This is a genomic window from Streptomyces qinglanensis (assembly GCF_900111245.1).
In the GTDB taxonomy this organism is placed as follows: domain Bacteria; phylum Actinomycetota; class Actinomycetes; order Streptomycetales; family Streptomycetaceae; genus Streptomyces; species Streptomyces qinglanensis.
Genome location: NZ_FOGO01000010.1, coordinates 1 through 57671 on the forward strand (window position 1 = coordinate 1; position 57671 = coordinate 57671).

Sequence of the window (57671 nt, forward strand, 5' to 3'; positions counted from 1 at the left end):
GGCGACCTCCGTGAACTCCGTCTCGTACCGCCCGGAGACCTTCTGGGTCGGGGACTGCGGGGTGCGCAGCGCAGGGTGCTCCTCCTCCAGCGCCTCCAGTCGCCGCAGCAGCCGGTCGAACTCGGCATCGCTGACGACCGGTGCGTCCTTGACGTAGTACCGGAAGCGGTGCTCCTCGACCTGCTCCGCGAGGCGCTGGTGCTCCTCCCGCTGCTGCGCGGGGACCGTTCCGTCCTCTTCGCCCGCCACCGTGGGTCCTCCCGTCACTGAGGGTTGTCAGCGAGTGCTCGTGCTGCCCGGACGCAGTGGGCGAGCGCCTGCCGCGCGTACGCGGGCGAGGCCCCCGCCAGCCCGCAGGTGGGGGTGACCACGACGGACTCGGCCAGCAGCCCCGGGGACAGCCCGAGCCTGCGCCACAACGACCTGACACCCCCGACGCTACCGGCAGGGTCTGACAATGCCCCGCTGTCCGGCGCGGTGGACGGTACGACACCCGCGAAGAGCCGCAGCCCGCCCTCCACGGCCGCACCGATCATTTCGTCGTCACGCTCGGTGAGCAGAGAGAGGTCCAGGGAGACGGCGTCCGCGCCGGCCCGGTGCAGCAGACCGAGCGGCACACCCGGCGCGCACGAGTGCACGACCGTGGGACCGTCGTGCACCGCGAGCAGCTCGCGGAGCACCCCTTCGACCACCGCCCGGTCCACGGCCGGATGGGTGCGGTACCCGCTGGCGGTGCGCACGCTGCCGCGCAGCACGGCGGTGAGGGAGGGCTCGTCCAACTGCAGCACGGGCACCGCGCCCGGCACCCTGCGCCGCACGTCCGCCAGGTGCGCCGCCAGCCCCTCGGCCAGCGAGCCGGCCAGGTCCCGGACCGCTCCGCTGTCGCCCAGCATGGCTTCGCCGTTGCGCCGCTCCAGCCCGGCGGCCAGCGTCCAGGGCCCCACGGCCGACACCTTCAGCCCCCGCGGCGCTTCCCCTTCGCCGTACCCCTGGGTGAACTCCTCCAGCGCGTCGAGGTCTTCGCCCAGCCAGGCGCGGGCCCGGCGGGTGTCCCGGCCCGGCCGGTCGCTGATCCGCCAGCCGCTGGGCTCCAGGTGGACGTACATCTCGGCCAGCAGGCCCGCGGTACGGCCCAGCATGTCGGCGCCCGGCCCCCTGGCCGGCAGCTCCGGCAGGTGGGGCAGGTGCTGCGGCGCCTCGAACGCGCCGGTGACCGTCCTGGCCGCCTCACGGGCGTCCGTGCCGGGCATGGACCCGATGCCGCCGGCTGCCGCGGGACCCCACGGCAGGGCGCCGCCGGTCTGCGTGCTCTCGCTCACCGGGTCAGCCTCCGGGCCGCACGGACAGGTCTGTGATCTCCGCGCCCCTGGGCAGGTCCAGGGCCGTCAGAATGCTGGTGGCCACCGCCTCCGCGGGGATGTAGCGCGCGGGTTCGTAGTCCTTGCCCTCCTGCCGGTGCACCTTCTCCTGCATGGGAGTGGCGGTGCGCCCGGGGTAGACGGAGCTGACGCGGACCCCGTTGCCGCCCTCCTCGCCGCGCAGTGCGTCCGCCAGCGCCTTGAGGCCGTGCTTGCTCGCCGCGTAGGCGCTCCACTCCGGGTTGGCGCGCAGTCCGGCGCCGGAGTTGGCGAAGACGACGTGGCCGCGGGAGCGGCGGAGCTGCGGCAGCAGCAGCCGGGTCAGCTCGGCGGGCGCCATCAGGTTGGCGGCGAGCGTGGCCTGCCAGAGCTTGGGGGTGCTCTCGCCGACGGTCCCCAGTTCGACGACTCCGGCGATGTGCAGCAGCGAGTCGACCTCCTCGGGGAGCGCCTGGTGTTCGAACGCCCAGGAGAGGCGGCCCGGTTCGGCCAGGTCGCCGACCAGGGTGCGGGCGCCCTCGAACCGGGCGGCCAGTTCCTTGGCCCGGCCCGCGTTCCGGGCGAGCAGGTAGAGGGTGTCGCCGCGGTCCAGGAGGCGGCGGGCCACCTCGGCACCGATCCCGGAGCCCGCGCCTGTGATCACATGTGTTGCCATGCCCCCATGATCCCGCACCCCGGTGATCCGGCCGCGGGGCGGCTCACCGGAGGGGCGGGCGGCGCGCGGCCGTGACCCGGGAGCGGACCCGGGAGCGGCGCGCGCGCCGTCAGGCCGCGAAGATCGACTCCAGTTTGTCGTACTCCTCCAGGCAGCGTCCGGTGCCCAGGGCCACGCAGCCCAGCGGTTCGTCGGCAATGGTCACCGGCATCCCGGTCTCCTTGATCAGCCGCTCGTCGAGCCCGTGCAACAGGGCGCCGCCGCCGGTCAGGACGAGGCCGCGCTCCATGATGTCGCCGTACAGCTCCGGCGGGCACTCCTCGAACGCCGCCTGGACGGCGGCCACGATGGAGCGCACCGGGCGCTCGACGGCCTCCACGATCTCCCCGGGCGAGAGCTGGACCACCTTGGGCATTCCGGTGTGCTTGTCGCGCCCGCGCACCGGGACGAACTCGCCGCTGCCGAGGGACATCTTGATCTCCTCGGAGGTCCGCTCGCCGACGGCGATGGTGTACTCCCGCTCGATCCAGGAGGCGATGGCCGCGTCCAGCGCGTCGCCCGCCACCCGCGCCGACCGGGAGACGACCATCCCGCCCAGCGAGATGATGGCGATCTCCGTGCTGCCGCCGCCGATGTCCACGACCATCGAGCCGCGCGCCTCGTGCACCGGCAGCCCGGCGCCGATCGCGGCAGCTATGGGCTCCTCGATCAGCCGCACGGACCGGGCGCCCGCGCGGCTGGCGGTCTGCAGCACGGCGCGCCGCTCGACCCCGGTGACCCCGCTGGGTACGCACACCACGACCCGCGGCGACCTGCCCCGGCCCCGGCCGCCGTCGCGGGCGGCGCGGATGAAGTACCGCAGCATTCCCTCCGTCGCCTCGAAATCGGTGATCACTCCGCCCTTGAGCGGGCGGGTGGCGGTGATCGATCCGGGAGTTCGTCCCACGGCCTGGCGCGCCTGGGCGCCGACCGCCAGCACTTTTCCGGTGCGGGTGTCGATCGCGACGACGGAGGGCTCGTCGAGGACCACTCCGCGCCCGCGTTCGTACACCAGCGTGTTCGCGGTGCCGAGGTCTATACCGATGTCGCGACCACGGAACGAGGAGGAGGCGGAGGAGAGAGCGGAGGAGGTGCGTTTGGCCATGAGTGCTCACCAAGCTCGGTGCGGTGTTGTACGAGGATGCCACGAGTCGTACGGAATTGTGGTGCTGCCAGCCGCAGCATACCCAACTGTCCTGTTTGCTGCGGCAGGTGGGCCCCACCGGCCCGCCGAAAATCTGGAATCGGAAAGATGCTGGTCGGAGCGCGTTTTCCGGACAATCGCACGCATGCATCAGCCAGTTGGTGGCATAGATCTCCGGGGGTTGGATAGCTATGCACCGGAGACCACGCGCGGTTCACCGAGCCCGAAGCCTGGTGCGTCCTCGGGGACCGCGCCTTGGGCCACCGTCTCTACCACTGGAGGTTTCGTCATTTCCGCGCGACCGGCTCAGGAATTCGGAGACAACCCCGTCGAGGTCCGGGAAACCGGACACTATACAGAGGAATACGTCCCCAGCTTCGTGGAGAAGTGGGATTCTCTCATAGATTGGGAGAAGCGAGCGGAGAGCGAGGGAAACTTCTTCATCGACCTGCTGCGAAAGCGAGGAGTAAGGAGTGTCCTCGACGTCGCGACAGGGACCGGGTTTCACTCGGTACGGCTGTTGGAGGCCGGATTCGAAACCGTGAGCGCGGACGGAAGTGCCGACATGCTCGCGATGGCGTTCGAAAACGGAATGAAGCACGGCGACCACATCCTGCGGGTCGTCCAGGCCGACTGGCGCTGGCTCAACCGGGACGTTCACGGTGAGTACGACGCTATCGTGTGCCTCGGCAACTCCTTCACGCATCTCTTCTCGGAACGCGACCGGCGGAAGGCGCTGGCCGAGTTCTACGCGATGCTGAAGCACGACGGAATCCTCATCCTGGATCAGCGCAACTACGACGCGATTCTGGATCGCGGGTACTCCAGCAAGCACACGTACTACTACTGCGGCGAGGACGTCGCGGTCGAGCCGGAATATGTGGACGAGGGGCTGTGCCGCATGCGGTACCGCTTCGCCGGCAGCGCCGACTACCACCTCAACATGTTCCCGCTCCGCAAGGACTACACGCGGCGACTCATGTCGGACGTCGGCTTCCAGCGCATCGAGACGTACGGCGACTTCCAGCACACCTACCGGGACGAGCAGCCCGACTTCTTCGTGCATGTCGCGGAGAAGGAATATCACCCGGAGGATGCGGGAGAAGGCGCTTACGGCGGCGCAGTCGGGACGGCGCGGAGTTATTACAACTCCCCCGACGCGGACACCTTCTATTCCTCCGTGTGGGGCGGGGAGGATATTCATGTCGGCATCTACGCCGATGCCGAGCAGCCCATCGCGGAGGCCAGCCGGCACACCGTCGAGCGCATGGCTTCCGGGCTCGGCCTGGACCGGGATTCCCGCGTCCTCGACCTCGGGGCCGGCTTCGGGGGCTCGGCCCGCTACCTGGCCGAGACCTTCGGCTGCACGGTCCAGGCCCTCAACCTCAGCGAGGTGGAGAACCAGCGGCACAAGGAGCTGAACGCGGCGCGCGGCCTCACCGACCGGATCGAGGTCGTGGACGGCTCCTTCGAGAGCGTGCCGTTCCCCGACTCCAGCGTGGACGTGGTCTGGTCGCAGGACGCGTTCCTGCACAGCGGGGACCGGCTGCGGGTGCTGGAGGAGATCCGCCGGGTCCTGAAGCCTGGCGGCCGACTGGTCTTCACCGACCCGATGGCCGCCGACGACACCGACTTCAGCGCCATCCAGCCCATTCTGGACCGCATCCACCTCGACGACATGGGCTCCCCCGGCTTCTACAAGCGGGAGCTCACCCGGCTCGGCTTCGCCCCGACCGAGCACGCGGACTCGGACGAAGGGTTCGAGGACCTGCGGGAGCAACTCGTGCGGCACTACGGGCGGGTGCTGCAGGAGACCGAACGGCAGGAGGCCGACGGGCTCGCCTCGAAGATCAGCAGCGACTACCTGAGCCAGATGAAGAAGGGGCTCGCGCACTGGGTCGAAGGCGGTGAGAAGCGCCGTCTGACCTGGGGCATCTTCCGCTTCACCCTGACGAAGGGCTGATGGGCCGCGCCCTCTCGGCGCAGCGGTGACCCGCATCGCGCACGACCGCCCGCCCTCCCCGGTCCGCACCGGGGAGGGCGGGCGCGTCGCCGCGGATCAGTGCCCCGGTCCGGGATCGGGCGCCGGCCAGCTGCGGGGTGGGATCTCCGACCCGGGGCGGGTGCTGGGCGCCGGCTCGGGCCGGGCAGTGGTCGAGTCCCGGAACCCACCGTCCGGGGGCACAACTCGGAGGGACGGCCGGAGTTCGCCGTACCGCTCGCCCTCCTCGGGCTGCGGAGCGCCCGGCACGCTGCCGTGCATGGGGTTGCCCGGGAAGCCGTCGCCGTCCCCGCCGCCACCGGAGCCGGGGCCGGAGTCCGGGCCGTCCTCCGCGTCGTACCAACCCGGTCCGCTCCCACCGGAAGCGGGCTCCTGCTGCCAGCTCACCGTCAGCAGGCTCCCGGTCGCCACGAGCACCGCCCAGATCCCGGTCAGCCAGGCCCACCGTCGCCGCCGTGCGTCCAACTTCGCTCCCCCACCCCTGAATCACCCCTGAATCGGCCTGCCGCCCGCCGAGCGCCGCGTCGCGTGCGCCGGGAGCGTGCCACAGCGTACGCACTCCGCCACCCGGCCCGCAGCCCGCCGCCCCGCGCTCGTCCGGCGGTCGGCACCGCCTGTCTCCCGGGCCCCGGGCGGCCGGCTCTAAGCTGGGGCCCATGGCCTCTTCGACCCCCATGAACATCTGCGTCTTCTGCTCGGCCGCCGAACTCGACAGCGTCTACACCGAAGCGGCCCGCGAGTTCGCCGAACTCCTCGGCAAGCGGGGGCACAGCCTCGTGTGGGGCGGCTCGGACTCGGGGCTGATGAAGGTCGTGGCCGACGGCGTGCAAGGCGCGGGCGGACGGCTGATCGGCGTCTCGGTGGAGTTCCTGCGGGACGTGGCGCGGCCGGACACCGACGAGATGGCCGTCGCCGCCGACCTCGCCGAGCGCAAGGCGCTCCTGCTGGACCGCGCGGACGCCGTGGTGGTCCTGGTGGGCGGCACCGGCACGCTGGACGAGGCGACCGAGATCCTGGAACTGCGCAAGCACGGCATGCACAGCAAGCCGGTGGTGGTGCTCAACACCGCGGGCTTCTACAACGGCCTCCAGCAGCAGATGACGCGGATGGAGGCCGAGGGCTTCCTGCCCGTCCCGCTGGCGGACCTCGTCAGCTTCGCCGACGACGGCCCGCAGGCACTGGAGCTGCTCGGCGCCTGAGACCGCGGCGCCCGGGCTGCGCGGCCCCGGGCCCCGGGCGGGCGCCGGGCCCTCCGCGCGGGCAGGGGGCTCCGGCCCGCCCCCGGGACGGCACTGCGCGGCTCAGACCGCCGGGACGGCGCGCTCCGTCCGGTCGATCGTCGCCGAGCCGACCACCCGGGTGCCGTCGTAGAGCACGATCGCCTGCCCAGGTGCCACACCGCGCTCCGGAGCGGCGAACCGCACCCGCAGCTCACCGTCGGCCAGCTCCGCCTCCACCGGCGTCTCGGCACCGTGCGCCCGTAGCTGCGCCGTGTAGGGGCGGGGGCCGTCCGCCGGGGGCGCACCGCACCAGCGGGGGCGGACCGCGGTGAGGGCGGCGATGTCGAGGGAGGCCGCGGGGCCGACGGTGACCGTGTTGTCGACCGGGGAGATGTCCAGCACATAGCGCGGCTTGCCGTCCGGGGCCGGGTGCCCCAGCCGCAGGCCCTTGCGCTGGCCGACGGTGAATCCGTAGGCGCCGTCGTGGCTGCCCACCTTGGCGCCGGACTCGTCGACCACGTCGCCCTCGGCCCGGCCGAGCCGGGAGGCGAGGAACCCCTGGGTGTCGCCGTCGGCGATGAAGCAGATGTCGTGGCTGTCGGGCTTCTTCGCCACGGCCAGACCGCGGCGGGCGGCCTCGGCGCGGATCTCCTCCTTGGTGGTGAGGGTGTCGCCCAGCGGGAACAGCGCGTGGCTGAGCTGCCGCTCGTCCAGTACCCCCAGCACATAGCTCTGGTCCTTGGCCTGGTCACTCGCTCGGTGCAGTTCCCGGTGCCCGTCCGTACGCGTCACAACGGTGGCGTAGTGGCCGGTGCACACGGCGTCGAATCCCAGCGCCAGCGCCTTGTCCAGCAGCGCGGCGAACTTGATCTTCTCGTTGCAGCGCAGACAGGGGTTGGGCGTGCGGCCCGCCTCGTACTCGGCGACGAAGTCCTCCACCACGTCCTCGCGGAAGCGCTCGGCCAGGTCCCACACGTAGAAGGGGATGCCGATGACGTCGGCGGCGCGGCGTGCGTCGTTCGAGTCCTCGATGGTGCAGCAGCCGCGCGCACCCGTGCGGAACGACTTAGGGTTGGCGGACAGAGCCAGATGCACACCCGTCACGTCGTGTCCGGCCTCGACGGCACGGGCCGCCGCGACAGCGGAATCGACCCCGCCGGACATGGCGGCCAGCACACGGAGCGGGCGCGCGGAGGCTGTGCCCCGCGAGGATGCAGTAGTCATAGCGCCCTCCAGGGTAGACGGAACCTCCCGGCCACCCGAACGCGTTAGGGAGCGCATGGGACCAGCGGCGGATGACGGACACGAGAACGGCCCGGCGGACGGCTCCGGGTCCGGCCCCGGCGAGGGCCGGGAGGCCGGTCCCGGCGGCCCGGACGAGGGCACCGGCGCCTCCGGCGACGGCGGCCCGGGAGGCGCCCGCGGCCGCGGGGTCGCCCGGCGGCGGCTGCTGATCGGCGGCAGCACCGTCGTGGGCCTCGGCGTGCTCGGGGTGGCCACCCAGCAGGAGCTCAAGCGCTGGTGGTGGCGGATGCCGGGGAACGACAAGCCGCGGCTGGAGGGCGAGGTGGACGACACCCGCGCCCGCTGGGTGGCCGCAGCCGACGCGAACATGCGCCGCGGCGACCGGCCCGCGGACTACGGCATCGACCGGGTGATCGTGCATGTCACGCAGGGCAGCGCGGCGGCGGCCGTGAAGGTCTTCCGGGACCCGGAGCACCGGGCCGCGGCGCACTACATCGTCTGCCAGGACGGGCAGATCATCCAGATGATCCGCGAGCTGGACGTCGCCTTCCACGCGGCGAACAAGGAGTACAACGAGCGCAGCATCGGCGTGGAGCACGAGGGCTGGATAGACCGTCCGCAGGACTTCACGGACGCCATGTACCGCTCCTCCGCCAGGCTGACGGCGGGGATCTGCTCCCGCTACGGCTTCCCCGCCGACCGGCGGCACATCATCGGCCACAACGAGGTGCCGGGCGCCGACCACACCGATCCGGGGCGGCACTGGGACTGGGACAAGTACCTGCGGATGGTCCGCACCGAGATGCGGGTGGAGAGCACGCTCCGGGACAAGTGACCGCCGGGGCGAGTGGCCGGGCGGGCGGCATCGTCCGGTGCGGCTAGCTCAGCCCCGCCGTGCGGGCCCGCGCGACGACCGGGCCGATCGCCTGCGCCAGCGCGTCCACGTCCGCCTTGGTGGTGGTGTGGCCCAGCGAGAAGCGGAGGGTGCCCCGGGCCAGGTCGGGTTCGGTGCCGGTGGCCAGCAGCACGTGGCTGGGCTGGGCGACGCCCGCGGTGCAGGCCGAACCGGTCGAACACGCGATCCCCTGCGCGTCCAGGAGCAGCAGCAGCGAGTCCCCCTCACAGCCCGGGAAGGAGAAGTGCGCGTTGGCCGCGAGCCGCCCGGCCGGGTCCGGGTCGCCGTTGAGCACCGCGTCCGGTACGGCGTCGCGGACGGCCGCCACCAGCGCGTCCCGCAGTCCGCCCACCTCGCGGACGAAGTCGGCCCGCCGCTCGACGGAGACCCGTGCGGCCGTGGCGAACGCGGCGATGGCCGGGGTGTCGAGCGTGCCGGAGCGCACGTGCCGCTCCTGGCCCCCGCCGTGCAGCAGCGGTACCGGCGCGTACTCGCGCCGCAGCAGCAGCGCACCGACCCCGTAGGGGCCGCCGGTCTTGTGGCCGGTGACGGCCATCGAGGCCGGCCCCGAGCCGCTGAAGGAGAGGTCGAGCTGCCCGAACGCCTGCACCGCGTCCGAGTGCAGCGGAACATCGAACTCGGCGGCGACCTCGGCGAGTTCCGGCATCCGGGAGACCGTGCCGATCTCGTTGTTCGCCCACATGACGGTGGCCAGCGCGACATCGGAGGGATCGCGTGCGAGGGCCTCGCGCAGCGCCTCGGGGTGCACCCTGCCGTACCCGTCCACCGGCAGCCATTCCAGGCGGGCGCCCTCGTGCTCGGCCAGCCACTCGACGGCGTCCAGCACGGCGTGGTGCTCCACCGGCCCGGCCAGCACCCGGGTGCGGCGGGCGTCCTGGTCCCGGCGGGCCCAGTAGAGCCCCTTGACGGCGAGGTTGTCCGCCTCGGTCCCGCCGGCGGTGAAGACGACCTCGCTGGGGCGCGCCCCGAGCGAGGCCGCGAGCGACTCGCGGGCCTCCTCCACCGTGCGCCGGGCCCGCCGTCCCGCACCGTGCAGCGAGGAGGCGTTGCCGACGACCGCGAGCTGTTCGGTCATCGTCCGCACCGCTTCGGGCCACATGGGCGTGGTGGCGGCGTGGTCGAGATAGACGGGGTGGGCGGAGTCAGCCATGGTTCCCCAATCCTACGGTTCCCCACGGGGCGCACGACCGGCGCGTGGCAGCGTACGCGCCTCGTCGTCCGTGCCCCCGGCCGGAGCCGGCCGGGAGTCCCGGGCGCCCGCGCCGCGGCCCGCGGACAGCGGAACCCGCCCGCCGGGCGGATCCGGGGCCCGGCCGGTACCGGCCCGGAGCGGCTCAGCCGCGGTTCTCCGCCTGGAACATCCAGTGCTCCTTCTCCAAGACGCCGGTGAGCTGGATGAAGACGTCCTCGGTGACGGGGTCGACCGGGCCGACGGCCTTCATCCGCTCCCGGGCCTTGGTGATGACGGCGCCGAGGGCCTCGACCATCAGGCGGACCGCGTCGTTGTCGGGGAGCCAGCCCTCCTTGACCGTGTTGACGGCGCTGCCGCCCGCGACCGTGGTGGAGCGGCCGTCGGGGCTGACGCCGAGCGCGGAGGCCCGCTCGGCGACGGTGTCGGAGTACTGGCGGGCCGTGTCGACGACCTCGTCGAGCTGGAGGTGGATGGAGCGGAAGCGCGGCCCCACCACGTTCCAGTGGATCTGCTTGGCGGCGAGGGAGAGGTCGATGAGGTCCAGCAGCGTGCCCTGCAGGGCCTCGGCGACGGTCTTGAGGTCCGACTCCGGAAGCGTGCTCTTCACTGTGTAGGTCACGTGCGTCGCTTTCTCTCGGGCAGACAAACTTTCCCGACCTACGTAAGCACATCGGACGAAAAGCGACATCGAGGCGCCCGCACCTGTCACCCGGGCCGCCTCCGCCGCCCCGCCCGCGCTACGCGCGTGCCAGTTGCCGCGACTGCGCGACCAGGCGGTCGGCGGAGTCCCACACCTCGGCGTCCTCCTCCAGGAATCCGCCTGCCAGATTGCGGGTGGTGATGGCGATGCGGAGCGGACCGGGCGCCGGGCGGGCCCGCACATGGGCGGTGAGCTCGACGGTGGGCACCCAGCCGGTGAGGCCCAGGTCGAAGCCGGTGGGCGGCAGCGCGTCGACCGCCATCAGCAGCGAGAGCGGGTCCGGGTCGCGCCCGTCGGCGAGTCCGAGCCAGCCGCGGATCTCGCCGCGCATGCTGGGCGCACCCAGCGCCCAGCCGCAGGTCTCCGGGTCGAGGCGGAGGTCGAGCCGGCGCCCCATCTCGGGTACGGCCGCGTCGCCGCCGGGGTGGTCGGTGGCCCGGAAGCACTGCTCCTGCGGCGGGACGGCGGGCGGCTTGGCGCTGGTGCGCACCTCGCCTCGGAGCGCGTCCAGTTCGCCGTAGGTCGCCAGGACCCGGATGCGCTCCACCTCCGTACCGCTCTCGTCCCGCTGGAAGAGCCCGGCCGAGGCGGTGGAGACGGTGCGCCCGCCGCGGGCCACCGAGGTGCGGACGGTGGCGGGGCCCGCGGTGGTGGCCGTGAGGTAGTGGGCCGTGACGGTGAACGGGTCCGGGTGCGGAAGGGCCTGGCGCAGGGCGCGGCCCACCACGGCCAGCAGGTAGCCGCCGTTCAGGGCGGTGCCGATGGCCCAGCCCGGGGAGAGCTGCGCCTCGTGGACGCCGGGGCGCAGGGTGCGGACCGCGGTGTCGCGGTCGAACTCGCTGCTGCCGGCGGGAGCGGCGGATACGGCGGTGCAGGACGGTGCGTCGGACATGGGGCGACGGTACACCGAACTTGTTACTGCTCGGTAGGGGGTGGTTCCGGGGTACCCCCCGCCGCCTCCGCGTCCACCGTCGCGCTGCTGCGCTTCCACGCCCGCGGCGCCCGCCAGTTGTAGTGCAGGGCCAGCAGCCGCAGTACGAAGGCCAGCAGCGCCGCGCCCACCGCCGTGGCGGGACGTACCGCGTCCAGGTGGATCAGCAGCGCCACGGCGCTGGAACCGATGACCGCCGGGACGGCGTAGACCTCCCGGTCCCAGCGCAGCAGCGAGGGCACCTCGTTCGCCAGCACGTCGCGCAGCACGCCGCCGCCCGCCGCCGTGGCCAGCCCCATCACGACCGAGGAGGTCAGGCTGAGCCCGTACTCGTCGGCCTTGAGGGTGCCCGTCACGCAGAAGAGCCCCAGCCCCGCCGCGTCGAAGACGTTGACCGCCTTGTTGATCCGCTCCACCTCCGGATGGAGGAAGAAGACCAGCGCGGCCGAGACGAGCGGGGTGAGGAAGTAGCCGAGATCGGTGAAAGCCGCCGGGGGTACGGCACCGATGACCACGTCCCGGAAGAGGCCGCCGCCCAGGCCGGTGACCTCGGCGAGGACGGCGATGCCGAAGACGTCGAAGTTGCGGCGGACGGCCAGCAGCGCCCCGGAGACGGCGAAGACGAAGATGCCGGCGATGTCCAGCCAGTGTTGGAGCGGAGGACTGAAGAGGGATTCCACCGCTCCTTTGTATCCGGACCGCCCCCGGAGCCTCTCCCCGGCTCCCGCCTGCGCCGCCCCGAAGGCCACGGAGGCCGGCGCCGGAGGGGCTGTGGAACCAGCCCCTCCGGTGGGCTCAGCGCTTGGCGGTGGCCGCCTCGCTCAGCAGCTCGGTGTCTCCCGGCTCCTGGTCCGGCGCGTTCTCCGGGTGGTGGCAGGCCACGTTGTGGCCCGTCGCCAGCGGGATCAGCGGCGGCTCCTTGGTCTTGCAGACCTCCGTGGCCTTCCAGCAGCGGGTGTGGAAGCGGCAGCCGGACGGCGGGTTCATCGGCGAGGGCACATCGCCCTGCAGCAGGATCCGCTCCCGGCTGTCCGCCGCCTTGCGCCGCGGGTCGGGCACCGGCACCGCCGACATCAGCGCCTTGGTGTAGGGGTGCATCGGCGTGTTGTAGAGCGACTGCCGGTCGGTCAGCTCCACGATCTTGCCGAGGTACATCACCGCGATCCGGTCCGAGACGTGCCGGATGACGGACAGGTCGTGCGCGATGATCACGTAGGTGAGGCCGAGCTCCTCCTGCAGATCGTCCAGGAGGTTGACGACCTGCGCCTGGATGGAGACGTCCAGCGCCGAGACCGGCTCGTCGGCCACCACCAGCTTCGGGCTGAGCGCCAGGGCGCGGGCGATGCCGATGCGCTGCCGCTGCCCGCCGGAGAACTCGTGCGGGTAGCGGTTGTAGTGCTCGGGGCTGAGCCCGACCACCCCCAGCAGCCGCTGGACCTCCTTCTTGACGCCGCCCTCCGGCTGCACCCCCTGGAGCTTGAACGGCGCGCTGACGATGGCGCCGACGGTGTGCCGGGGGTTCAGCGAGGAGTACGGGTCCTGGAAGATCATCTGCACGTCGCGGCGCAGCGGACGCATTCCGCTGACGCCCAGATGGGTGATGTCGCGGCCCTCGAACTCGATGGAGCCGGCGGTGGGCTCCAGCAGCCGGGTGATCAGCCGGCCCATCGTCGACTTGCCGCAGCCCGACTCGCCCACGACGCCGAGGGTTTCCCCCGCGCGGACCTCGAAGTCGATGCCGTCGACCGCCTGCACCGCACCCACCTGCCGCTTGAAGAGGCCCTTGTGGATGGGGAAGTGCTTCTTGAGGCCGCTGACCTTCAGCAACGTCTCGCCCTGGCCCGGCGCTGCCGCGGAGTCGGCCGTCGGCTCGGAGCCCGGGGACTTCACGGGTTTCGTCATCGGCTCGTCGTCCTCACTCACGCCGCTCACAGCTTCGGGGCAATCTCTTCGTTCCAGATCCGCTCCCGGTCCTCCTGCGCCATGTGGCAGGCGGCCAGGTGCCCGTCCTTGACCTCGCGCAGCTCCGGCCGGACGGTACGGGTGACGTCGTCCCCGGGGACGTCCGCGTACGGGCAGCGGGGGTTGAAGGCGCAGCCGGACGGGACGTTGATGAGGCTGGGCGGCGAGCCCTTGACGGGAATGAGCCGGTCGGCACGGTCCCGGTCGATGCGCGGCATGGAGCCCAGCAGGCCCCAGGTGTAGGGGTGCTGCGGCTCGTAGAAGACCTGCTCGGCGGTGCCGTACTCGACACAGCGCCCGCCGTACATCACCAGGATGTCGTCCGAGAGCTCGGCGACGACGCCCAGGTCGTGGGTGATGATGATGACGGCCGAGCCGAACTCCTGCTGCAGGTCCCGGATCAGGTCCAGGATCTGCGCCTGGACCGTCACGTCGAGCGCCGTGGTGGGCTCGTCGGCGATCAGCAGTTCGGGGTTGTTGACCAGCGACATCGCGATCATCGCCCGCTGCCGCATCCCGCCGGAGAACTCGTGCGGGTAGCTGTCGACCCGCTTGCCGGGCTCGGGGATGCCCACCCGGTCCAGCAGCTCGATCGCGCGCCTGCGGGCCGTCTTCTTGTCGACGTCGTGGTGGACGCGGTACGCCTCCACGATCTGGTGGCCGACCGTGAAGAAGGGGTGCAGCGCCGAGAGCGGGTCCTGGAAGATCATGGAGATCTCGCGGCCGCGCAGCTTGCGCACCGTCTCCGCGTCGGCGGAGAGCAGCTCCTGGCCGTCCAGCCAGATCTCGCCCGAGAGCTGCGGGCGCTGCCTGCCGTACTGGCCGACCGTGTGCAGGCCCATGATGCCGAGCGAGGTGACGGACTTGCCGGAGCCCGACTCGCCGACGATGCCGAGGGTCTTGCCCTTCTCCAGCGAGAAGGTGAGCCCGTCGACGGACTTGACCAGGCCGTCCTGGGTGGGGAAGTGCACCCGCAGGTCGCGCACCTCCAGGAAGGAGGACGGTGGGCGCTGGTCCAGCTCGGGTTCGCCCGGCGCGGTGCCGGAACCGGTCAGGTCCGGTGCCGTGCCCTGCTCGGGGATCGCGGCCCCGGCAGCGCCGGTGGCGGCGGCCTGCGGCGCGTCCACGCGGGTGGCGTCCGTGCCGGGTTCGGTGTCCTTGTGGGACTTGTGCTCGTGGTCGGTCATCCCAGCCTCACTCGTGGGTCGATCACGCCGTACAGCAGGTCCACGATGAGATTCGCGATGACGACGGCGGTTGCGGTGATCAGGGTGACGCCCAGGATCAGCGGGAGGTCGCGATCGGTGATCGCCTTGAGCACGGCCTGACCGAGTCCGGGAATGCTGAAGGTGGTCTCGGTGAGGATCGCGCCGCCCATCAGGGCGCCGATGTCGATGCCGAGGAGCGTGAGGACCGGCGTCATGGTGGAGCGCATGGCGTGCTTGCCGATGACGACCGGCTCCTTGAGCCCCTTGGCGCGGGCGGTACGGATGTAGTCCTCGCCCATCACCTCCAGCATGGTCGCCCGGGTCAGCCGGGCGTACATGGCGCCGAAGAGGAAGGCGAGGGTGACCCAGGGCAGGATCATGCCGCTGAACCACTTGACGGGGTCGTCGCCGAACGGGGTGAAGGTGTTGCTCACCAGGTCGAGCTGGTAGGCGAAGACCGCCAGCGAGATCAGACCGGTGAAGTAGACGGGCAGCGAGACGCCGGCCAGCGCGCCGGTCATGGCGAGCCGGTCCCAGAGGCTGCCCCGCTTGAGTGCGGAGAGCACGCCGACGGCCAGGCCGATGATCAGCCAGATGACGGCCGCGCCCAGCGCCAGCGAGAGGGTGACCGGAAGCCGGTCGGTCAGCACCGGCCAGATCTCCTGCTCGGTGCGGAAGGAGTATCCGAAGCAGGGGGCGGAGCAGTGCGTCGTGTCGCCACCGGAGGTGTAGTCCCGGCCGACGAAAATGCCCTTGAAGAACTCGAAGAGCTGGACCAGGACCGGATCGTCCAACTGGAGCTTCTCGCGAACGGCTTCGACGCTCTCCTTGTCGGCCTGCTTACCGACGAACATGGTGGCCGGATCGATCCCCGACCACTTGGGGATCAGAAAGAAGATGCAGAAGACCGCCAGGATGATGACGACCAGCATCACTGCGACGGCGAACAGCCGCCTGATGAGGTATGTGAGCACTGCTCTCCGGCCGCCCGGCGGCGGCCCGGCCGCTCCCCGGTCGGGAGTCGGCGGCCGGGCCGCCCGTAGCGGCCTTCACCTGCCCTTCGTGCCAGCGGCGGGTGGCGCCGTCAGATGGTGATGTCGGTGGCGAACTTCGAGGGTCCGGGGACCCCCTGTGTCACTTGACGCCGAGGGACGCGAAGTCGTACCAGCCGCTGAAGGAGTCGGCCGCGTAGACGTTCGTGAGCCGGTCCGAGCGCCACTGGACGACCTTCAGGTAGGTCAGCGGCAGGTAGTAGCCGCCTTCCATGACCCGGTGGTTGACCTCGGCGTACTTCTCGGCGGCCTTCGCCGGGTCGAGCTCGGCGATGGCGTCCTCGAGACCCTTGTCGATCTTCGGGTCGTCGATCAGCGCGTAGTTGTTGTTGCCGTTGTCACGGATCTTGGAGCTGTGCCACAGCTCGATGCCGTAGCCCTGGCCGCTGGGGAAGTCCGGGCCCCAGCCGTAGAGCACCATGCCGTAGCCCTTGCGCTTGACCGTGGCCTGGTTGCCGACGATCGAGGAGCCCTGCGAGCCGTCGAACTCGTCCAGCTCGACCTTGATGCCGACCTTCTTCAGCGACGCCTGGATGGCCTCGGCGGACTTCACGTCGGCCTTGTCGGTGTTGCGCACGGCCAGCGTGGTCTTGAAGCCCTTCGGCTTACCGCACTTCTCGAGCTCTTCCTTGGCCTTCGCGACGTCGGCGGCTCCGCCGTTCTTGCGGATGCCGTACTGGTCGTCGTTCTGGTCGGCGCCCGGAACGGTGGGCGGCAGCATGTTGACGGCCAGCTCGCCACCGGCGGTGGGGCCACCGCGGGCGGTCTGCACCGACTTGTGGTTGGTGCCGTAGATGGCGGCCTTGCGGCAGTGGATGTTGTCGAAGGGCTTCACGCTCTGCGGGAAGGCCACGTACGAGATGAACCCGGTCTGCGGGTTGTCCACGTTGCCCTTGTGCTGCTTGAGGGCGGTCTGCCGGCCCTGGACCTCCATGCCGCGCTGGTTGAGGTCGAGGTCCGCGTCACCGTTGATCAGGCGCTTGTCGCGCTCGTCGGGGTTGGTGAGCAGCGTGACCTTGACCTTGTCCGGAAGGGCCTTGCGCAGCGTGTCGCTGTTGCGGTCCCAGTGCTTGTTGCGGACCAGGAGCAGCGACTTGTTCGGGGTGTACGACTTGAACTTGTACGGACCCGAGGAGAAGGGGCGCAGCGTGTACTTGGACTTGGTGTCCTTGTCCTTGCGCACCGGCGAGTTGGTGGGCATCGCCAGCATCTGCTCGAAGTCGCCGTTGGCCTTCGGCAGGTGGAACTCGATGGTCTTCTCGTCGGGCGTCTTGATGGCGTCGAAGCCGCCCTTGTCCTCGTAGGGACCCTTCCACTTGCCGTCCGGGTCGAGGACGTCCTTGATGTAGGTCGGGCCGCCGGAGAGGGTCTTCTGGGCCCACTGGCGCTCGATGCCGTACTTGACGTCCTGGGAGGTGATCGGCTTGCCGTCCTCCCACTTCAGGCCGTTCTTCAGGGTGTACTTGTAGACCTTGCCGTCCTCGGATATCTGCGCGTTGTCCGTGGCCAGGTCGGGCTTCAGGTCCAGGCTCTTCTTCCCCGGCTTGGGGCTGTAGCTCACGAGCTGGCGGCTGTAGAACCGCGAGAAGTCGAAGACGAAGCCGTAGTACATGCGGGTGGTGTCCCAGGAGTCGGCGTCCTGGACACCCACGAACTTCAGGGTCCCGCCCTTTTTGCTGGAGGCGTTGGCGACCTTGTTGACGCCCGCGTTGTACTCGCCGCCGCCCTCCTTGTCGCTGTCGCCCCCGCCGCAGGCCGAGGTGGCCAGCAGCGTGGCGGCGGCAACAGCCGAGAGCGCGGCCAACCGGCGCCTCGATGTGCGTAGGGGTTTCACGTCTCGCAACCTCCGTGATAGGTCACGGCCCGCACGGGCTGGGCGGGTCCGGGGTCTGGGATGGGGGATCAACGGGTGCCCTTCGGGTCCAGTGCGTCGCGTACGCCGTCGCCGAAGAGGTTGAAGGCGAGCACCGTGATGAAGATGGCGACGCCGGGAATGATCATGTACATCGGGTCGGACTCGTAGTACGTCACCGCGTCCGAGAGCATCGAGCCCCACGAGGCGGTCGGCGGCTTGACGCCAACGCCCAGGAAGCTGAGGGCCGCCTCGGTGAGGATGTTGGTCGGGATCATCAGCGTCATGTAGACGGTGATCGGCGCGACCAGGTTGGGCAGCAGTTCCTTGCCGATGATGTAGCCGCGGCCGGCGCCCAGGCTGCGGGCGGCCTCGATGTACTCGCGCTCGCGCAGCGAGAGCACCTGGCCGCGCACGATCCGGCCGATGTAGGGCCAGCCGAAGAAGCCGATCACCAGGATCATCACCAGCAGCCGCACACCCGTGCCGGTCAGGCCGAGCAGGTCGTTGGGCATGACGGAGATCAGGGAGATGATGAACAGGAGCTGCGGGAAGGCCAGCAGCATGTCCATCACCCGGCTGATCAGCGCGTCCAGCCAGCCGCCGAAGTAGCCGGCGAGGGTGCCCAGGACGGTGCCGAAGATGACGGCGACGAAGGCCGAGAGGAAGCCGACCAGGATCGAGACGCGCGCTCCGTAGACGATCCGGGTGAGGATGTCGCGGCCGCTGACCGGCTCCACTCCGAGCAGGTGGTCGGCGGACATTCCGCCCAGCGCACCCTTGGGGGTGCTGAAGAGCGGGTCGATCAGGTCTTCATGGCGCTCGTTCGGCGACTGTCCGGTCAGTGCCGCGAGCACCGGGGCGAAGATCGCGAGCAGGACCAGCAGCAGCACGATCGTGCCGCCGAGCAGCGCCACCTTGTCCCGCTTGAGCCGCTCCCAGGCGATCCGGCCGAGTGAGCGGCCCTCGATCGCCTTCTCAGGCTTGCTGGGTGCCGGCTCCACGGTCGCGGTTTTCGCGGCCGTTTCCTCGTGCAGTGGTGCCGTCATCGTGTTGGGGACCCCTTCTCGACCGGCAGTTGACCAGTCCACGCACACCGCTGTAGCGGCCAGAGTTCAGAAGACATTCGAAAGCCGTTGTGGGTGGGAGGCCGGCTGCGGCCTTCCGGTGGCTTATGGCTCGGGAGTCTTCATCGCGCTCAGGATCAGTCGCCAGACCTCCCGGGGAAAGGATGCGCAACTGTGATGTGACGCGGCATGTTCCGTTATGCGGACGGAAATTGACGTTGAGCGGTGTGGAGGCCGGGATTTTGTCCTGATCTGGACCGTCTGCGGATCCGGAAATACGTCCGGATTCCGCCCCTGCTCAGAAGGCGCGCGGGTAGCCGTAACCGGCGCCGGGAGCCGGTGGCCGAGAAGCGTCGTAACCGGCCGGAGCGTGTGCGTCCCGGTCGAAGAACGGCCGGGACTGACTGCGCATCCACATGGCCACGGGGTCGTAGTCGTCCGCCATCGCGACGCTGGAGACGGGGAGCCCGTCCGGCACCGCGAGCACCGACTGGGCCATCATCCGGCGGGCCGCCTCGATCGAGGCGGGGGCGCTGTCGTAGAGGTCGAGGCCGACGGCCAGGTACGGGACACCCAGCGCGGGCCGCACCCAGGCGCGGCGCAGCGAGCGGACCACGGGGGTCCGGTGGGCGTTCTGCGTCAGCAGCGCATAGAACTGCGGGATCTCCAGGGTCGGCTCGCTGATCCGCAGTGGCCCGGCGGGAAGCTGGTCGAGGCCGACAGCGATCCGCCGCAGGTCGAGCCAGGGGATGCCGACGCCGCCGCCGGGAGCGTGCGGATTCAGCCAGATCCCCCAGCGGTCGGCGAAGAGGGCCGCGGCGATCTCCCGTCCGGCGACGACCTCGTGGGCGCGGTTCCAGCCGGAGGCCGCCAGCTCCTGGGCCGAGGTGACACAGGGCGCGTAGCCGTACCCCGCGACGTCCATGTTGCCGTACTGCGCGTCGGGGGACCCGGCCTGCCCGTTCCACAGCAGCATCCACACCTGGCTGCCGGCGAGCGCCTGGAGCAAGGACTCGTAGTTCTCGTAGCTCTCGTAGGTGCCGTGCCCGCCGGGCGCCACCCGCCGCAGCAGCGTCTCGACGCTCTCACCCGCGCTCACCTGGGCCGCCTTTCCACCTCTGCCGCCGTTCCTGGCTCGTCGCCCCGCACCGCCATCCAACCAGCTTACGAGCGGACCGGGACATCGGTACTCGTACTCAGCTCGGGGCCGGCAACCGGCGTGCACCGCTCCGCATCCGGGCCGCCGACGGCACCTCACCGGCACCGCGGGCCCCTACCGCCCCTCGCACCGAGCTCAGCGGTGGCTCTCGCGGTCGTAGAACGGGCGTACGCACTGCCGCAGCCAGTCCACGACCGGGTCGTCGGCCGCGTCGAGCAGCACCATCTGGACCGGCCAGCGCACCGGCGCCACGTGCAGCGCCCTGCCGAGCGCGTCGTGCGCCGCCTGCCGGGCCTCCGGATCGAGGAGGTCGAGCTCTATCCCGACGAACAGGCCGGGGGGATCGCCCTCGGTGCTGGCGAGACCCCGGCGCGCGGTGCGTACGGCCGGGAGCGCGGCGAACTCCGCCGAGACCGCGGCGAGGAAGGCGAGCGGATCGTCCTGCCAGTCCGGCTCGAACAGCCGCACCCGGGCGCCCCGCACAGCCCCGGTGGCGGCCTGCTCGGCGGGAGTGTTCGCGCACAGTTCGGCGACGGCCTCGGCGGACAGCGGAACCCCCACCGTCCCCTCCGGGTTCACGGCGATGCCCACCCCCGCGGGGAGGCCGCGCGCGAATTCCCTGACCGGCGCGACGGTGAAGGACACATGCGTGCCGACGACGCTCAGGAACTGCTGCTCGGAGCTGAAGACCGGCACATGGACCGCGCCGTCCAACTCGATGGTCGGCAGATCCAGTTCCCGGCTCTCCCGGTCGCCGCCCTCCGGCAGCGGGACCCAGACGCTGCTGCGGCCCAGCACCTCCAGCAGCCGGGCACCCGCGTGCGGCACCTGGAGCGAGGCGGCCAGGGCTTCCTCCAGCTCGTTGCCGGGCCAGCCGCCCCCGTGCCCGGGCCCGAAGTGCTGCGGCTGCTGGGGCTGCGAGGGCTGCGAGGGACCTGTCATACGGCAAAGCCTATCCATGATCCCCGCCCGCCCGGAGGGGCCCCGGGGCACCGCTGCCGAGCCCTGGAAGAACCGGGATGAACCGGGATGAACCGGGATGAACACGAACAGCGACACCCCGGTTGCGTTCCGCACCGAATGCCCGAAAGGTGGACTGCGTCCCCATACGTGCCAACCGGCACGCCCATCGGAGGAGAGCACATGCGTGTGAACAGGATCGCCGTCACCGTCACCCTGGCCGGCTCGCTCGCCCTCGGCGCGGCGGGCGCGGCCGCCGCCGCGCCGGTGGCCGGCCACGCCCCGGGGCAGCGGCCCGGCGTCCAGCAGCCCGCCGGACCGGCATCCGGGACGGAGCAGGCCAAGCCGAAGCCGTCGGACGACCAGGGCATGGGGCAGGCGGCGCCGCAGCAGAAGCCCGCCGCACCCCAGCAGGACCCGATGGCGCAGCACAAGCTCCCGAAGCCGCCCGCGCCCGGCGGGAAGCCGTCCGACCAGCAGCAGCCGGCGAAGCCGCCCAAGCCCACGAAGCCGCCGAAGCCGTCGAAGCCGTCGGATGCGGCCCAGGAGCAGCAGTCCGCGAAGCCGTCCGGGCCCGCCAAGCCCGGGAAGCCCGGGAAGCCCGGGAAGCCCGGAAAGCCGGCCGGGCCCGCCGGACCGGCGAAGCCCGCCGCTCAGCAGCCCCCGCAGGAGCAGGCGCCCGGCAAGCCGGCACTGGGCCAGGCCGGGCAGCCGCAGTCCCCCGCGCAGCAGCTCGGCAAGCCGGTCACCCCGGCAGCGGGCCGCTGATCCCGGTCACTCCCTGAGCCCGGTCACCGATGTCCCCGTCCGCGGCCCCGGCGCCCCTCGCGGGTGCCGGGGCCGCGGGCCTCCGCTCGGCTCCGGGCGGCGGCAGGGACGGCGGCCCGGTCGGGTCCGGCGGCCCCGCCCACCGGGAGAGCACCATCGGCACCGCGGCGGGCAGCGGCTCGAAGAGCACGGACCGCACCCCGTGGGCCGCCTCCCGGTCCAGCAGCACCGAGGAGACACAGCCGCGCGGCAGCCGTCCGGCCTCGGCGGCGGCCCGCAGCCCGCCGACCGCGCGCAGATGCCGCCGGAAGGCGTACCCGGTCACTCGCCTGCCCCGCGCGGTCTGCCCGGCCAGCGCGTCCCCGGCGGGGACGTCGAGCAGCAGCAGGTGGAGCGACCGCCCGCGCCGCACCGCGTCCCGGGCCAGCCAGCGGCGCACCCAGCTCTGCGTGCCGCAGTCGTGCACCATGACGGCCGCACCCGAGCCCAGCGCCGTGCGCAGCGCCGCGTAGTGCGCGAGCCGCACCAGCGGGCGGTAGGCGCCGTAGGGCAGCCAGCGCGGCATCCGCGCCTCCCAGCGTTCGCGGGCGTCCTGCGAGTCGATGCGCACCGCATCGGACCGGGCCGGGACCGCGCGCCGGATCAGGGTGGACTTGCCGCCGCCCGGCAGCCCGGAGACCACCACCACGTCCCCCGCCGGATAGCGCAGCGTCCACGGCCCGGCGGTACGGCGCAGATCGTGCCGGACCTCGGCGCGGGCTGCGGGGCCCGCTCGCGCGCCCCTCGGTACGGCTCCTGCACGGCACGGGCTGCCCACTGGATCTCCCTCCCCTGGCGGCTGTTCGGCCGCCGCCCCAAGTATGTAAAGAAGGAGTAATGCGGTTCAAGGTGAACAGCTCCTCCACAGGGGCAGCCACAGCCCACCCACCCGTGCCATGATGTGCGCAGTCAAACTGCATACCGGCCGTTCGAACCCGCGCGGGAGAGTCCCCGGCATGCGTGTGCAGTACGCGCAGGCCAGGGCGCCGAAGGAGCAAGATCCTCCCTTGAATCTCTCAGGCCCCGTTACCGCGCAGGCTAGGCAGATCTGAAAAGCGGACCGCTGCGCTCCCGCCCCGGCGCGGGCCGGCGTTCCCACCCAAGGTGCAAGCCGGGCTCCAGCCGTTCGGGAGCTGTCGGCGAACCTCTCAGGTTCCGATGACAGATGGGGAGGACATCCACGTCATATCCCCTTTCGGGGACTCATCGGGACTCTGGGAGCCTGCATGACTGAGCCACCGGCCATCCGAAAAACCGCGCTGGACGCCACACACCGGGCGCTGGGCGCCACCATGACCGACTTCGCGGGCTGGGACATGCCGCTGCGCTACGGCAGTGAGCGCGAGGAGCATCTGGCCGTGCGCTCGACCGCCGGCCTCTTCGACCTCTCGCACATGGGCGAGATCACCCTGACCGGGCCGCAGGCCGCCGAACTGCTGGACCACGCGCTGGTCGGCAACCTGTCCAAGCTGGCGGTCGGCCGCGCCCGCTACACCATGATCTGCGACGCGGACGGCGGCATCCTCGACGATCTGATCGTCTACCGGCTGGACGACCAGGAGTACCTGGTCGTGGCCAACGCGTCCAACGCGCAGACGGTGCTGGACGCGCTGGTCGCGCGGCAGGACGGCTTCGGTGCCGAGGTGCGGGACGACCGCGACAGCTATGCGCTCATCGCGGTGCAGGGCCCGGCGGCCGCGGGCATCCTCAAGCAGCTGACCGGCTTCGACGTGGACGGGCTGCGCTACTACGCCGGTGAGCGCGACATGGTCGCCGGCAAGTCGGCGCTGATCGCCCGCACCGGGTACACCGGCGAGGACGGCTTCGAGCTGTTCGTCTCGCCCGGTGACGCCGTCGCGGTCTGGGAGGCACTGACCGAGGCGGGCCGGGAGGCCGGGCTCACCCCGTGCGGGCTGAGCTGCCGGGACACCCTCCGCCTGGAGGCGGGCATGCCGCTGTACGGGCATGAGCTGTCCACCGCACTGACGCCGTTCGACGCGGGGCTGGGCAGGATCGTCAAGTTCGAGAAGACCGCGAACGAGGGACGCTTCGTGGGCCGGGACGCGCTGGCGGCGGCCGCCGAGAAGGCCGCGACCGCGCCGCCGCGCAAGCTGGTCGGGCTGGTGTCCGAGGGGCGCCGGGTGCCACGCGCCGGGTACCCCGTGGTCGCCGGGGGCGCGGTTGTGGGCGAAGTCACCTCCGGGGCGCCGTCGCCGACGCTGGGCAAGCCGATCGCCATGGCGTACGTGGACGCGGCACACGCCGAGCCCGGCACGGAGGGGGTCGCGGTCGACATCCGGGGCTCCCACGAGCCGTACGAGGTCGTGGCGCTGCCCTTCTACAAGCGGGCCTGAGCACCCGCCGCCCCGCCGAGGGGCGACCCGCCCCCCGTTCCACCTGCCAAGACCGTGTTCACTGCACCTTTCGCATCCGGGAGAATCAGACTCATGAGCAACCCCCAGCAGCTCCGCTACAGCAAGGAGCACGAGTGGCTGTCGGCCGCCGATGACGGCGTCGCGACGGTCGGTATCACCGAGCACGCCGCCAACGCCCTCGGCGACGTCGTCTTCGTCCAGCTCCCCGAGGTCGGTGACACCGTCACCGCGGGCGAGACCTGCGGCGAACTGGAGTCCACCAAGTCCGTCAGCGACCTCTACTCCCCCGCCTCCGGTGAGATCACCGAGATCAACCAGGACGTGGTGGACGACCCGGCGCTGGTCAACTCCGCCCCGCTGGAGGGCGGCTGGCTGTTCAAGGTGAAGGTCGACGCGCTGCCCGACGACCTGCTCTCGGCCGACGAGTACGCCGCATTCGCCTCGGGCAACTGAGGCGTCCGCCTCGGGGGACCGAGGCAGCTTGCCCACCCCGCCGCCACTTCCCAGGGACGGTTCTTCCATGTCGCTTCTGAACGGCTCTCTCCACGAGGTCGACCCCGACGTCGCCGCCGCCGTCGACGCCGAACTCCACCGCCAGCAGTCCACCCTCGAGATGATCGCCTCGGAGAACTTCGCTCCGGTCGCCTCCATGGAGGCCCAGGGCTCGGTCCTCACGAACAAGTACGCCGAGGGCTACCCCGGGCGCCGCTACTACGGCGGCTGCGAGTACGTCGACGTGGTCGAGGACCTGGCCCGCGACCGGATCAAGGCGCTGTTCGGCGCCGAGGCCGCCAACGTGCAGCCGCACTCCGGTGCCCAGGCGAACGCCGCCGCGATGTTCGCGCTGCTCAAGCCGGGCGACACCATTCTGGGCCTGGATCTGGCGCACGGTGGGCACCTCACCCACGGCATGAAGATCAACTTTTCCGGCAAGCTCTACAACGTCGCCGCCTACAAGGTCGACGAGCAGACCGGCCGGGTCGACATGGACGAGGTCGAGCGGCTGGCCAAGGAGCACCGCCCGCAGCTGATCATCGCGGGCTGGTCCGCCTACCCGCGCCAGCTCGACTTCGCCGCCTTCCGCCGCATCGCCGACGAGGTCGGTGCGCTGCTGATGGTGGACATGGCGCACTTCGCCGGCCTCGTCGCCGCCGGGCTGCACCCGAGCCCGGTGCCGTACGCGGACATCGTCACGACCACCACGCACAAGACCCTCGGCGGTCCGCGCGGCGGGGTGATCCTGTCGAAGAAGGAGTACGCCAAGAAGATCAACTCCGCGGTCTTCCCGGGTCAGCAGGGCGGTCCGCTGGAGCACGTGATCGCCGCGAAGGCGGTCGCCTTCAAGGTCGCCGCCAGCGACGACTTCAAGGACCGCCAGCGGCGCACGCTCTCCGGCGCGCGGATCCTCGCCGAGCGCCTGCTGCGCGAGGACACCGTCGGCGCCGGCGTCTCGGTGCTCTCCGGCGGCACGGACGTCCACCTGGTCCTGGTCGACCTGCGCAACAGCGAGCTGGACGGGCAGCAGGCCGAGGACCGGCTCCACGACGTCGGCATCACCGTCAACCGCAACGCCGTCCCCAACGACCCGCGGCCCCCGATGGTGACCTCGGGCCTGCGCATCGGGACGCCCGCGCTGGCGACCCGCGGCTTCCAGGACGAGGACTTCGCCGAGGTCGCCGACATCATCGCCGAGGCCCTGCTGCCGGGCTTCGACGACACCAAGGGCAAGGCGCTCGCCGCGCGGGTCACCGCCCTCGCGGAGAAGCACCCGCTCTACCCCACGCTGGGCAAGTAGTCCTCCGCAGGACTCCCCGGAGCCCCCAGCGGGGCTCCCTCCCCGCCGGAGGGGCCGCACCCGGCCCCTCCGGCACCCACCGCTCCGCACCAGGACCCGACCCGCTGGCCCGCCAAGGGCTTGGAGCCGCACCATGGCAATCTCGGTCTTCGACCTGTTCTCGATCGGCATCGGCCCCTCCAGTTCCCACACCGTGGGCCCGATGCGCGCTGCCCGCATGTTCGCGCGCCGGCTGAAGAACGAGGGCGCGCTGGCGCACACCGCCTCGGTGCGCGCCGAACTGTTCGGTTCCCTCGGCGCGACCGGCCACGGCCACGGCACCCCCAAGGCCGTCCTGCTGGGCCTGGAGGGCGAGTCCCCGCGCACGGTCGACGTGGAGAGCGCCGACGACCGCGTGGCACGGATCCGCGCGGAGGGCCGGCTGCGACTGCTGGCCACCGAGATAGGCGACACGCACGAGATCCCGTTCGACGAGCGCACCCAACTGGTGCTGCACCGGCGCCGCTCCCTCCCCTACCACGCCAACGGCATGACGCTGTTCGCCTACGACGAGGCCGGGACACCGCTGCTGGAGAAGACCTACTACTCGGTGGGCGGCGGCTTCGTCGTCGACGAGGACGCCGTCGGCGAGGACCGCATCAAACTGGACGACACCGTCCTGCGGCACCCCTTCCGCACCGGCGACGAACTGCTGCGCCTCACCCAGGAGACCGGCCTGTCGGTCTCCCGCCTCATGCTGGAGAACGAGAAAGCCTGGCGCACCGAGGACGAGATCCGCGCCGGGCTGCTGGAGATCTGGCAGGTCATGCGGGACTGCGTGGCCCGCGGGCTGACCCAGGAGGGCATCCTGCCCGGTGGCCTCAAGGTGCGCCGCCGCGCCGCCACCTCCGCCCGCCAACTGCGCGCCGAGGGCCAGGTCGAGGCCCACGCCATGGAGTGGACCACCCTCTACGCCATGGCCGTGAACGAGGAGAACGCCGCGGGCGGCCGGGTCGTCACCGCGCCGACCAACGGCGCCGCGGGCATCATCCCCGCCGTCCTGCACTACGCCCACCACTTCGTCCCCGGCGCGGACGACGACGCCGTGGTCCGCTTCCTGCTGGCCGCCGGCGCCATCGGCATGCTCTTCAAGCAGAACGCCTCCATCTCCGGGGCCGAGGTCGGCTGTCAGGGCGAGGTCGGCTCGGCCTGCTCGATGGCCGCCGGCGGCCTCGCCGAGATCCTCGGCGGCAGCCCGGAGCAGGTGGAGAACGCCGCGGAGATCGGCATCGAGCACAACCTGGGCCTCACCTGCGACCCGGTCGGCGGCCTGGTCCAGATCCCCTGCATCGAGCGCAACGGCATGGCCGCGGTCAAGGCCGTCACCGCGGCCCGGATGTCCCTGCGCGGCGACGGCCGCCACCACGTCTCCCTCGACAAGGCCATCAAGACCATGCGCGACACCGGCGCCGACATGAAGGTCAAGTACAAGGAGACGGCCCGCGGCGGGCTCGCGGTGAACGTCATCGAGTGTTGAGGATCCGGGCCCTGACCAGGTGATCCGCGTCCTTCAGCACTGTCACGGGCTCGCTCTTCCGTACGGCGGAACGTTCCTCGGAAGTTCCTGAGACGGGGTTCCTCCCGCTGGCTTGTCCATTTCGCACGACAGCGCTTCCATCGGCCGCCGGCCTGTCTTCAGCTCACGAGGAAGGAGCGGTACGGCGAAGTGGGACGGAGGCCGACGATGCGGTGACCTCGAACGGAGCCGAGTGTCCGGTCGCTCGCAGCGCGTCCCCGGTGACCTCGGTCAGCCACACCGCCACGTCCGGCGTCCATTCCCGTACGTGGAAGACGAACGCTGCGGCCCTTCGCGCGCCCTCGATCAGTGCGCGGGTCCTCGCCCTCCCCGGCAAGGGGGAGAAGTCCGCCGAGGAGAGGATCTCCACTGTCGCCGCCCCGCCCAGTCGCTCCTGGACGGCCCTGTGCACACGGGCGGTCTCTGCGGAGGAATCCCACATCACGGGCGGGGCCGCGGAGACCGTCACGTCGATGGCGATGGACGTCGACGGTGAGGCCAAGGAGAACCATTCCCGCATGTCGTCCAGGTCGTCGGAAGCGTCCCCCGAGGTGATCTGCAAGGGGAGATACGCATACAGCGCGGTGAAAGTCACCGCCCCCACCCGGGTGAGGGCGTCGACAAGCGTGCGCGTCATGGGGAGGACGGGAAGACGCGGGTAGCGGGCATCCTCGTCGGGGATGTCGGCCCGCGCCCACGCGAGTTCCCTGATCCCGTCACCCCCGGACCAGTCGCCGCCCTTGTCGCAGTCGAGCCAGCGGTCGGGAACGTGAAAGAGCTTCTTCCCGCTCGTAGTCCGCCAGCCGTACGGGGCGTACCAGCCGTATGCGTCCGCCCGTACGAGCGCGAGGTCCAGCACTTTCTCGCGGAACGCGTCCTGATGGCTGTCCTCGAGATGGCTGTCCTCGAGCCAGGGATGCCGGTCGAGGGTCCCGTGTACTCCGACGGTCATTCCACTGTGCATGAAGATTCCCCCCGACCCGGGCCCGCCAGAACTGCACCGCACACCAGGAAAGCACAGGTCCGGTGTGTTCCCGCCGCTCGTCACGGCGGGCGCCGTGCTCGCAGGACGGTGTCGTGGGTGTGGTGCGTGCCCGCGGGGGCCGGGGTGGTGCGGGGGGCGGGTCTCGTCGGCCAGGAGCTGCCAGCCGGGGCCGAGGAGCCCGGCGATGTCGTGGGGCTGGTGGTACTCGGCGGGGTCGAAGGAGTCCCGCCGGTCCGCGGCGAGGTCGCGGGGCGGCGCTGCTGTGAGTCGGGCATCACCGGGTCATTAACAAGATTTTTGTTAAACTCGGCTCATGGATACTTCCTCCGCTCCCGGCGAAGGCCCCGTCCGTCCGGTCTCCGTATCCCTCCACGAGGGCACCATCGCCGCGCTCAGGGCACGTACCGGCAAGGGGGGCATGTCCGCCTACGTCGAAGCGATCATCCAGCGCCAGCTGGAGCGGGACCGCGTACGCGAGCTCATCGAGGATGCCGAGACCGAGCACGGCCCGGTGGACCACGCGGCGGTCGAGAGCAAGCGGGCCATCCTGCGTGGTGACTCGGCCGACGCGGCGGACGCCGCGTGAGCGGGACCCTCGTCCTGGACTGCGAGGGGCTCTCCAAGCTCGTACAACGCTCGCCTGAAGTCACCGAATGGCTGGCTGCGGCAGAGGCCGAGGACATCCGCGTGGTCTCCAGCTCCGTCACGCTGGTCGAAGCCCGTCACCCCAGGATCCACCAGGCCCGCTTCGACTTCGCCGTCTCCCGCGTCAACGTCGTTCCACCCACTGAGCGCATCGCCCGGCACGCCAGCAGACTCCTGGCCACTGCCGACCTGCACGGCCACAAGCACGCCCTCGACGCCATCGTGGCCGCCACCGCGCTCGCCTCACCCACTCCCGTGACCGCCTTGACGTCGGACCCCGAGGACCTTCGCACGCTGTGCGGCACCGGCGTCCGGATCGTCAAGGTCTGACTTCCCCGGCAGTGCCTCCCCACATGGCACGGCCCTCCAGTCGCAGTCGCCACCTCGCGCCGCCCGCGGCCGGTCGGCGGAGGGGTCATCCATGGCACCGGTCCCGCCCACGAGGAGACGCCCGGCCGTGACGGGCACGAGAGGCCCAAGCCCCGCAACGGCCTCGGCCTGTGCCGGGCCCGGTTTCGCGGCGGACTCGGCAGTCCGGCCGGCGTGCCGTGGCGCCGGGTTCAGCCCTTCGACGCGAACGCCTGGGTCCACCAGGGGCCGCCCTGTGCGTCGTGGTAGCCGACGCCGATCTCCTTGTAGGAGCAGTTGAGGATGTTGGCCCGGTGCCCGGGGCTGTTCATCCAGCCCTCCATGACCTGGGCCGGTGTGCGCTGGCCGCGGGCTATGTTCTCGCCGACGGTGCTCCACCGGTAGCCGGCCGCGGTGATGCGGTCGCCCGGGCCCTTGCCGTCGGGGCTCTGGTGGGAGAAGTAGTCGCGGGCGTCCATGTCGCGGGAGTGCCCGAGCGCGGCCTTGTCCAGGGTCGCGTTGTTGCTGACGGGACCGCATCCCTTCTTGGCACGTTCCGCGTTGACCAGGCTCGTCACCTGCTGCGCGTAGCTCCCGCCGGCCGGGTCGGCGGGCGGCGGCGCCGGGGTGGCGGGCGTACGGCGCGGGGTGCGGCGGGGCGCGGTGCGGGAGGGCGAGGGACTGGCCGACGTGGACCGGGGGGACGCGGAGGGCGAGGGGGAGGCGGACGAGGAGCTCGGGGACGGACTCGACGACGGGCTGGGCCGGGAGAGGGACCGGATCCCGTCGCCGGAGCGGGTCGGCGATGCGGTGGAGCGGTCCTCGGGCGGATCGGGGATCAGCAGGAAGGCTCCGGTGCCGCCCGCCGCCGCCAGCACGGCGGCGACGGCGAGGGCCGTGCGCCGTCGGGCGCGCCGTCCGCGCTGCTGTGCCCGGCGTGCCGACGCGCGGCCGGGCGCGGAGTCCAGGGAGTGTCCGGCTGCGGTCGGCTCGGCCGCCACCTCCGAGTCCCCCAGCTTCCAGCGGGCGCACAGCGCGGCCGACGGAGGGACCAGCGCGAGTCCGACGAGCAGCCGTTCGGCGGGGACGAGTCCGGACGAGTGGCCGGAGCAGACGGTGCATTCGCGGGCGTGCCGGGCGATCCGCTTGCGCCACAGTCCCGACGGTTCGCCGTCCCACCCTTCGAGGACCGACTGGAGCAGCACGCACGAGGGTTCGGCCGCCAGCGCCCGGACGACGACCCGGCCCACCTCCAACTGCGCCTTCATCCGCTGGACGCGTACGGCGGTGTGCTGGGGGGTGATCTCCAGTGCGGCGGCGACGTCCGCCCTGGTGAGTTCCCCGGTGCTCTCCAGCCACCACAGGGACAGCAGGGTCCGGTCGTCCGGCTCGAGCCACCGGGTGGCTTCGGCCACCTCCCGGCACTGGCCGGAGAGTCCGAGCCGGGTGACGGTCGCGTCGACGAAGTCGGCACGGGGGTCGGGGAGTCCGCGGATCTCGTCGGTGTCCTGCAGCACCCCCGGGTCCTTCCGCCGGTGGCCGCGTATCTGGTTCATGGTGATGGCGGCCAGCCAGGACCTGAAGCGGCCGGGATCCCGCAGGGTGTCCAGCTTGGCGAGCGCGTGCAGCATGGTCTCCTGCGTCACGTCGTCCACGTCGGCGTGTCCGGGCAGACTCCGTCCGACGATGTTGTAGACCAGCGGCAAGGACTTCGCAGCGACCAGTTCCCGCGCCCGTACGTCCCCGGCCTGCGCCGCCTCGATCACGGCGGCGTCGACGACACTGCTGCTCACGTTCTCTCCACTCTCCCTCTGGGCTCGGACATCTGTCCCCACCTATATGGAGACGAGCGGGTCGGACTTCTATAACAGAAATCTCGTCACCGGTTCCGACGGGGAGAGGGAGAGACGTCCGGAGCGGCACGGGCGGCCCTGGCGGGGCCGCCCGGTCCACGGGCGGGCCGGTCGTTTCCCGGTCGGGCCGGACGTGCCCCGGGCGGATGGTGGTCAGTCCGCTTCGCGGTGGACGACCGTGAGGTGGCGGTCGGGCCCGGGGGACTCCAACTCGTCGAGCGCGGCCACCGCCAGATCCTCGGCACTGATCCAGGACCGGCCGTCGGCAGCGGTGAGCATGGTGTCGGTGCCGCGCCGGTAGCGACCGGTGCGGTCGCCGGGCTCCAGCAGACCCGGCGGGCTCAGGTAGACCCAGTCGGCGTGGGCGCTCTCCTGGCAGGCCCGCAACTGGGCCACTCCGGCGGTGGCGACGGGCCGCAGTACGGCCGGCACGTACCGGGGGTTGTCGGCCACCAGCAGCTCGTCGTCCTCCGGGCTGCGCAGCGCCCCGGCGCCGCCGACGACGAGAACGCGTATGCCGCGCCGCGCGGCGATCTCCAGCACCGTGCGCGTGGTGCCGACCAGGAACTCCCGGTCGACCGGCTGGGTCCGTACGGTCAGTACGACGGCGTCCGGTGCACCGGGGCCGGGCGGGTCGGTCAGCGCCTCGCCCAGGGCGTGCGCGTCGCTCAGGTCCACCGCGACGGGTGTCACGTCCGGGTCGTCGCTCGTGGGCTTCCGGGAGACGGCGAGCACCCGGTGCCCGCGCGCCGCGGCCTCCCGGACCGCTCTGCTGCCGACCATTCCGGTGGCGCCGAGCACAGCGATCGTCATCGTCTTCGTCATCGGGGTTGTCCTTCCGGCAGCCGGTCTTCTCGGGCTGCTTGCGGGGGGTCTTCTCGGACGAGGTGCACCCGGTCCTCCGGGAGGGTGCGCGGCCGGTCCACGGGGACCGGGACGGCGGCGGGCGAACCGCGGGTGCGGCGGCGGCCGGACAGAGCCGCGGGCGTGAACTGGGCGGCGAGCATGGCGATCAGGGCGAGGACGAAGCCACCGGTCTGCGGCAGGCTGAGCGACTCGCCCATCGCGAGGCCGATGACCGTCGCGACCAGCGGGGAGAGCAGCACCAGCGGCGCCGACGCGCTGACCGGCAGGGTGGCGATGCCACGGAACCACAGCGCGTAGGCGATCAGTCCGCCCATGCTGCCGAGCCACACGTACCCGGCGACGGCTCCGGCGTCGATGCGCGCGGGTACCCCCTCGACGGCGAGGGTGAGCGGGAGCAGCAGCAGGCCGCCGACCGCCAACTGCCAGCCGGCCAGCGCCATGGGGCCGACGCCCGGGGGCCGCCCCCAGCGCTTGGTGAGGACGACGCCGCCGGCCATGGCGGTGGTGTGCCCGAGCCCGGCGAGCACCCCGACGGGGTCCAGCCGGGCCTGCGGGCCGAGTACGACGAGGCCGACACCGAGCACGCCGAGCACCCCCCAGGCCAGCCGCCACAGCGTCGGCCGTTCGCGGAGCACCGCGATTCCCGCCGCGGCGACGAGCAGCGGCTGGGCGGCGCCGAGTGTGGCGGCCACGCCGCCCGGGAGGCGTTCGGCCGCCGCGAACAGCAGCGGCAGGGCGCCGATGTTGAGGGCGCCGAGGACGACGGCCTTCCACCACCAGTGCCCGCGCGGAAGGACCCGGGTGAAGGCCAGGGCGAGCAGCCCGGCGGGCAGGGCGCGCAGCAGTCCGGCGAACAACGGGTGGCCGGGCGGCAGCAGTTCCGTTGTCACGACGTAGGTGGTGCCCCAGGAAGCGGGGGCGAGCGCGGTCAGCGCGACGGTTGCCGCCCGCTGCGCGGACGAGGGCGGCGTCCCCGGCGACACCTCGGCAGGAGTGTTCATACGGGGAGTGTCGACCGGACAGTGCTATGCATCCAAAGCATGGTTGCGATGACAACTATGAAGCACAACGATTGCCTCATGGATCTCCAGCAGCTCCGGTACGTCGTCGCTCTCGCCGAGACCCGCAACTTCACCCGCGCCGCCGAGCGGTGCCGGGTGGTGCAGTCCTCGCTCAGCCACCGGATCGCCGGGCTCGAACGGGAGCTGGGCGTCACGCTGTTCGCCCGGTCCAGCCGCCGTACGGAACTGACCGGTGCCGGGGCGGCGTTCCTCGTCGGCGCGCGCGAGTGCCTGGCGGCGGCCGACCGCGCGGTCGCCGACGCCGCCGCGGCGGGCGGGTCGGTCCGCGGCCGCCTCGCGGTCGGCATGATCCGGACCACCGCCGCCGTCGACGTGCCCGAACTGCTCCAGCGCTACCGGGCCCGCTACCCGGAGGTGCGGGTGAGCCTGGAGGCGGGCAGCAGTGACGAGTTGGCGGCGGCGGTGCGGAAGGGCGAGCTGGACATCGTCTTCCTCGGCCTGCCGGAGGGCGAACAGCCGGCCGGTGTGGAGAGCCTCGTCCTCGACCGCGACGCGCACGTGCTGGTGGTGCCGGCCGGGCACCGGCTGGCGGGCGCCTCCCGCGTCACCCTGCACGAGGTCGCGGACGAGACGTTCGTGGACTTCCGGGACGGGTCGCCCGGCCGCGCCCAGACCGATCAGGCGTTCGCCGCCGCGGGACTGGCCCGGGACATCGCGTACGAGGCCGGCGTGGCCGAGCTGATCACCCAGCTGATCGCCCGCGGGCTCGGCATCGCGCTGCTGCCGTCGGCGTTCGTGCGGCCGCTGGTCGCCGACGACCCGCAACTGGCCCTGGTCCCGGTGGTCGAGGGACCGCGCCGGGTCGAGTATCTGGCGTGGAGCCGTTTCAACCCCAGCCCGGCCACCCGCGCGCTGCTCGACGTCCTGGGGGCCGGGCCGCGGAGCTGACGGTCCGCGGCCGGCCGCTCGTCCGGGCCCGCACACCCGCGGGGTCCGCGGTTCAGTGCCCGGCACTCCCCCGCGGACTCGGACCCGGCGCCGCCTCCGGCTCGCCCTCGGGCTCCAGCCGCGGCAGCAGCCGGTCCAGCCAGGCGGGGAGCCACCAGGCCCGCTGCCCGAGCAGTGTCATCACCGCCGGTACGAGCAGCAGCCGCACGATCGTGGCGTCGATGAGCACGCTGACGGCCAGCCCGAGGCCCATCATCTTGACCACGATGTTGTCCGTGAGGATGAACGCGGCGAACACGCTGGCCATGATCAGTGCGGCGCAGGTGATGACCCGGGCGGTGCGCTCCAGCCCGTGGGCCACGCTCCCTCTGCTGTCCCCGGTGCGCTCCCACGCGGCCCGCACCCGGGAGAGCAGGAAGACCTCGTAGTCCATGCTCAGCCCGAAGACGATGGCGAACATCATCATCGGCACGTAGCTCTCGATGGGGACCGCGCCCGAGACGCCCAGCGCCGGGCCGCCCCAGCCCCACTGGAAGACGGCGACCAGGACACCGTAGGAGGCGCCGATCGACAGCAGGTTGAGGACGGCCGCTTTGACGGCGACGAGGACACCGCGGAACACGATCAGGATGATGACCAGGGCGAGCGCGACGACCACCCCGATGATGAGCGGGAGCCGGCCGGAGACGAGCTGGACGAAGTCGAGCTGCGCGGCTGTCGTACCGGTCACGTAGGTGTGCGCGGGATATCCCCGCACGGCCCGGGGCAGCACCTCGTCCTTCAGATCGTCGAACAGCCGGGTGGTGGAGGCGTCCTGCGGTCCGCCGCGGGGCACGACGGTGGCGGTCAGGGCGTCGCCGTTCCCGGCGGGCTCCGGCGAGGTGACCCGCGCGGTGCCGGAGGTGCCGTCGAGGGCCTTGCGCACGCTGTCGGAGAGCGCGGCGCGGTCGCCACCGGGTACCGCGCTCTGGTCCACGACGACGGTCAGCGGGCCGTTCTCCCCCGGCCCGAAGCCCGAGGAGAGGAGGTCGTACGCCTTCTTGTCGGTGAAGCCGGGCGGGTCCGCACCGTCGTCGATGTGCGACAGCCGCATCGAGAACACCGGGATCGCCAGCACCGCGACGACCAGGATCCCGCCGAGCAGGAACCACCAGGGCCGCCGCTCGACCCGCTGCGCGTACCGGTGCCAGCCGCCCGCCGCCCGCGCGCCGTCCGCGCCCTCGGGTGCGCTGCCGCCCTCGGCGACGGGCGTGCGCACGCGGTAGCGGTCGATGCGGCCGCCGACGAGGCCGAGCAGCGCCGGCAGCAGGGTGAGGGCTCCGGCGACCGCCGTGACGACCGTGATCCCGGCCGCCAGCCCGAGTTTCCCGATGAACGACACCCGGGAGGCGTACAGCCCGGCGAGGGCGACGACGACCGTGCAGCCCGAGACCACCACCGCGTGGCCGCTGGTGGCCACCGCCCGGCCGGCGGCGCGCACCGGGTCGGTCCCGTCCAGCAGGGTCTGCCGGTGCCGGGTGAGCAGGAAGAGCGCGTAGTCGATCCCGACGCCGATGCCGATCATCGTCGCCAGCGTCGGCGCCACGTCGGCGAAGGCGGCGGCGCGCGCCACCAGGCCCAGGCACCCGAGCCCGACCAGGACCCCGACCAGCGCGACGACCAGCGGGACCCCGGCGGCGAGGACGCTGCCGAAGCCCACCAGGAGCACCACGACCGCCACGGCGAAGCCGATGCCCTCGCTGCGCACATCGTCGGCCTGGGGCCGGGCCAGCTCACCGAGCGGACCGCCGTACTGGACCTCGACGCCCGCCTTGCGCAGCGGCTCGACGGCGCTGTCGACGCCGTCCAGGTACGAGGAGTCCAGCGTGGTCGGGTTCGTGTCGAAGCGGACGGTCAGATAACCGGTGCGGCCGTTCGAGGAGAGCGCACCGGTGGGCTTCGACTCCGGGGTGGCGGGGAGCGGGCTCTGCACGGACAGCACGTGCGGCAGCTTCCGGAGCGAGCCGGCCGCGCTGTCGATCGCGTCCGCACTGCTGGTGAGCGCACGCTCCGTGGAGTGGAGTACGACGTCGGCGGAGACACCGGCCGCGCCCGGGTCGGCCCTGCCCAGCACCTGGAGCCCCTGCTGGGACTGCGCGCTGGAGACCGTGAAGTCGTCCGAGTAGGTCCCGCCCACGGTGGCCTTCAGCGCCTGCAGTCCGCCCAGGGCGACCAGCCACAGCACCAGGACGAGGACGCAGTGCCGGGCGCACCACTCGCCCAGCCTGCGCAGTCGGCCCGCGCCTGCGGACTCCGGTGCCGTGCCGCCCTTGCCGCCAGGCGAGACCATGTGTGCTCCCGGTTGGTGCGTCCGCCGCCCGGCGGCGCGGACAGTTCGAGCCTGCTGGTTGCTGGGAACATAGGACGAGCCGGGGGGCGCCCCGCAGTGCGACACGCGACGGGGTTCCGGTACGACCGGGCGGGGTGGCTGCCGGGGTGCCGCGGGGTACCGGAGGCGCGGTTGTCAGTGCGGTGGTTCTCCGGGCCGGTGGGTGGGCCCGTGGGCGTCCTCGGTGCCGTGGACCTCGGTGCCGGCGCCGCTCTCGCGCGGAGCCCGGGGACGGTCGTCGATCTGGAGCAGCGTGCCGCTGTCGTCCTCCCCCAGGTGGTCGACCTGCAGGGTGGTGTGCGTGATGCCCCAGTCCTCGCGCAGTTGCCGCTGGAGGGCACGGCGCACACCGTGGCAGTCCCCGTCGGGGACGACCAGGACGTGGGCCGAGAGGGCCGGACGGTTGGAGGTGATCTGCCAGATGTGCAGGTCGTGGACCTCGGCGACCTGGCCGGCCGCCGCCATGCGGTCGCCGACCGTGTCCGGGTCGATGCCCGCGGGGGCCGCTTCCAGGAAGATCCTGCCGGAGGCGCGGATGAGTCCGCTGCCCGCCCGGAGCATCAGCGCGACCACCGCGAGGGAGGCCAGCGCGTCCGCGCGGGCGAACCCGGTGGTCAGGACGATCAGTCCGGCCACCGCGGTGCCGAGGAACGCATAGAGGTCGTTGAGGAGGTGCTGGAAGGCCCCTTCGACGTTGAGCGAGGCGCGGTTGGCACGCGAGACGCACCATGTCGCGACGACGTTGACCGCGATCCCGGCCAGAGCCGTCACCAGGACCCAGCCGCCCTCGACCTCCGGTGGCCGGATCAGCCGGCGGACGGCCTCGTAGCCGAGCCAGACCGCCAGCAGCACCAGCGTGAGGCCGTTGGCCTGCGCGGAGAGGATCTCGGCGCGTTTCAGGCCGAAGGTGTAGCCGCCGCGTGCGGGCCGGGCGGCCAGCCGCATCGCCACCAGCGCCAGGACCAGGGAGGCCGCGTCGGTGAGCATGTGCGCCGCGTCGGAGAGCAGCGCCAGCGAACCGGCCGCGAGGCCGACGGCGACCTCGGCGGCCATGAAGGCGACGATCAGCGTCAGCGCGCCTGCCAGCCAACGGCGATCGGCGTCCGCGCGCACCTCGTGTGCATGCCCGCCGTCCCGGTGTCCGTGGTCCTGTTGTCTGTGATCCTGATGCCCGTGGTCCCGGTGTCCGGCGTCCCGGTGTCCGGCGTCCCGGCGTCCGGCGTCCCGGCGTCCGTCGCGGTGTCCGCCGCCGGCCCGGTGCGCACCGGAAGGGTCGTGGTCCTGCACGCGCGTGCCTCCAGAGCGGTCGCCGAGGTGCGGAGCCGCGGAGGCGCGCGGGCCGGGCGGTCCGCGGCTCCGGGCACAGGCTGCCGCGCCCACCTACCAGTATCAGCACCGGCCGCCGCCGTCCGGTATTTCCGCTCCGCCGGGCCGCCCCCTGTTCCGGGGTGCGCCGGTCCGGGGGCGGCCCGGCGCACCCCGGAACGGCCGCGGTCAGCCGGTCCGCGGCGCCCCCGGCCCGTCCTCCGCCGGGGAGGGGTCCGGCCCGGCGGGCTGCCGCCCCACCGAGGTGAGCAGGGCCCGCTGCTCCTCGAGCTGGCGCTGCTGGGCGCGGATCACCTCGGTCAGCTCGTGGATCTCCTGGCGGGTCGCGGTCCGCTCCTCCGTACCGGCCGACGAGACGCGTTCGATGAACCAGGAGGCGAGCGAGGCGGAGACCACACCGAGCACCGCGATCCCGGCGATCATCAGCAGTACTGCCACCACCCGGCCGGTCATCGTGACCGGGTAGTAGTCCCCGTAGCCGACCGTGGTCACGGTGGCGAAGGCCCACCAGACCGCGTCGGGGAAGCTGTCGATGGTGGCCCCTTCGACACCGCGTTCGGCATCCAGCACGGCCAGCGCCCCGCAGAACATCAGCAGCCCGGTGGCTCCGACGGCATAGGTGGTGACCTGGCCGCGCAGGGAGACGGCGGCCCGGCGGTTGAGCACACTCATCACGGTCAGCAGCCGCAGCATCCGCAGCGGCCGGAAGAACGGCAGGACCACCGTCGCCAGCGTGAAGAGGTTGCGCTTGAAGTAGACCCAGCGGTCCACGGCCCGCATCAGCCGGACCACGTAGTCGAGGGCGAAGAGGCCCCAGGTGATCCAGCTCGCCCAGGTGCAGGCGGTCCGCCACCGAGGGCTCAGGTCCGGCTGCAGGATCGGCCACGCGTACGCCGCGAGGAAGACCAGCACCACGCCCATCAGCAGCACGTCGACCACCGGCAGCGGCTCCGGGGGCTCCGCCGAAGCCTTGGTGGCCGGGAATGCTGTCGGCTCCGAGGTGTCCGTGCGCTCGTTCATCACGCGCGCACGATACCCACGGCCGCTCCGCGGCCGACGGGTGGTGCCCGGCCGCCCCGGGGCCGCGGCCCGGCCCCGGATCCCCCGGCCCCCGTCGGCCTTCCCCCGGCATCGGCCGGCGCGCCACTGCCCAGGACGAGGGGCCCGGGTGGGGGTCCGGCTCCCGGTCCTCGACGCCCGGGGCCCAGTGCCGGTGCCCGGTGCCCGGTGCCCGTGCCCGGGGCCCGGGGCCCGGACCCCTGGAGCCGGACGCCGCGTGCCGGGACGGGAACGGCGCCGGGGGGCAGGAGGGGCGGCGCTGAGTCTTGGTGCTGCACGGCGTGTTGAGGGGCGAGGGAGGCTACGTTGAGGGCATGGCCACTCAGATAGCTGCCACCGAGGAACTGCTCGCCTACATCGAGTCCGTCTCTCGCCCCGAGGACGAGGTACTGGGCGCGCTGCGCGAGTTGACCGCCGAACTGCCCGGGGGAACCGCGATGCAGGTGCCGGCCGCGGAGGCGCGGTTCCTGTCGCTGCTGATCCGGTTGACCGGTGCGTCGACCGTGCTGGAGATCGGCACCTTCACCGGATACAGCACGCTGTGCATGGCGCGGGCCCTTCCGGAGGGGGGCAGGCTGACCACGTGCGAGGTCAACAGAAAATGGACGGACATCGCCGCCGGGTTCTGGGAACGCGCGGGGGTGGCCGACCGGATCGACCTCCGGCTCGGCGACGCACACGAGACGCTGGCCGGGCTGCGGAAGGAGGGGGGCAGCGGAAGTGTCGACCTCGTCTTCGTCGACGCCGACAAGAAGAGCTACCCCGCCTACTACGAGGCGTCCCTCGAACTGGTGCGGCCGGGCGGACTGCTGGTGCTCGACAACACTCTCTTCTTCGGCCGGGTCGTCGACCCGGCCGCCGACGACCCCGACACGGTCGCCATCCGCGAGGTGAACGAGCTCCTCCGCTCCGACGACCGGGTGGAGCCCGTCGTGCTGCCCGTCGCCGACGGGATCACTCTGGCCCGGAAGAAGGACGCCTGACGCTCGCACCGGCGCCCGGGCCGGGCGCCGGTGCGAGCCGGGCTTCCCCGGCAGCGGATCGCGGCCGGAGGAGCCCGGCCCGGGAGTGCCCGCCCCGGCCGGGACTCCGGCCGGGGCGGGCCCCGGTGCCGGGTCAGTCCGCTGCGTGCTCCTGCAGGACGGGGGCGGCCAGCTCCGGTGCGGTCAGCCGCATGGTGCCCGGCGGGTCGCGGTGTTCGGCCACCAGGTGGAGCCGCTGCACACCCTCGGCCCCGGCGGCGGGCAGCGAGCCGCGGCAGTCGCACTCCTGGTCGTCGAAGCCGGCGAACCGGTAGGCGACCTCCATCATGCGGTTGCGGTCGGTGCGCCGGAAGTCGGCCAGCAGGTGGACCCCCGCGGTGGCCGCCTCGGTCGCCAGCCAGTTGAGCACCGCCGTACCGACGCCGAAGGAGACCACCCGGCAGGAGGTGGCCAGCAGCTTCAGATGCCAGGCCGCCGGGTGCCGCTCCAGCAGCAGGACACCGATCGCGCCGTGGGTGCCGAACCGGTCGGCGAGGGTGGCGACGAGCACCTCGTGGCCGTCGTCGGCGAGGAGCCCGCGCAGCGCCTCGTCGGAGTAGTGCACGCCCGTGGCGTTCATCTGGCTGGTGCGCAGGGTCAGTTCCTCCACCCTGCTGAGTTCGACCGGCGTCGCGCGGAAGATCCGCAGATCCAGCTCGAGGGTGCGCAGGAACTCCTCGTCGGGGCCGGTGAACTCGGCGCGTTCGGCGTCCCGGCGGAAGTTCGCCCGGTACATCGCACGCCGCTTGCCGGAGTCGACCGTCCTGGTGGCCGGGGTGAACTCGGGCAGCGAGAGGAGGTCAGCGGCCCGCTCGGCCGGGTAGCAGCGGACCTCGGGCAGGTGGAACTCCACCTCGGCGCGTTCGGCGGGCTGGTCGTCGATGAAGGCGAGGGTGCGCGGGGCGAAGTTGAGCTGGTCGGCGATCGAGCGCACCGATTCCGACTTCGGCCCCCAGCCGATGGAGGCGAGCACGAAGTACTCGGCGATCCCCAGTTCCTCCAGCCTGGCCCAGGCGGGTTCGTGGTCGTTCTTGCTGGCAACCGCCTGCAGGATGCCGCGCGCGTCCAGTTCGACGACGACCGCGCGGATCTCCTCGGCGAGCCGCACCTCGGCGTCCTCGGACAGGGTGCCCTGCCACAGCGTGTTGTCCAGATCCCAGACCAGGCACTTCACCGTGGTCGTGTGTTCGCTCACCGTCCGGTGTCCTCTCGGGTGGTTACGGGAGCAGGGCTCCTCAGGTGTAGACGCTCAACGCGTGTTCGGCCAGCAGCAGTTCGCAGATCTCGCTGCTGCCCTCGATGATCTCCATCAGCTTGGCGTCCCGGTAGGCACGTGCGACCGGATGGCCGTCCCGGGCGCCCGCCGAGGCCAGTACCTGGACCGCGGTCGCGGCCCCCGCCGCCGCCTGCCGGGAGCTCACGTACTTCGCGAGCACCGTGGCCGACACCATCTCCGGGGACCGGGTGTCCCAGCAGTGGCTGGCGTGCGCGCACGCCCGGGTCGCCGTCTGCTCGGCTGCCAGCAGTTCGGCCACATGCCGGGCGACGAGCTGGTGCCCGGCCAGCGGCTTCCCGAACTGCTGCCGGGTGCGGGCGTGCCGGCCGACCGCGGCCAGGCAGCCGCGCAGGATGCCGACGCAGCCCCAGGCGACGGACATCCGGCCGTAGGAGAGCGCGGTGCCGACCAGCAGATCGGTGGACTGCCCGGCGCCGCCCAGCACGTCGCCCGCGGGCACCCGCACCCCGTCCAGCCGGAGGTGCGCGTGCCCCGCGGCCCGGCAGCCCATCGGCTCGGGCACCCGTTCCACCGTGACGCCCGGTGCCGTCGCGGGCACCACGACCGCGGCGGCGCCGTCGCCGTACCGGCCGAAGACCACGAGCAGGTCCGCGTAGCAGGCAGCGGTGATCCAGACCTTCTCGCCGGTCACCACCACGCTGTCGCCGTCCGGTTCGATGCGGGTGGCCATGGCGGACAGGTCGCTGCCCGCCTCCGGTTCGCTGAAGGCGACGGCGGCCTGCGCGCCGCCCGCCAGCCGGGGCAGCAGCGCGGCGCGCTGCTGCCGTTCGCCGAGCCGCTGGACGGTCCAGGCGGCCATCCCCTGCGAGGTCATCAGACTGCGCAGGGAGCTGCACCGGCTGCCGACGAACGCGGTCAGCTCGCCGTTGTCGGCACTGCTCAGCCCGGGGCCCCCGTAGCGCCGGGGGATCTGCGCGGCCATCAGCCCCTGCGCGCCGGCCGTGCGGACGGTCTCCTCGGGGATGCGTCCCGCCCGGTCCCAGGCGTCGGCCGCAGAGTCGTCGACCAGTTCGGCGGCGACGGCCCGGAGCCGGTCGGGTCCGGCGGCCGGGTCGGCCGCCGGGCCGGCCGCCGGACCGGCCACGGCCGTTCCGTCAGCCACGACCGGCTCCGTCCCCGGCGTCCCCGGCCTCGGCGGCGTCCTCGGCGCGCAGCCGCTGGACGAGCGCGGTCATGGCCGTCACCGTGCGCATGTTGTCCAGCCGCAGGTCGCTGCCCGCGATCTCGACGTCGAACGCCTCTTCCAGGAAGACCACGAGTTCCATGGCGAACAGCGAGTTGACCCCGCCGGAGGCGAACACGTCGGTGTCCACCGCGAAGGAGGTCTTGGTGCGCTCCTCCAGGAACCGGGAGATCCGCTCGGCGATGACGTCGGCGGTCGGCTCGGGCGTGGTGGTCATGACGGGTTCCCTCCGTAGTCGTAGAAGCCGCGGCCGGTCTTCCGGCCGAAGTGGCCTGCCCGGACCTTGTCCAGCAGGAGCTGATCCGGCTCGCATCCCGGGTCTCCGGTCCTCTCGTGGAGGACCCGCAGCGAGTCGGCGAGGTTGTCCAGACCGATCAGGTCGGCGGTGCGCAGCGGCCCGGTGCGGTGGCCGAGGCCGCTTTCGAAGAGCGCGTCCACCGTCTCCGCCGGCGCGGTGCCCTCCCGTACCGTCCGGATCGCGTCGTTGATCATGGGGTGCAGCACCCTGCTGGTCACGAAGCCCGGGCTGTCGGCCACCACCAGGGGGGTGCGGCCGAGCGCGGTGAGCAGCGAGACGAGCGCGGCTTCGGCCGGGTCGCCGGTCCGCCTCCCGCGGATCACCTCCACGGTGGGGATCAGGTAGGGCGGGTTCATGAAGTGGGTGCCGAGGAACTCCTGCGGCCGGGCCACGGACGCGGCGAGTTCGTCGATCGGGATGGACGAGGTGTTGGAGACCACCGGGGTTCCGGGGGCGACCAGTGCGGAGACCTCGGCCAGCGCGGCGGCCTTCACCTCGGCCAGTTCGGTGACGGCCTCGATGACGGCGGTGGCCGCCGCGCCGTCCTTCGCCGCGGTGGTGGTGGTCAGCTCACCGGGTGCGGCGCCGTCCGGCAGCGCCCCCATCAGCCGGGCCAGTTTCAGTTCCCGGCGGATCCGCCGCCGCGCCTGTTCCAGCCGGGCCTCGTCGACATCGACGAGGGTGACCGGCAGCCCGGAGCCGAGGCCCAGCGCCGCGATGCCGACGCCCATCACCCCGGCTCCCAGGATCATCAGCCTGTGGTTGGTCCGTTCTTCCGACACCACACCTCCATGGAGTGTCACATCCAGTCCGGTCATGAGCCGTTCGACCAGCTCAGTGCGGGCAGTACGACGCCGAGCGCGCCCGCCAGATCCCCGCGGTCCACCGCGCGCCAGAACCCGCTCCCGGCCGCGCCCGGCGCGGACAGACCGGTTGCGGAGTCCGATCCGTCCGCCGCATCCGATCCGTCCGCCGCATCCGGTCCGGCCGCGGCGATCCGGTGCGGGGGCTGCTGCGGCAGCGGCCCGGCGGGCAGCTCGATCCGGCCGCGGGAGGCGCAGGTACCCGCCCAGTCGACCGGCACCCCCGCCACCTGGGCCTCGGCCAGCGAGGTGAGCATGCGCTGCGCGGTGCTCTCCCCCATCCGCAGCGAGCCGACGGCGTGCACCTCGGTCCCGGTGTCCGCGGCGATGTCCGCCACCGGGGCGGTCAGCAGTGGGTGTGCCGAGGGTTCGACGAAGGTGCTGAACCCCAGGCTCAGCAGGGTCCGCACCGCGCTGTCGAACTCCACCGTCTGGCGCAGGTTCCGGTACCAGTACGCGGTGTCGAGCGCGGCGGGGTCCAGGACGCGGCCGGTCACCGTCGAGCAGAGCAGGGTGTCGGTGGAGCGGTGGCGAAGGGGCCCCACCTCGTCGAGCAGGGGTCCGCGGATCGCGTCGACCTGCGCCGAGTGGGAGGCGAAGTCCGAGACGATCCGGGCCACCCGGACGCCCTCGTCCACGAGTCGGGAGAAGAGTTCCTCGATCGCGTCCGGGCTGCCGGCCACGCTGGTGGTGGCCGGTCCGTTGACGGCCGCGACGGCGAGCCCGCCGCCGAGCTCCGCGAGTCGTTCGCGGACCTGCGCCGCGGGCAGTGGCACGGACAGCATGGCGCCCTTGCCCGCCAGCGCCCCGGCGATGAGGCGGCTGCGCGCGGCCACCACCCGCGCGGCGTCCGGCAACGGGAGCGCACCCGCGACATGGGCCGCGGCGATCTCGCCCTGGGAGTGCCCCAGCACGGCCGCCGGGACCACCCCGAAGGACCGCCAGACGGCGGCCAGCGACACCGTGACGGTGAACAGCGCGGGCTGCACCACATCCACCCGGTTCAGCGAGGCCGCGCCGCGGCGACCGCGCACCACGTCGGCCAACGACCAGTCCACGTACGGCGCGAACGCCTCCGCGCAGGCCCGGACGCTCTCCCGGAACGCCGGGGAGCTGTCCCACAGCCCGCCGCCCATGCCGCGCCACTGGCCCCCGGCGCCGGGGAACATCATCACCACACCGCCGGCCGGCCGCGCGGTGCCGCGCACCAGGCCCTCGTGGTCGTGCCCGGCGGCCAGTGCGTCGAGCGCGGCCAGCAGTTCCTCGCGGTCCGTGCCCACGGCGACCGCGCGGTGCTCGGCGGCGGCCCGGCCGGTCGCCAGGGCGTGTGCGACGTCGTGGCTGTCCAGTTCCGGGTGGTCGCGCAGATACGCGGCGAGCAGCCGCGCCTCGGTCCGCAGCCCGGTCTCCGAACGGCCCGACACCGGCCAGGGCACCGCACCGGCCAGCGCGGGCCGCTCCGGAGCCGGGGTCCTGGCCGGCCGTTCCGGAGGCGCGGCCGGAGCGGCCGGGGCCGCCGGAGCAGCCGGGGCCGCCGGGGCCGCCGGGGCCGCGGAGTCCGACTGCGGCGGCTGGAACCGCCGTACGGCCGCGAGCAGTCCGGTGACTCCGGTGCGCGCGGCCCGGCCTTCGCCGGCGAGTTCGAGCAGGCACAGGACCGTCTCCCCGGCGGCCCGCGCGTCGGACAGGCGCTTGAGGAGCAGCCGGCCGCCCGGCTGCGCGGTGGTACCGGCCACTGCGGTACGCGCGGCGCCGCCGCGCAGCCAGGACAGCGCCGCCGCGACGGCGTTGCACAGCGGCGGGTCCCCGGACGGCAGATGCTCGACCGGTGCGCCGGGCACCGGGTTCGCCTCGGCGCCGCCGTGCGGCCCTTCCAGGAACACCGCGGTCGCCCCGGGGTCCGGTCGGCCCGGGACGGGGGCGCCCTCGGCTGCGGCGGGGACCGCGCCCCGGAACGGATCCGGCGCACCGGACACCCCGAGGACCGCGATCGGGTCACCACCCGCCGCGGTGCCCTCGGGTACGGGTGACAGCACGAAACTCACTACGGGAAACCTCCGGGAGAACGGAACCGCCGCACCGGGACCGGCGGCCGGTCAGCGGACGGGGTCGCACCGTCGCGCATCGAGCAACTTCGCAGTGCCGCCGAGCAGATGTTCGGTAATCGTATCGATGTTGCGGCGCTGCCAGGGTTCGAGTTCGGTACCCCGGACCCAGTCGTTGAAGGCCCCCATCGCGGGGCCGCAGGGGATGTGGTAGTCGACCTTCCGGGTGGTGTCGCCCTGCCGTGCCAGGGCCAGCCCCTGGACGAGGTAGCTGCGGAAGACGGCGGCCATGTCCTGCTTGGGGCTGCCGCCCGGCCCGGCCGCGGCGAGCGCCTCGGCGAACGGGCGGCGCAGATACCGCCGCTCGATCTCGTCCCGGGTGCCGGGGTCGATGTCCTGCCAGCGGTCGTGGGCGCGCCAGAGCTGGTGCAGCTTCGCCGCCTTGGCCGGGTAGAACACCCCCTTGCGGACGACGGTGTTCCGCACGCCCAGCTCGAACATCTCGGGCCAGGGCGCGTCGTCCACGTCGTGCACCGACAGGCTCTGCAGGATGTCCTTGGTGTGCGGGCTGGTGGCCGCCTCGACGGTGCACTGGTTGATCGAGCCCGTCAGCAGGAACTCCGCGCCCATGAACAGCGCGGCGGCGGCAGCCTCGGGCGTACCGATCCCGCCCGCGGCACCCACGTGCACCCGCTGCCGGGCGCCGGCGGCCAGCCGGTCGCGCAGCCGCAGGACCGAAGGCAGCACGGTGGCCACACTCGCCGGGCTGCTGAGCCATCCGGCACCGGCCTCGACCACCAGGTCCGTCGCGACAGGGACCGAGCCCGCATCGGCGGCCTCCTCCGCGGTGAGGTGGCCGTGCTCGCGCAGGTGCCGCACCACGTCCGCGGGGGCGGGCGAGAGCAACTGCTCGGCCAGGTCGGTGCGGTTGACCTTCGCCAGCACCGCTCCGCCCTTGAGCCGGAACTTCACCAGCGCGGGGGTGATCTCCAGATGCCCGGACGCCTCCACCACCCGCACGCCCAGCCGCAGATACAGCTCCGCCAGCGCCAACTCCCCCTCGGGATCGGCCTGCTGGTAGGGCAGTGCCGCACCGTAGGGGTTGTCCCGGCCCAGCCCGGCGACCACCGTGCCGAGTCCGCTCTCCACCTCGGCCGGGGTGAGACCGCCCGCGCCGTAGAAGCCCATACCGCCCGACTTGGCGAGCCGGGAGAGCAGATCCGGACCCGAGACCCCGCCGTACATCGAGCCCGCGACGCAGGCGTGCCGCAGCCCGTAGCGCGCCCGGAACGAGGCGGCGCCGAGCCCGGTGAACTCCGCGGCCCCGTCTGCGTCCGGCCACCCGGCCGCGCTCCCCGGCCCGGCCACCGCCGGAGCCGCCGCCACCGGTCCGGCTGCGCTCGATCCTGCGGTCGGTCCCACCGGTTCGGGGGCCCGCGCGATCGGCCCCGGGGCCGGGGTCGGGGCCGGGGTCGGCCCCGGGGTCGCGGTCGATGGTTCGGGCACCGGTGCCGCCGGTTCACCGGCCGGGACGGTCGGCCCGGAGGCCGCACCCGTCGGTTCGGCAGTCCGGGCGTCCGGTCCCGGGGCCGGACCCGCCTCGGCGGCCGGAGCGGCTCCGGGCTGCCCGGTGGCCACGGGGGCGCTCCGTGCCCCGTCCGCCGGGGGGACGGGCGCGGGCTCGGGTGCGGGACCGCTCGCGGGCCCGGTTTCCGCCCGGGACGCCCCGGGTCCGGCAGCCGGCCCCGCGGCGTGCGCCGGACCAGCCGGCTCCGCGGCCGCGGACGGACCGGTCCCGGACGGACCGGTCCCGGCCGGAGCGGCGACAGGCGGGGCCGCCGCCGGGGTCTCCGCGGACGCCTGTTTCTCGATCCGGGCCACCAGGTTGCGCAGCACCCGGCCCGGGCCCAGCTCGACGAACTCGAACGGGCCGCGCTGCCGCAGATACCGGACCGAGTCGAGCCAGCGGACGGGGTGGTCCATCTGCCGGGTGAGCCGGTGGACGAGTCCCGCCGCGTCGTGCGGCCTGGCGTCGACGTTGGCGATCACCGGGATCCGCGGCTCCTCCAGCGGGAGGCCGGCGAGGAACCGGCCGAACTCCTCGGCGGCTCCGGAGACGAAGGGGGAGTGCAGCGCGCCGCCCACCCGCAGTCTGCCGTAGCGGGCCCCGGCCGCCTCGGCCGGCGGCTTGACGGCGTCCAGACCGCTGTCGGAGCCGGCCAGCACGATCTGGTCGGCTGCGTTGATGTTGGCGATGTGGACATCGTCGATCCCGGCGATCAGCGACTCGACGGTCGGCAGGTCGCAGCCCACGACGGCGGCCATCGAGCCGGTGGCGACCTGCCCCATCAGCTCCCCGCGGCGGGCGACCATGCGCAGCCCGGTCTCGAAGTCGAAGACTCCGGCGGCGAACAGCGCCGCGTACTCGCCCAGGCTGTGCCCCACCAGGTAGTCCGGCGGGACCGGGTCCTCCTCCTGGCGCGCGAGATAGGCGAGCGCCGAGACGGTGTAGAGCGCCGGCTGGGTGTACTCGGTCTGCCGGAGCCGGCCTTGCGGGTTGTGCTCGCACAGCTCGCGGACGGAATAGCCGAGGACGGCGTCGGCGGCGGCGGTCTCGGCGGGGAACCGGTCGAACAGCTCGGCGCCCATGCCCTGGGACTGGGAGCCCTGCCCCGGGAATCCGTAGACCTTGGCAACCTGCATCGAAGCTCCTTCCGCCGGAGGCGGGGCGGGCCGGACGGACGGGGCGGGCCGGACGGTCCGCGGCGCGGCGCCGGGTGCGGGCCGGAAGGTGTCCCGCACCTTGGCGAGCTGCCGGCTGTCGTGGCCGAAGATGCTCAGCAGCGGATACGAGCGCCCCCGCGCGGGACCCAGCAGCGCGGTGGTCAGATTGTGCAGGGTGCTGGAGGGGCCCAGGTCGAGGTAGCGGTGCGGGCCGGTCCGCTCCAGGCCCCGGACGGCGCGTTCGAACTCGATCGGACCGGAGACCACCTGCCAGTAGTGCTCGGCCGTCGGGCGCGCCACCTGTTCCCCGGTGGCGCAGGAGACGAGGGGGACGCGCGGCTCCCGCAGCTCCAGGCCCCCCAGCAGCTCCTGGCAGGCGGCCCGGCGGACGTCCAGCAGCCGCGAGTGGAAGGCGTACTCGACCGGGACACGCTGGCAGGGGACCTCCGCCGCGCGCAGCGCCGCCTCGGCCGCCGCCAGTCCGTCCTCGGCCCCGGAGACCACGAAGTGCTCGGGGCCGTTGCGCGCGGCCAGGTCGGTGTGGTCCCGCAGTTCGGGCATCCGCGCGTGCAGCCCGGGGTCGGCGAGCACGGCGAGCATCCCGCCGGAGGGCAGCCCCTGCAGCGTCCTGGCCTGCTCCACGACGAGCCGCAGGCACTCCGGGACGGTGAGCACGCCGGAGACCGCCGCCGAGGTGAACTCACCCAGGCTCGCCCCGAGGAGCAGATCGGGCACGATGCCGTCCGCGCGCAGCAGTTCGACCGCGGCCAGCTCGATCATCACGATCGCCGGGTGGGTGACCAGGGTGTCGGTGAACGGCTCCCCCACCCGGCCGCCGTGGTAGAGCTGGGCCACCACCGAGCGGCCGAGCAGTTCGGCGACCATGGTGTCGAGCCGGTCCAGTTCGGTGCGGAAGACCGGCTCCTGGTGGTAGAGGGTCTCGCCCATCCCGAAGTGCTGGGAGCCCTGGCCGGAGAACATGAAGACGGTCGGGGTGCTCACTGCCCACCTCCGGCGAGCGCGAGGATGTCCTTGATCACGAAGCGTCCCTCCCGGAAGCCGGACACCGGACCGGTGGGGGCCGTGGCGCGGCGCGCCGCGGCGAGCAGGTCGCGCACCGGGGCTTCCCCGGCCTCCAGCAGGGCCCGCATGACCTCCGTGTAGGCGCCCAGGAGGAAGCGGACGGTCTCGTCGGTGAACAGGTCCCGGTAGTAGGACATGTGCAGGGTCATGGTGCTGGTGGGGAAGACGTCGACCCGCAGCGGGAAGCCCATCCGGGTCACGTAGTACCCCGGCGGGAACCGCTCGGAGGTGTCGATCCCGACGTTCTGGAAGACCAGGTAGCTCTCGCAGGGCAGTTCGCCGGGCGGCAGTTCGCCGTGTGCGAGGGCCTCGTCGAGCACGGTGTACTCGTGGGCCCCGACCTGCGCCATGTCGGCCATCACCCGGCGCAGCAGCTCCGGGAGGGGTTCGGCGCCGTCGATCCGGGTGCGCAGCGGCAGGATGTTCAGCGTGGGCCCGACCATGGTGTCCAGGCCCTCCAGCGCGGCGGAGCGGCCGTTGAGCAGCATGCCGTGCGCGACGTCGGCCCGGTCGCCGTCCCCGGTGAAGGCTCCGACGGTGAGCGCCCATCCGGCCTGGAACAGCGTGTTGAGCGTGGTCTTCCGTTCCGGGACCAGTGCGCGCAGTCCGGCGGCCAGGTCGTCGGGCAGGCTGATCCACTGACGGCCGTAGCCCTCCTCGGCGCCCACCCGGTTGCCGGGGACGCGGGGTGCCAGCGCGACCGGTTCCCGCAGCCCGGCCAGTGCGCGGCGCCAGTGGTCCGCCTCGGCCGCCCGGTCGCGTGCGCGGGTCTCGGCGACGAAGTCGGCGAAGCGCAGGCCGGTCTCCGGGGCCGGGGTCCGCCCGGCCGTCAGATCAGCGATCACCGCGTCGAACTGGCGGGCGATGATGTCGTAGGACCAGCCGTCCAGGCACAGGTAGCTGAGGCTGGTCACCATCAGGCAGTGCTCCTCGTCGAGGTCGGCGACGAAGTAGCGCAGCCCGCCGGGTACCGCGGGGTCGACCCCGCGCTCCCGGTCGGCCGCCAGGTGGCGCTCCAGCTCCGCGTCCTGCTCGGCGGGGGACAGCCCCCGCCAGTCGGCGTACTCGAACTCGACCCGGGGTTCGCGGTGCACGACCTGCATCGGCTCCTCGACGCCCTCCCAGACGAAGGAGGTGCGCAGCGCCTCGTAGGCGCGCGCCAGTTCGGTCGCGGCCGCGCTGAACACCTCCGGGTCCACCATTCCGCGCGGCATGGGGGTGAGCCGGTGCACTTGGAAGGCGCCGGTGGTGGGGTGGGCGAGCAGGGTGCGCAGGGCCCAGGACTGGAACGGCGCCAGCGGCTGGACGGCCTCGACGGCGGGGTCGGCCCGCAGCCGGTCCAGGACGTCGGCGGCGGAGACGGCGGCGGCGTCCGAGGCGTCCGCCGGTCCCGCAGCTCCGGCTCCGGCCGGTTCGGCGTCCGCAGCGACGGCGGCGGCGAGCTCGCTGAGGGTGCCGTGCTGGAAGAGCATCTGCGGGGTGAGCTCGAGGCCGCGCTTGCGGGCAGCCGTGACGACGCGGATGGTGTGGATCGAGTCGCCGCCGAGCTGGAAGAAGTTGCTGCCCGCCCCGACCCGGCCGGCGCCCAGCACCTCCTGCCAGATCTCGGCGAGGGCGCGCTCGGTCGCGGTGGCCGGCTCGACCGCGTCCTCGGCGTCGTCGGCGAGTTCGGGCAGCGGCTCGGGGAGTGCGGTGCGGTCCAGCTTGCCGTTGGTGTTGATCGGGAAGCGGGTCAGCGGCACGTACGACGAGGGCACCATGTAGTCCGGCAGCCGGTCCTTCAGGTGTGCGCGCAGTTGCGGCAGGAGCGCTGCGGCGGTGTTGGCGAACGCCGGGTCCGTCGAGGTGTCCTCCGCGCGGACGTGCTCGGCGGGCCGGTCCGCGATCCACCGCCGGGCCGTGCCGGGAGTGGCGAGCAGCACCGTGTAGCTGCCGTCCGCGGCGCCCGGTGTCCAGGTGAGCCGGGCGGTGCGGCCGAGCCGCCCGGCCAGCCGCCACCAGCGCTCCGGGTGCACCGCGCCCCCGTCGGAGGGCCCGGCGCCGTCGGAGGGCAGTGCGGGGGCCGGGTCCTCGGGGCCGGCCCGGTCGAGCGCGGTCCGCGCCGCGACGACGTCGGCCAGCCGCGCGTTGGGCACACCGCGCACCACGACCGCCTCCGGGTCGCGGGTGCGGATCAGCTCCTCGACGGCCGCGAGGGTCGTCCCGTCCGCCGCCCAGTCGAGCACGGTCCCGGGCACCTGCTGGGCCACCGGGGCGCCGGTGTGCAGGACGGCGTCGTAGCGGTAGCGGTTCATCTCGTTGTCCCGCTCGCCGCGCCGCAACTGCGTCTCGACCCGGCTGATCCCGGGGTGGTCGCGGCGCAGCAGGTCGAAGAAGGCGGGGTCCAGCACCAGTTCGCGGTCCTGCGCGGCGGCGTGCCGGATCCGGGTCCGCGCCTGGGCGGCGCCGGGTGCGGCGTCGCCGCGGCGCAGTTCCACATCGGCGTGGAAGGTGTCGAACACCTGGAGCGCGCGTACGTCGCCGACGAACACGGTGCCGCCGTCGGCGACGACCCGCAGCGCTCCCGCGATCACCTCGCGCAGATAGGCCGGGTCCGGGAAGTACTGGACCACCGAGTTGATGACGACGGTGTCGAACTGCCCGTCTCCGAAAGCGGTCAGGTCGTGGGCGGGCAGCACATGCAGCTCCACGTCCGACAGGTCGGGCCGCGGCTCGACCACGGTCTCGCGCAGGTTCCGGACGGCCGTCGCGGACATGTCGGTGCCGTGGTACTCGGCGCAGTGCGGGGCGATCCGGGACAGCAGCAGCCCCGTACCGCAACCGATCTCCAGCACCCGCTTCGGGCCCAGTTCCAGCACGCGGTCGACCGTGCTGGTCGTCCATTCCCACATGTCCATCGGGGACAGTGGCTCGCCGGTGTAACTGCTGGTCCAGCCGCGGATGTCGAAGCCCGGTTCGACGGCGGGGCCCTCGTCGTAGACCCGGTCGAACACCTCGCGCCACTCCACGCCGCGTTCGCCGTCCCCGGCGGCGTCGGCGGTAGCGGCGACGGTGGCGGCTTCCGCGTCGGTGCCGGGGTCGGCGTCCCGCTGCGGGATCACATAGGCGACGAGTCGGCTGCCGTCCGCATCGGGCAGTACGACGGCCTCGCGCACCCCCCGGTGTTCGGCGAGCGCCGCGCCGACCTCGCCCAGCTCCACCCGGTGGCCGCGGATCTTGACCTGCTGGTCGGCGCGGCCGATGTACTCCAGTTCGCCACCGGGCAGCCAGCGCACCAGGTCGCCGGAGCGGTACTCGCGTCCGCCGGGGCCCTCGACGAACCGCTCGGCGTTCAGCTCCGGCCGGTCCAGATAGCCCAGGGTCACCCCGCTGCCCCCCACGTACAGCTCGCCGCGCACCCCGATCGGGCTGGGCTCGCCGTAGCCGTCGAGCACCCGCGCCGACAGGTCGGGCATGGGGACGCCGATGGGCGATCCGGACGAGGCCCACTCCAGGTCGGCCCGGGTGATCTCGCGGTAGGTGACGTGCACGGTGGTCTCGGTGATGCCGTACATGTTGACCAGCCGGGGCTGCCGGTCGCCGTGCCGGTCGAACCACGAGCGCAGCCCCGGTACGTCCAGCGCCTCGCCGCCGAAGGTCACCACGCGCAGGGCCAGTTCGCCCGGCGGTGCCGTCTCCTCGGCCGCGGCCAGGTGCCGGAAGGCCAGCGGTGTCTGGTTGAGGACGGTGACCCGCTCCTCGCGCAGCAGCCGGAGGAAGTCCTCCGGCGAACGGCTGACGGCGTGCGGGACCACGACGAGGGTGCCGCCGTGCGTGAGCGCGCCGAACAGCTCCCACACCGACATGTCGAAGCTCGCGGAGTGGAACAGGGACCAGACGTCCTGCGGACCGAACCCGAACCAGTGGTCGGTCGCCGCGAACAGCCGGGTGAGGTTGGCGTGGCTGACCTGCACGCCCTTGGGCCTGCCGGTGGAGCCGGAGGTGTAGATGACGTACGCCGGATCCTGCGGCCCCGCGCCGGGCAGCCGCCCCGGCGCCTCCGCGGGCGGATGACCCTCGACGGTCACCACCGCGGCACCGCCGGCCGCGAGGCGGTCGGTCAGATGCCGCTGGGTGACGACGAGCTGCGCCTTGCTGTCGTCGAGCAGATACTGGATCCGCTCGGCGGGGTAGGCCGGATCGATCGGCACGTAGGCCCCGCCCGCCTTGAGGATGCCCAGCACACCCGAGACCAGCTCCGGTGACCGCTCGGTCGCCAGCGCCACCAGCGTGCCGCGCCCCACGCCCCGGTCGCGCAGGACCCGGGCCAGGGCGTCGGACTGCTCGTCGATCTCGCGGTAGGTGAGTCCGATGCCCTCGTGCCGTACCGCCACCGCCTCGGGTGTGCGGCGTGCGTGCTCGGCGAACAGCTCGTGGGCCAGCTCGGCGGGCACGGGAACGGTGTCGGACTGCGGGCCCCACTCGTCCTCGATCCGTGCCCGCTCCTGGTCGGTCATGACCGGCAGCGCGGCGATCGGGGAGTGCGCGTCGCGCCCCACGGCCTCCAGCACGGTGCGGTAGGCGGCCAGCAGCCGGTCGACGGTGTCGTGGTCGAACACCGCGGAGTTGTACTCGACCTCGACCAGCAGGTCGTCGTTCCGGTCGACGATGCTGATCCACAGGTCGAACTTGGAGGTGGCGTTGCGTACGCCGGAGATGCGCTCCACGGTCAGTCCGGCCGGAGAGCGCAGCGGACGGGCCGGCAGGAAGTTGAAGCAGACCTGGAACAGCGGGTTCTGGCTGAGGTAGCGCTCGGGCCGCAGATCCTCCACGATCGCCTCGAACGGGACCTCCTGGTTGCGCTGCGCGCCTGATGCGCCCTCCTGCACCGCGGCCACCAGCTCGGCGAAGGTCTGCTCCCCGTCGACCTCGGCGCGGTGCACCAGGGTGTTGACGAAGAACCCGATCAGCGGCTCGACGTCGGTGTGGGTGCGGTTGGTGACCGGCGACCCCACCGGGATGTCGCGCTGCCCGGTCCAGCGGTGCAGCAGCGCCTGGAGCGCCGCGAGCAGCACCGTGTACAGGCCGACGCCCTGGTCGCGGGCCAGCTCCTGGAGCCCGTCGCGCACCGTGCCGGGGAAGACCAGCTCGGCGTCGCCGCCCTCGAAGTTCTGCACGGCGGGGCGGGGCCGGTCGAAGGGCAGTTCCAGGTGCTCGGTGATGCCGGAGAGCCGCTCGCGCCAGTAGGAGAGCTGGTTCTCCAGCCGTTCGCCGCTCAGGTGCTCGCGCTGCCAGATGGCGAAGTCCGGGTACTGGATGGGCAGCTCCCGGAACGGCGAGGGCCGGCCCGCGTCGTAGGCGTCGTAGAGGGTCAGCAGCTCCTCCCAGAACAGCCCCAGGGACCATCCGTCGACCACCACGTGGTGGGCGTTGAGGAAGACGACCCAGCGCTCCTCGGCCAGCCGGAAGAGCACGACCCGCAGCAGCGGCCCCTCGGCCAGGTCGAACGGCTCCCTGGCGAGCTCGGCGACGCGGGCGTCCAGCCGGTCGGGGTCCGCGCGCAGGTCGTGCGTGACGACCGGCACGGTCAGCTCCTCGGCAACCCGCTGCCAGGGCTCGCCGTTCTCGTCCGGCAGCGTGGTGCGCAGCGCCTCGTGCCGCCGCACGATCTCGTCCACCGCGCGGCCGATCAGGTCCGGGCGCAGCGGACCGCTGATGGCGAAGGTCATCACCACGTTGTAGGCCGGGCTGCCGGGCACCATCTGGTCGAGGAACCACAGCCTGCGCTGCGCGAACGACAGCGGGGGCCGGACCCCCGGATCACGCCGGGGGATGCCGCCGCCCGCGGCTGCCCCCGGCTGCCGACGGCCCCCGGCCAGCTTGGCCAGCAGCGCCCGCTTCTGCGGCGACAGCCGATCGCTGCCCGCGCCGGCCTTCTCGTCCAATGACATGGGGAGTGCTCCTTCTGCCGAGTTCGGTGGGGTGGGGGCCGGGGCGCAGGTCAGGCGAGCATGTCGGCGACGACGCTCTCGGGGAGCTCGTCGATCCGGTCGACCAGTTCGGCCTCGACGAGCCGGGCCATCGCAGCGACGGTTCCGGCCTCGAACAGGCCACCGAGGTCGAGTTCGATCGGGAAGTGGTCCCGCAGCCGCGAGATGACCTGGGTGGCGAGGATCGAGTCGCCGCCCAGCTCGTGGAAGTCGTCCGCCGGTGCCACCGAGGCCAGTCCGAGCACCTCCGCGACCGCCTCGGCCACCATGGCCTCCAGGGCGCCGCCCTCGGCGGTGGCCGGTGCGGCCCCGCCGCCGTCCGGTGCGGCGGCGCGCCCGGCCGCGGGCGCCGTGGCCGTCGCGGCCGCCGCGGGCACGGCCGGCTCGACCGGTGCGGCGGTGTCGGTGGCACCGGCGTTCTCGGCCAGCAGCACCGACTCCAGCGCCCGGTCCTCGCGGGTGGCCAGCAGCGAGTAGGCCCTCACCGAGCCCAGTCCGGCCCGCTCCAGCGCCTGCCGCCACATCGGGGCGCTGAGCAGCGGCCCGTTCGGCAGCCGGGTGTCCTCGAACGACCACCAGCCCGGCATCAGCCCGAAGGTCAGGGTCGGGAACGGCTGCACCCGGGTGACCTCCAGCAGGATGAGGATGCCGCCGGGCCGCAGCAGGGACCGCGCGTTGGCCAGGGTGCGGTCGATGCGCGCGGTGGCGTGCAGGACGTTGGTGGCCAGCACCACGTCGTACTCGCCCCCGGCGAACCCCTGTGCTGCCGCGGGTCGTTCGATGTCCAGCACGGCGGTGTCCAGGAAGTCGTGCTCGCTGCCGTAGCGGTCGGCCCCGTAGCGGGTGAAGCCGCGGGAGATGTCGGTGTAGGTGTAGCGCACCCGGTCGCTGTAGGGGGACAGCGCGGGCAGCACCGAGGCGGTGGTGCCTCCGGTGCCCGCTCCCACCTCCACGACCGCCACCGGCACCTCCGGGTCGCGCTCCAGCCGGGCGGCCGTGTAGTCCGCGACCAGCCGGGCGACCAGCGCGTTGGCGTCCTGGTCGCTGTGGTAGACGCCCTCGACCGCGGTGAAGGAGCCGTCGGGGAACAGCACCTCGTGGGCCTTGCGCTTGCCGGTGAGCACGTCCGGATAGGCGTCCAGGCAGGTGGTGAGGAGCTTGGCGAAGCCGGCCATCTCCGGCCTGCGCTCCAGCAGCCCGCCGGTGAGGCGGTCCACCTCGGTCTCCTCCCACTGGAGGGTGGCCGCCGCGCACCGCTCGGTGGTGACGAAACCGTCGCCGTCCTCGGCGAGGTGCCCGGCGTCGACCAGGAGCCGCACCAATCCGGCGAGTTGCCGGTGGTGTTCGGCCACCACGCCGAGCCGCCCGATCAGTTCCTGGACGGTGTACCGCTCCCCCGCCGCGGCGAACACGCCCATCCGGCGCAGCGACGCCAGGAGCAACTGCTCGCACAGCGCCGCCAGCTCGTCCGCCAGCTCCTCGGCCTCCAGCGCGGCCCGCAGACTGGTGCGGTCCGGGTGCTCCGCCAGGTGTGCGGCCGCCGCGGCGTCCAGCTCCGGCAGCACGGACGGCACTCCGGGTGCGGTCTCCTCGGCGGGTCCGGCGGGCTGCGCGGAACCCCCGCCGCGGGCGCTGTCGGCGGAGGCGGCCGGGGACATCGGTGCCGAGCCGTCGGTGGGGCGTTCGATGGGCGTGCCGTCGGCCCACACGTGCGGGTAGCGGTGGCGCTCGAACGGGTAGCCCGGCAGCCCGATCCGGCGCGGCGCCGCACCCAGGTGCAGCCGTGCCCAGGACACCGGCTCCCCGGCCGCCCACTGCCTGGCTGCCTCGGCCAACGGTGGGGCCAGGTCCTGCGGTTCGGCGCTCTCCCCCGCCGCGATCCCCTCCAGCCGGTCGGCCAGCTCGGCGGTGGAGTCCGCGACCACGGCCGCGCGCTGCGCCATCGCCTCCCGCCCGACCTGCAGGGTGTAGGCCACATCGGCCAGGTCGGCACCGGCCAGCGGGCCGCGCAGCGCGGTGGCCAGCTCGGCGGCCTTGGCCCGCAGCCGCTCCTCGCTCCGCGCCGAGAGCGGCACCAGGTGCCGCCCGGGGCGGGCGGCCTGCGGCCGCGCGGGGGCCGGGAGGTCGGAGAGGACCAGGTGCGCGTTGGTGCCGCTGTAGCCGAAGGAGCTGACCGCGGCGTGCCGGCGGCCGTCCGGTCCCGGCACCCACGCGGACTCCTCGGTGGCCACCCGGACCGGCGCCGCGGAGAAGTCGATGTGCGGGCTGGGCGTGCTGAAGTTCGCCGCGGGCGGCACCGCCCCGGCCCGCATGCTCAGCAGCACCTTGATGACGCCGAGCACTCCGGCGGCGCCCATGGTGTGGCCGATGTTGGCCTTCACCGAGCCGATCGGGCAGTACCCGGTGCGGTCGGTGAGCCCCTCGAAGGCGGAGGTGATGCCCGCGATCTCGATGGGGTCCCCGAGCGTGGTGCCGGTGCCGTGCGCCTCGAAGTAGCCCAGGTCCTCGGCCGCGACGCCGCTGCGGTTCAGCACGCCGCGCAGCAGCCCGGCCTGCGCCTGGGTGCTGGGGG

At 72.8% G+C, this 57671-nt stretch carries 45 protein-coding genes and 1 riboswitch (1 of these 46 running past the window's edge); of the genes, 12 read left to right on the forward strand and 33 right to left on the reverse strand.

Going from position 1 to position 57671, the window contains the following annotated elements:
* The 4 genes from BMX65_RS20680 to mreB form a co-directional block, all read right to left on the reverse strand.
* Nucleotides 1–249: DNA ligase LigA-related protein (locus tag BMX65_RS20680; protein WP_425315513.1), on the reverse strand; the 249-nt coding region annotated here is incomplete at its 3' end.
* 14 nt (nt 250–263) lie between these two features.
* On the reverse strand, nt 264–1250 hold the full coding sequence (locus BMX65_RS20685; RefSeq protein ID WP_075002008.1) for a methionine synthase: 987 nt from the start codon (nt 1248–1250) through the stop codon (nt 264–266).
* Between the two features lie 73 nt (nt 1251–1323).
* Entirely contained in the window at nt 1324–2013 is a 690-nt protein-coding gene (locus BMX65_RS20690; protein ID WP_075001852.1) for an SDR family oxidoreductase, read from the reverse strand.
* Between the two features lie 109 nt (nt 2014–2122).
* Nucleotides 2123–3157, reverse strand: a complete 1035-nt coding sequence (mreB, locus tag BMX65_RS20695; RefSeq protein ID WP_075001853.1) for a rod shape-determining protein — start codon at nt 3155–3157, stop codon at nt 2123–2125.
* A gap of 328 nt (nt 3158–3485) precedes the next feature.
* On the opposite strand from mreB, the gene BMX65_RS20700 reads away from it, so the two are divergent.
* Nucleotides 3486–5159: a glycine/sarcosine N-methyltransferase gene (locus tag BMX65_RS20700; RefSeq protein ID WP_455569779.1), complete on the forward strand. Its 1674-nt coding sequence runs from the start codon at nt 3486–3488 to the stop codon at nt 5157–5159.
* Between the two features lie 96 nt (nt 5160–5255).
* On the opposite strand, the gene BMX65_RS20705 is transcribed toward BMX65_RS20700, so the two are convergent.
* On the reverse strand, nt 5256–5663 hold the full coding sequence (locus BMX65_RS20705) for a hypothetical protein (protein ID WP_075001854.1): 408 nt from the start codon (nt 5661–5663) through the stop codon (nt 5256–5258).
* Between the two features lie 209 nt (nt 5664–5872).
* Between BMX65_RS20705 and BMX65_RS20710 the strand changes: the two genes are divergently transcribed.
* On the forward strand, nt 5873–6397 hold the full coding sequence (locus tag BMX65_RS20710; RefSeq protein ID WP_075001855.1) for an LOG family protein: 525 nt from the start codon (nt 5873–5875) through the stop codon (nt 6395–6397).
* 102 nt (nt 6398–6499) lie between these two features.
* On the opposite strand, the gene mnmA is transcribed toward BMX65_RS20710, so the two are convergent.
* Nucleotides 6500–7642 carry a tRNA 2-thiouridine(34) synthase MnmA gene (gene mnmA, locus BMX65_RS20715; RefSeq protein WP_075001856.1) on the reverse strand — a complete coding sequence of 381 codons (1143 nt, stop codon included), beginning with the start codon at nt 7640–7642 and terminating at the stop codon, nt 6500–6502.
* 55 nt (nt 7643–7697) lie between these two features.
* Here mnmA and BMX65_RS20720 point away from each other — a divergent pair, with 55 nt between their 5' ends.
* A complete protein-coding gene (locus BMX65_RS20720) occupies nt 7698–8498 on the forward strand; it encodes an N-acetylmuramoyl-L-alanine amidase (RefSeq protein WP_079172007.1) in 801 nt (266 codons plus the stop codon).
* Nucleotides 8499–8541: 43 nt separating this feature from the next.
* Here BMX65_RS20720 and BMX65_RS20725 read toward each other — a convergent pair whose 3' ends face one another.
* The 11 genes from BMX65_RS20725 to BMX65_RS20775 all read right to left on the reverse strand — a co-directional run bounded on the left by BMX65_RS20725 (nt 8542) and on the right by BMX65_RS20775 (nt 20644).
* The gene (locus BMX65_RS20725; RefSeq protein WP_075001857.1) at nt 8542–9729 is read right to left on the reverse strand and encodes a cysteine desulfurase family protein; all 1188 of its coding nucleotides are present in this window, start codon (nt 9727–9729) and stop codon (nt 8542–8544) included.
* Between the two features lie 184 nt (nt 9730–9913).
* On the reverse strand, nt 9914–10390 hold the full coding sequence (locus BMX65_RS20730) for a Dps family protein (RefSeq protein ID WP_075001858.1): 477 nt from the start codon (nt 10388–10390) through the stop codon (nt 9914–9916).
* Nucleotides 10391–10508: 118 nt separating this feature from the next.
* Nucleotides 10509–11363, reverse strand: coding sequence for a thioesterase family protein (locus tag BMX65_RS20735; protein WP_075001859.1), 855 nt, complete (start codon nt 11361–11363; stop codon nt 10509–10511).
* Between the two features lie 23 nt (nt 11364–11386).
* Nucleotides 11387–12082, reverse strand: coding sequence for a trimeric intracellular cation channel family protein (locus BMX65_RS20740; RefSeq protein ID WP_075001860.1), 696 nt, complete (start codon nt 12080–12082; stop codon nt 11387–11389).
* A gap of 115 nt (nt 12083–12197) precedes the next feature.
* Complete coding sequence (locus tag BMX65_RS20745) at nt 12198–13304, reverse strand: ABC transporter ATP-binding protein (protein ID WP_075002011.1); 1107 nt, start codon at nt 13302–13304, stop codon at nt 12198–12200.
* A 26-nt stretch (nt 13305–13330) separates the two neighbouring features.
* Nucleotides 13331–14551: an ABC transporter ATP-binding protein gene (locus BMX65_RS20750; RefSeq protein ID WP_239502227.1), complete on the reverse strand. Its 1221-nt coding sequence runs from the start codon at nt 14549–14551 to the stop codon at nt 13331–13333.
* Nucleotides 14548–15546: an ABC transporter permease gene (locus BMX65_RS20755; protein ID WP_075001861.1), complete on the reverse strand. Its 999-nt coding sequence runs from the start codon at nt 15544–15546 to the stop codon at nt 14548–14550. The genes BMX65_RS20750 and BMX65_RS20755 overlap by 4 nt, the downstream gene beginning before the upstream one ends.
* 160 nt (nt 15547–15706) lie before the next feature.
* On the reverse strand, nt 15707–17458 hold the full coding sequence (locus BMX65_RS20760; protein ID WP_075001862.1) for an ABC transporter substrate-binding protein: 1752 nt from the start codon (nt 17456–17458) through the stop codon (nt 15707–15709).
* 68 nt (nt 17459–17526) lie between these two features.
* Nucleotides 17527–18525 carry an ABC transporter permease gene (locus BMX65_RS20765; protein WP_075001863.1) on the reverse strand — a complete coding sequence of 333 codons (999 nt, stop codon included), beginning with the start codon at nt 18523–18525 and terminating at the stop codon, nt 17527–17529.
* 316 nt (nt 18526–18841) lie between these two features.
* Entirely contained in the window at nt 18842–19642 is an 801-nt protein-coding gene (locus BMX65_RS20770) for an enhanced serine sensitivity protein SseB C-terminal domain-containing protein (RefSeq protein WP_075001864.1), read from the reverse strand.
* Between the two features lie 195 nt (nt 19643–19837).
* Entirely contained in the window at nt 19838–20644 is an 807-nt protein-coding gene (locus tag BMX65_RS20775) for an enhanced serine sensitivity protein SseB (RefSeq protein ID WP_075001865.1), read from the reverse strand.
* Nucleotides 20645–20845: 201 nt separating this feature from the next.
* On the opposite strand from BMX65_RS20775, the gene BMX65_RS32525 reads away from it, so the two are divergent.
* Nucleotides 20846–21430 (forward strand): hypothetical protein, encoded by a 585-nt coding sequence (locus BMX65_RS32525; protein ID WP_075001866.1) that lies wholly within the window; start codon nt 20846–20848, stop codon nt 21428–21430.
* Here BMX65_RS32525 and BMX65_RS20785 read toward each other — a convergent pair.
* On the reverse strand, nt 21408–22247 hold the full coding sequence (locus BMX65_RS20785; RefSeq protein ID WP_420856838.1) for an AAA family ATPase: 840 nt from the start codon (nt 22245–22247) through the stop codon (nt 21408–21410). The genes BMX65_RS32525 and BMX65_RS20785 overlap by 23 nt on opposite strands.
* 152 nt (nt 22248–22399) lie before the next feature.
* Nucleotides 22400–22511: riboswitch (glycine riboswitch) on the forward strand.
* 184 nt (nt 22512–22695) lie between these two features.
* On the opposite strand from BMX65_RS20785, the gene gcvT reads away from it, so the two are divergent.
* The 4 genes from gcvT to BMX65_RS20805 all read left to right on the forward strand — a co-directional run bounded on the left by gcvT (nt 22696) and on the right by BMX65_RS20805 (nt 27155).
* Entirely contained in the window at nt 22696–23823 is a 1128-nt protein-coding gene (gcvT, locus tag BMX65_RS20790) for a glycine cleavage system aminomethyltransferase GcvT (protein WP_075001867.1), read from the forward strand.
* A 93-nt stretch (nt 23824–23916) separates the two neighbouring features.
* The gene (gcvH, locus tag BMX65_RS20795) at nt 23917–24297 is read left to right on the forward strand and encodes a glycine cleavage system protein GcvH (protein ID WP_075001868.1); all 381 of its coding nucleotides are present in this window, start codon (nt 23917–23919) and stop codon (nt 24295–24297) included.
* A 67-nt stretch (nt 24298–24364) separates the two neighbouring features.
* Complete coding sequence (gene glyA / locus BMX65_RS20800; protein WP_075001869.1) at nt 24365–25639, forward strand: serine hydroxymethyltransferase; 1275 nt, start codon at nt 24365–24367, stop codon at nt 25637–25639.
* Nucleotides 25640–25772: 133 nt separating this feature from the next.
* Nucleotides 25773–27155, forward strand: coding sequence for an L-serine ammonia-lyase (locus BMX65_RS20805; RefSeq protein ID WP_075001870.1), 1383 nt, complete (start codon nt 25773–25775; stop codon nt 27153–27155).
* 163 nt (nt 27156–27318) lie between these two features.
* On the opposite strand, the gene BMX65_RS20810 is transcribed toward BMX65_RS20805, so the two are convergent.
* Nucleotides 27319–28146 carry a hypothetical protein gene (locus BMX65_RS20810; protein ID WP_143081872.1) on the reverse strand — a complete coding sequence of 276 codons (828 nt, stop codon included), beginning with the start codon at nt 28144–28146 and terminating at the stop codon, nt 27319–27321.
* A gap of 346 nt (nt 28147–28492) precedes the next feature.
* Here BMX65_RS20810 and BMX65_RS20815 point away from each other — a divergent pair, with 346 nt between their 5' ends.
* The gene (locus tag BMX65_RS20815) at nt 28493–28765 is read left to right on the forward strand and encodes a hypothetical protein (RefSeq protein ID WP_075001872.1); all 273 of its coding nucleotides are present in this window, start codon (nt 28493–28495) and stop codon (nt 28763–28765) included.
* Nucleotides 28762–29154 (forward strand): type II toxin-antitoxin system VapC family toxin, encoded by a 393-nt coding sequence (locus tag BMX65_RS20820; RefSeq protein WP_075001873.1) that lies wholly within the window; start codon nt 28762–28764, stop codon nt 29152–29154. Before BMX65_RS20815 ends, BMX65_RS20820 begins: the two co-directional genes overlap by 4 nt.
* 230 nt (nt 29155–29384) lie before the next feature.
* Here BMX65_RS20820 and BMX65_RS20825 read toward each other — a convergent pair whose 3' ends face one another.
* The 3 genes from BMX65_RS20825 to BMX65_RS20835 form a co-directional block, all read right to left on the reverse strand.
* On the reverse strand, nt 29385–30965 hold the full coding sequence (locus tag BMX65_RS20825) for a sigma-70 family RNA polymerase sigma factor (RefSeq protein ID WP_075001874.1): 1581 nt from the start codon (nt 30963–30965) through the stop codon (nt 29385–29387).
* Between the two features lie 213 nt (nt 30966–31178).
* Nucleotides 31179–31850 (reverse strand): NAD(P)-dependent oxidoreductase, encoded by a 672-nt coding sequence (locus BMX65_RS20830; RefSeq protein WP_079172009.1) that lies wholly within the window; start codon nt 31848–31850, stop codon nt 31179–31181.
* Nucleotides 31847–32893, reverse strand: coding sequence for an EamA family transporter (locus tag BMX65_RS20835; protein WP_075001875.1), 1047 nt, complete (start codon nt 32891–32893; stop codon nt 31847–31849). Before BMX65_RS20835 ends, BMX65_RS20830 begins: the two co-directional genes overlap by 4 nt.
* Before the next feature lie 78 nt (nt 32894–32971).
* Here BMX65_RS20835 and BMX65_RS20840 point away from each other — a divergent pair, with 78 nt between their 5' ends.
* Nucleotides 32972–33862 carry a LysR family transcriptional regulator gene (locus BMX65_RS20840; RefSeq protein WP_075001876.1) on the forward strand — a complete coding sequence of 297 codons (891 nt, stop codon included), beginning with the start codon at nt 32972–32974 and terminating at the stop codon, nt 33860–33862.
* Nucleotides 33863–33914: 52 nt separating this feature from the next.
* Here BMX65_RS20840 and BMX65_RS20845 read toward each other — a convergent pair whose 3' ends face one another.
* The 3 genes from BMX65_RS20845 to BMX65_RS20855 all read right to left on the reverse strand — a co-directional run bounded on the left by BMX65_RS20845 (nt 33915) and on the right by BMX65_RS20855 (nt 38576).
* Nucleotides 33915–36191, reverse strand: a complete 2277-nt coding sequence (locus tag BMX65_RS20845) for an MMPL family transporter (protein WP_177214314.1) — start codon at nt 36189–36191, stop codon at nt 33915–33917.
* 174 nt (nt 36192–36365) lie between these two features.
* Nucleotides 36366–37517 (reverse strand): cation diffusion facilitator family transporter, encoded by a 1152-nt coding sequence (locus tag BMX65_RS20850; protein WP_075001877.1) that lies wholly within the window; start codon nt 37515–37517, stop codon nt 36366–36368.
* A 207-nt stretch (nt 37518–37724) separates the two neighbouring features.
* Nucleotides 37725–38576 (reverse strand): potassium channel family protein, encoded by an 852-nt coding sequence (locus BMX65_RS20855; protein ID WP_075001878.1) that lies wholly within the window; start codon nt 38574–38576, stop codon nt 37725–37727.
* A 353-nt stretch (nt 38577–38929) separates the two neighbouring features.
* On the opposite strand from BMX65_RS20855, the gene BMX65_RS20860 reads away from it, so the two are divergent.
* A complete protein-coding gene (locus BMX65_RS20860; RefSeq protein WP_075001879.1) occupies nt 38930–39598 on the forward strand; it encodes an O-methyltransferase in 669 nt (222 codons plus the stop codon).
* 133 nt (nt 39599–39731) lie between these two features.
* Here BMX65_RS20860 and BMX65_RS20865 read toward each other — a convergent pair whose 3' ends face one another.
* The 8 genes from BMX65_RS20865 to BMX65_RS20900 form a co-directional block, all read right to left on the reverse strand.
* Nucleotides 39732–40832 carry an HAD-IIIC family phosphatase gene (locus BMX65_RS20865; protein WP_075001880.1) on the reverse strand — a complete coding sequence of 367 codons (1101 nt, stop codon included), beginning with the start codon at nt 40830–40832 and terminating at the stop codon, nt 39732–39734.
* Nucleotides 40833–40872: 40 nt separating this feature from the next.
* Entirely contained in the window at nt 40873–42036 is a 1164-nt protein-coding gene (locus BMX65_RS20870; protein WP_079172010.1) for an acyl-CoA dehydrogenase family protein, read from the reverse strand.
* Nucleotides 42029–42334: an acyl carrier protein gene (locus BMX65_RS20875; RefSeq protein WP_075001881.1), complete on the reverse strand. Its 306-nt coding sequence runs from the start codon at nt 42332–42334 to the stop codon at nt 42029–42031. The genes BMX65_RS20870 and BMX65_RS20875 overlap by 8 nt, the downstream gene beginning before the upstream one ends.
* Nucleotides 42331–43167 carry a 3-hydroxyacyl-CoA dehydrogenase family protein gene (locus BMX65_RS20880; RefSeq protein ID WP_075002017.1) on the reverse strand — a complete coding sequence of 279 codons (837 nt, stop codon included), beginning with the start codon at nt 43165–43167 and terminating at the stop codon, nt 42331–42333. Before BMX65_RS20880 ends, BMX65_RS20875 begins: the two co-directional genes overlap by 4 nt.
* A gap of 62 nt (nt 43168–43229) precedes the next feature.
* A complete protein-coding gene (locus tag BMX65_RS20885) occupies nt 43230–45323 on the reverse strand; it encodes an acyltransferase domain-containing protein (protein WP_075001882.1) in 2094 nt (697 codons plus the stop codon).
* 51 nt (nt 45324–45374) lie between these two features.
* The gene (gene fabD / locus BMX65_RS33645; RefSeq protein WP_075001883.1) at nt 45375–49049 is read right to left on the reverse strand and encodes an ACP S-malonyltransferase; all 3675 of its coding nucleotides are present in this window, start codon (nt 49047–49049) and stop codon (nt 45375–45377) included.
* Nucleotides 49046–55060 carry a non-ribosomal peptide synthetase gene (locus tag BMX65_RS20895; protein WP_075001884.1) on the reverse strand — a complete coding sequence of 2005 codons (6015 nt, stop codon included), beginning with the start codon at nt 55058–55060 and terminating at the stop codon, nt 49046–49048. The genes fabD and BMX65_RS20895 overlap by 4 nt, the downstream gene beginning before the upstream one ends.
* Nucleotides 55061–55110: 50 nt before the next feature.
* A protein-coding gene (locus BMX65_RS20900) for a beta-ketoacyl synthase N-terminal-like domain-containing protein (protein WP_075001885.1) crosses the window boundary here: on the reverse strand, nt 55111–57671 show its 3' portion. The gene runs 1003 nt beyond the window's last position; 2561 of the gene's 3564 nt are visible here — the last part of the coding sequence; the start codon falls outside the window, past its right edge — the gene reads right to left on this strand; the stop codon is at nt 55111–55113.

What these genes read in the sequence shown, in the direction of transcription:
- BMX65_RS20880 (WP_075002017.1), bottom strand. Translation starts at nt 43,167, where the DNA reads ATGATCCTGGGAGCCGGGGTGATGGGCGTCGGCATCGCGGCGCTGGGC.
- BMX65_RS20710 (WP_075001855.1), top strand. Translation starts at nt 5,873, where the DNA reads ATGAACATCTGCGTCTTCTGCTCGGCCGCCGAACTCGACAGCGTCTAC.
- BMX65_RS20735 (WP_075001859.1), bottom strand. Translation starts at nt 11,363, where the DNA reads ATGTCCGACGCACCGTCCTGCACCGCCGTATCCGCCGCTCCCGCCGGC.
- BMX65_RS20765 (WP_075001863.1), bottom strand. Translation starts at nt 18,525, where the DNA reads ATGACGGCACCACTGCACGAGGAAACGGCCGCGAAAACCGCGACCGTG.
- BMX65_RS32525 (WP_075001866.1), top strand. Translation starts at nt 20,846, where the DNA reads ATGCGTGTGAACAGGATCGCCGTCACCGTCACCCTGGCCGGCTCGCTC.
- BMX65_RS20855 (WP_075001878.1), bottom strand. Translation starts at nt 38,576, where the DNA reads ATGAACGAGCGCACGGACACCTCGGAGCCGACAGCATTCCCGGCCACC.
- BMX65_RS20810 (WP_143081872.1), bottom strand. Translation starts at nt 28,146, where the DNA reads ATGACCGTCGGAGTACACGGGACCCTCGACCGGCATCCCTGGCTCGAG.
- gcvT (WP_075001867.1), top strand. Translation starts at nt 22,696, where the DNA reads ATGACTGAGCCACCGGCCATCCGAAAAACCGCGCTGGACGCCACACAC.
- BMX65_RS20750 (WP_239502227.1), bottom strand. Translation starts at nt 14,551, where the DNA reads ATGACCGACCACGAGCACAAGTCCCACAAGGACACCGAACCCGGCACG.
- BMX65_RS20685 (WP_075002008.1), bottom strand. Translation starts at nt 1,250, where the DNA reads ATGCCCGGCACGGACGCCCGTGAGGCGGCCAGGACGGTCACCGGCGCG.
- BMX65_RS20805 (WP_075001870.1), top strand. Translation starts at nt 25,773, where the DNA reads ATGGCAATCTCGGTCTTCGACCTGTTCTCGATCGGCATCGGCCCCTCC.
- BMX65_RS20845 (WP_177214314.1), bottom strand. Translation starts at nt 36,191, where the DNA reads ATGGTCTCGCCTGGCGGCAAGGGCGGCACGGCACCGGAGTCCGCAGGC.
- BMX65_RS20895 (WP_075001884.1), bottom strand. Translation starts at nt 55,060, where the DNA reads ATGTCATTGGACGAGAAGGCCGGCGCGGGCAGCGATCGGCTGTCGCCG.
- BMX65_RS20875 (WP_075001881.1), bottom strand. Translation starts at nt 42,334, where the DNA reads ATGACCACCACGCCCGAGCCGACCGCCGACGTCATCGCCGAGCGGATC.
- BMX65_RS20745 (WP_075002011.1), bottom strand. Translation starts at nt 13,304, where the DNA reads ATGACGAAACCCGTGAAGTCCCCGGGCTCCGAGCCGACGGCCGACTCC.
- BMX65_RS20775 (WP_075001865.1), bottom strand. Translation starts at nt 20,644, where the DNA reads ATGACAGGTCCCTCGCAGCCCTCGCAGCCCCAGCAGCCGCAGCACTTC.
- BMX65_RS20725 (WP_075001857.1), bottom strand. Translation starts at nt 9,729, where the DNA reads ATGGCTGACTCCGCCCACCCCGTCTATCTCGACCACGCCGCCACCACG.
- glyA (WP_075001869.1), top strand. Translation starts at nt 24,365, where the DNA reads ATGTCGCTTCTGAACGGCTCTCTCCACGAGGTCGACCCCGACGTCGCC.
- BMX65_RS20690 (WP_075001852.1), bottom strand. Translation starts at nt 2,013, where the DNA reads ATGGCAACACATGTGATCACAGGCGCGGGCTCCGGGATCGGTGCCGAG.
- BMX65_RS20835 (WP_075001875.1), bottom strand. Translation starts at nt 32,893, where the DNA reads ATGAACACTCCTGCCGAGGTGTCGCCGGGGACGCCGCCCTCGTCCGCG.
- BMX65_RS20860 (WP_075001879.1), top strand. Translation starts at nt 38,930, where the DNA reads ATGGCCACTCAGATAGCTGCCACCGAGGAACTGCTCGCCTACATCGAG.
- BMX65_RS20840 (WP_075001876.1), top strand. Translation starts at nt 32,972, where the DNA reads ATGGATCTCCAGCAGCTCCGGTACGTCGTCGCTCTCGCCGAGACCCGC.
- BMX65_RS20830 (WP_079172009.1), bottom strand. Translation starts at nt 31,850, where the DNA reads ATGACGAAGACGATGACGATCGCTGTGCTCGGCGCCACCGGAATGGTC.
- mreB (WP_075001853.1), bottom strand. Translation starts at nt 3,157, where the DNA reads ATGGCCAAACGCACCTCCTCCGCTCTCTCCTCCGCCTCCTCCTCGTTC.
- gcvH (WP_075001868.1), top strand. Translation starts at nt 23,917, where the DNA reads ATGAGCAACCCCCAGCAGCTCCGCTACAGCAAGGAGCACGAGTGGCTG.
- mnmA (WP_075001856.1), bottom strand. Translation starts at nt 7,642, where the DNA reads ATGACTACTGCATCCTCGCGGGGCACAGCCTCCGCGCGCCCGCTCCGT.
- BMX65_RS20815 (WP_075001872.1), top strand. Translation starts at nt 28,493, where the DNA reads ATGGATACTTCCTCCGCTCCCGGCGAAGGCCCCGTCCGTCCGGTCTCC.
- BMX65_RS20720 (WP_079172007.1), top strand. Translation starts at nt 7,698, where the DNA reads ATGGGACCAGCGGCGGATGACGGACACGAGAACGGCCCGGCGGACGGC.